Source organism: Staphylococcus sp. HMSC62A08, assembly GCF_001839105.1.
GTDB classification, from domain to species: Bacteria; Bacillota; Bacilli; order Staphylococcales; family Staphylococcaceae; genus Staphylococcus; species Staphylococcus caprae.
The window spans coordinates 10,472-53,865 of sequence record NZ_KV840033.1 but is presented as its reverse complement, the minus strand read 5'-3'; the positions used below and the strand labels follow the sequence as shown (position 1 = coordinate 53,865).

The 43,394-nt window shown below is 34.5% G+C and carries 39 protein-coding genes and 4 pseudogenes; 31 read left to right on the top strand and 12 right to left on the bottom strand.

The window, feature by feature from the left end:
- From HMPREF3264_RS05265 to HMPREF3264_RS05255, 3 genes are all read left to right on the top strand, one after another.
- On the top strand, positions 1-718 hold a 718-nt coding region (locus HMPREF3264_RS05265; protein ID WP_083327791.1), incomplete at its 5' end, for a tandem-type lipoprotein.
- Between the two features lie 59 nt (positions 719-777).
- Positions 778-1,542: a tandem-type lipoprotein gene (locus HMPREF3264_RS05260; protein ID WP_070872264.1), complete on the top strand. Its 765-nt coding sequence runs from the start codon at positions 778-780 to the stop codon at positions 1,540-1,542.
- 45 nt (positions 1,543-1,587) lie between these two features.
- The gene (locus HMPREF3264_RS05255) at positions 1,588-2,349 is read left to right on the top strand and encodes a tandem-type lipoprotein (protein WP_176746818.1); all 762 of its coding nucleotides are present in this window, start codon (positions 1,588-1,590) and stop codon (positions 2,347-2,349) included.
- Positions 2,350-2,450: 101 nt separating this feature from the next.
- Here the strand turns inward: HMPREF3264_RS05255 and HMPREF3264_RS05250 are convergent.
- Both HMPREF3264_RS05250 and HMPREF3264_RS05245 read right to left on the bottom strand, forming a co-directional pair.
- Positions 2,451-3,148 (bottom strand): annotated as a pseudogene (locus tag HMPREF3264_RS05250) (response regulator transcription factor).
- Between the two features lie 4 nt (positions 3,149-3,152).
- The gene (locus HMPREF3264_RS05245) at positions 3,153-5,798 is read right to left on the bottom strand and encodes a sensor histidine kinase (RefSeq protein WP_070872261.1); all 2,646 of its coding nucleotides are present in this window, start codon (positions 5,796-5,798) and stop codon (positions 3,153-3,155) included.
- A gap of 165 nt (positions 5,799-5,963) precedes the next feature.
- Between HMPREF3264_RS05245 and HMPREF3264_RS13120 the strand changes: the two genes are divergently transcribed.
- From HMPREF3264_RS13120 to HMPREF3264_RS05195, 10 genes are all read left to right on the top strand, one after another.
- Positions 5,964-6,044 (top strand): potassium-transporting ATPase subunit F, encoded by an 81-nt coding sequence (locus tag HMPREF3264_RS13120; RefSeq protein ID WP_037541769.1) that lies wholly within the window; start codon positions 5,964-5,966, stop codon positions 6,042-6,044.
- A gap of 20 nt (positions 6,045-6,064) precedes the next feature.
- Positions 6,065-7,741 carry a potassium-transporting ATPase subunit KdpA gene (gene kdpA, locus HMPREF3264_RS05235; RefSeq protein WP_070872259.1) on the top strand — a complete coding sequence of 559 codons (1,677 nt, stop codon included), beginning with the start codon at positions 6,065-6,067 and terminating at the stop codon, positions 7,739-7,741.
- 18 nt (positions 7,742-7,759) lie between these two features.
- Entirely contained in the window at positions 7,760-9,778 is a 2,019-nt protein-coding gene (locus HMPREF3264_RS05230) for a K(+)-transporting ATPase subunit B (RefSeq protein ID WP_070872257.1), read from the top strand.
- Between the two features lie 18 nt (positions 9,779-9,796).
- Complete coding sequence (gene kdpC / locus HMPREF3264_RS05225) at positions 9,797-10,357, top strand: potassium-transporting ATPase subunit KdpC (RefSeq protein WP_070872313.1); 561 nt, start codon at positions 9,797-9,799, stop codon at positions 10,355-10,357.
- A 160-nt stretch (positions 10,358-10,517) separates the two neighbouring features.
- The gene (locus HMPREF3264_RS05220; RefSeq protein ID WP_070872255.1) at positions 10,518-11,210 is read left to right on the top strand and encodes a class I SAM-dependent methyltransferase; all 693 of its coding nucleotides are present in this window, start codon (positions 10,518-10,520) and stop codon (positions 11,208-11,210) included.
- Positions 11,207-12,760: an ABC transporter substrate-binding protein gene (locus HMPREF3264_RS05215; RefSeq protein WP_070872253.1), complete on the top strand. Its 1,554-nt coding sequence runs from the start codon at positions 11,207-11,209 to the stop codon at positions 12,758-12,760. Before HMPREF3264_RS05220 ends, HMPREF3264_RS05215 begins: the two co-directional genes overlap by 4 nt.
- A 2-nt stretch (positions 12,761-12,762) precedes the next feature.
- Positions 12,763-13,713: an ABC transporter permease gene (locus HMPREF3264_RS05210; RefSeq protein ID WP_070872252.1), complete on the top strand. Its 951-nt coding sequence runs from the start codon at positions 12,763-12,765 to the stop codon at positions 13,711-13,713.
- A gap of 1 nt (position 13,714) precedes the next feature.
- Entirely contained in the window at positions 13,715-14,485 is a 771-nt protein-coding gene (locus HMPREF3264_RS05205; protein ID WP_070872251.1) for an ABC transporter permease, read from the top strand.
- Complete coding sequence (locus HMPREF3264_RS05200; protein WP_070872311.1) at positions 14,452-15,219, top strand: ATP-binding cassette domain-containing protein; 768 nt, start codon at positions 14,452-14,454, stop codon at positions 15,217-15,219. Before HMPREF3264_RS05205 ends, HMPREF3264_RS05200 begins: the two co-directional genes overlap by 34 nt.
- Positions 15,212-15,841, top strand: coding sequence for an ABC transporter ATP-binding protein (locus HMPREF3264_RS05195; RefSeq protein WP_070872250.1), 630 nt, complete (start codon positions 15,212-15,214; stop codon positions 15,839-15,841). The genes HMPREF3264_RS05200 and HMPREF3264_RS05195 overlap by 8 nt, the downstream gene beginning before the upstream one ends.
- A gap of 370 nt (positions 15,842-16,211) precedes the next feature.
- Here HMPREF3264_RS05195 and HMPREF3264_RS05190 read toward each other — a convergent pair whose 3' ends face one another.
- Entirely contained in the window at positions 16,212-17,636 is a 1,425-nt protein-coding gene (locus tag HMPREF3264_RS05190) for a PH domain-containing protein (protein ID WP_070872248.1), read from the bottom strand.
- Positions 17,617-18,126: a PH domain-containing protein gene (locus HMPREF3264_RS05185; RefSeq protein ID WP_070872246.1), complete on the bottom strand. Its 510-nt coding sequence runs from the start codon at positions 18,124-18,126 to the stop codon at positions 17,617-17,619. The genes HMPREF3264_RS05190 and HMPREF3264_RS05185 overlap by 20 nt, the downstream gene beginning before the upstream one ends.
- A 140-nt stretch (positions 18,127-18,266) precedes the next feature.
- Between HMPREF3264_RS05185 and HMPREF3264_RS12765 the strand changes: the two genes are divergently transcribed.
- Entirely contained in the window at positions 18,267-18,419 is a 153-nt protein-coding gene (locus tag HMPREF3264_RS12765; protein ID WP_176746817.1) for an aureocin A53 family class IId bacteriocin, read from the top strand.
- 38 nt (positions 18,420-18,457) lie between these two features.
- Here HMPREF3264_RS12765 and HMPREF3264_RS05180 read toward each other — a convergent pair whose 3' ends face one another.
- Positions 18,458-18,739, bottom strand: a complete 282-nt coding sequence (locus HMPREF3264_RS05180; RefSeq protein WP_070872244.1) for a hypothetical protein — start codon at positions 18,737-18,739, stop codon at positions 18,458-18,460.
- Positions 18,739-19,035 (bottom strand): DUF2089 family protein, encoded by a 297-nt coding sequence (locus tag HMPREF3264_RS05175; RefSeq protein WP_070872309.1) that lies wholly within the window; start codon positions 19,033-19,035, stop codon positions 18,739-18,741. Before HMPREF3264_RS05175 ends, HMPREF3264_RS05180 begins: the two co-directional genes overlap by 1 nt.
- Before the next feature lie 86 nt (positions 19,036-19,121).
- Here HMPREF3264_RS05175 and HMPREF3264_RS05170 point away from each other — a divergent pair, with 86 nt between their 5' ends.
- From HMPREF3264_RS05170 to HMPREF3264_RS05120, 11 genes are all read left to right on the top strand, one after another.
- Positions 19,122-19,814: an ABC transporter permease subunit gene (locus HMPREF3264_RS05170; RefSeq protein ID WP_070872242.1), complete on the top strand. Its 693-nt coding sequence runs from the start codon at positions 19,122-19,124 to the stop codon at positions 19,812-19,814.
- Positions 19,814-20,731 carry an ABC transporter ATP-binding protein gene (locus tag HMPREF3264_RS05165; RefSeq protein WP_070872240.1) on the top strand — a complete coding sequence of 306 codons (918 nt, stop codon included), beginning with the start codon at positions 19,814-19,816 and terminating at the stop codon, positions 20,729-20,731. Before HMPREF3264_RS05170 ends, HMPREF3264_RS05165 begins: the two co-directional genes overlap by 1 nt.
- 772 nt (positions 20,732-21,503) lie before the next feature.
- Positions 21,504-22,346 (top strand): histidine racemase CntK, encoded by an 843-nt coding sequence (gene cntK / locus HMPREF3264_RS05160; RefSeq protein ID WP_070872238.1) that lies wholly within the window; start codon positions 21,504-21,506, stop codon positions 22,344-22,346.
- Positions 22,343-23,158 (top strand): staphylopine biosynthesis enzyme CntL, encoded by an 816-nt coding sequence (gene cntL, locus HMPREF3264_RS05155; protein WP_070872236.1) that lies wholly within the window; start codon positions 22,343-22,345, stop codon positions 23,156-23,158. The genes cntK and cntL overlap by 4 nt, the downstream gene beginning before the upstream one ends.
- Entirely contained in the window at positions 23,151-24,446 is a 1,296-nt protein-coding gene (gene cntM, locus HMPREF3264_RS05150; protein WP_070872234.1) for a staphylopine biosynthesis dehydrogenase, read from the top strand. The genes cntL and cntM overlap by 8 nt, the downstream gene beginning before the upstream one ends.
- Positions 24,447-24,531: 85 nt before the next feature.
- Complete coding sequence (gene nikA, locus HMPREF3264_RS05145; protein WP_070872232.1) at positions 24,532-26,130, top strand: staphylopine-dependent metal ABC transporter substrate-binding lipoprotein; 1,599 nt, start codon at positions 24,532-24,534, stop codon at positions 26,128-26,130.
- Positions 26,131-26,142: 12 nt separating this feature from the next.
- Entirely contained in the window at positions 26,143-27,078 is a 936-nt protein-coding gene (opp1B, locus tag HMPREF3264_RS05140; RefSeq protein ID WP_070872230.1) for a nickel/cobalt ABC transporter permease, read from the top strand.
- The gene (gene opp1C / locus HMPREF3264_RS05135; RefSeq protein WP_070872228.1) at positions 27,075-27,944 is read left to right on the top strand and encodes a staphylopine uptake ABC transporter permease subunit CntC; all 870 of its coding nucleotides are present in this window, start codon (positions 27,075-27,077) and stop codon (positions 27,942-27,944) included. Before opp1B ends, opp1C begins: the two co-directional genes overlap by 4 nt.
- Positions 27,941-28,756: a staphylopine uptake ABC transporter ATP-binding protein CntD gene (locus HMPREF3264_RS05130; protein WP_070872226.1), complete on the top strand. Its 816-nt coding sequence runs from the start codon at positions 27,941-27,943 to the stop codon at positions 28,754-28,756. Before opp1C ends, HMPREF3264_RS05130 begins: the two co-directional genes overlap by 4 nt.
- Positions 28,749-29,498, top strand: coding sequence for an ABC transporter ATP-binding protein (locus HMPREF3264_RS05125; protein ID WP_070872224.1), 750 nt, complete (start codon positions 28,749-28,751; stop codon positions 29,496-29,498). Before HMPREF3264_RS05130 ends, HMPREF3264_RS05125 begins: the two co-directional genes overlap by 8 nt.
- Positions 29,499-29,509: 11 nt before the next feature.
- Positions 29,510-30,694, top strand: coding sequence for a staphylopine family metallophore export MFS transporter CntE (locus tag HMPREF3264_RS05120; protein ID WP_070872222.1), 1,185 nt, complete (start codon positions 29,510-29,512; stop codon positions 30,692-30,694).
- 185 nt (positions 30,695-30,879) lie between these two features.
- Here the strand turns inward: HMPREF3264_RS05120 and HMPREF3264_RS12615 are convergent.
- Positions 30,880-30,990, bottom strand: a pseudogene (locus HMPREF3264_RS12615) (IS110 family transposase); the annotation flags it as partial.
- Between the two features lie 140 nt (positions 30,991-31,130).
- Here HMPREF3264_RS12615 and HMPREF3264_RS05115 point away from each other — a divergent pair.
- The gene (locus HMPREF3264_RS05115) at positions 31,131-32,237 is read left to right on the top strand and encodes an NAD(P)-dependent alcohol dehydrogenase (protein WP_070872220.1); all 1,107 of its coding nucleotides are present in this window, start codon (positions 31,131-31,133) and stop codon (positions 32,235-32,237) included.
- A gap of 74 nt (positions 32,238-32,311) precedes the next feature.
- Here the strand turns inward: HMPREF3264_RS05115 and HMPREF3264_RS05110 are convergent, their stop codons facing one another.
- Together HMPREF3264_RS05110 and HMPREF3264_RS05105 are read right to left on the bottom strand one after the other, a co-directional pair.
- The gene (locus HMPREF3264_RS05110) at positions 32,312-32,866 is read right to left on the bottom strand and encodes a DUF4334 domain-containing protein (RefSeq protein ID WP_049401874.1); all 555 of its coding nucleotides are present in this window, start codon (positions 32,864-32,866) and stop codon (positions 32,312-32,314) included.
- A gap of 210 nt (positions 32,867-33,076) precedes the next feature.
- On the bottom strand, positions 33,077-34,114 hold the full coding sequence (locus HMPREF3264_RS05105; protein WP_070833042.1) for a PTS sugar transporter subunit IIC: 1,038 nt from the start codon (positions 34,112-34,114) through the stop codon (positions 33,077-33,079).
- Positions 34,115-34,372: 258 nt separating this feature from the next.
- Between HMPREF3264_RS05105 and brnQ the strand changes: the two genes are divergently transcribed.
- Positions 34,373-35,734, top strand: a complete 1,362-nt coding sequence (brnQ, locus tag HMPREF3264_RS05100; RefSeq protein WP_070872218.1) for a branched-chain amino acid transport system II carrier protein — start codon at positions 34,373-34,375, stop codon at positions 35,732-35,734.
- A 149-nt stretch (positions 35,735-35,883) separates the two neighbouring features.
- Complete coding sequence (locus HMPREF3264_RS05095; RefSeq protein WP_256323958.1) at positions 35,884-36,747, top strand: patatin-like phospholipase family protein; 864 nt, start codon at positions 35,884-35,886, stop codon at positions 36,745-36,747.
- 105 nt (positions 36,748-36,852) lie between these two features.
- Here the strand turns inward: HMPREF3264_RS05095 and HMPREF3264_RS05090 are convergent.
- From HMPREF3264_RS05090 to argF, 3 genes and pseudogenes are all read right to left on the bottom strand, one after another.
- Positions 36,853-38,417 (bottom strand): annotated as a pseudogene (locus HMPREF3264_RS05090) (YfcC family protein).
- 191 nt (positions 38,418-38,608) lie between these two features.
- Entirely contained in the window at positions 38,609-39,547 is a 939-nt protein-coding gene (gene arcC / locus HMPREF3264_RS05085) for a carbamate kinase (protein WP_002444864.1), read from the bottom strand.
- A gap of 21 nt (positions 39,548-39,568) precedes the next feature.
- Positions 39,569-40,570, bottom strand: coding sequence for an ornithine carbamoyltransferase (gene argF / locus HMPREF3264_RS05080; RefSeq protein WP_002444862.1), 1,002 nt, complete (start codon positions 40,568-40,570; stop codon positions 39,569-39,571).
- 501 nt (positions 40,571-41,071) lie between these two features.
- Between argF and HMPREF3264_RS05075 the strand changes: the two genes are divergently transcribed.
- The 3 genes and pseudogenes from HMPREF3264_RS05075 to HMPREF3264_RS05065 all read left to right on the top strand — a co-directional run bounded on the left by HMPREF3264_RS05075 (position 41,072) and on the right by HMPREF3264_RS05065 (position 43,312).
- Entirely contained in the window at positions 41,072-41,296 is a 225-nt protein-coding gene (locus HMPREF3264_RS05075; protein WP_002444860.1) for a 30S ribosomal protein S17e, read from the top strand.
- Between the two features lie 22 nt (positions 41,297-41,318).
- Positions 41,319-41,977 (top strand): annotated as a pseudogene (locus HMPREF3264_RS05070) (MBL fold metallo-hydrolase).
- 132 nt (positions 41,978-42,109) lie between these two features.
- Positions 42,110-43,312, top strand: a complete 1,203-nt coding sequence (locus HMPREF3264_RS05065; protein ID WP_070872214.1) for an MFS transporter — start codon at positions 42,110-42,112, stop codon at positions 43,310-43,312.
- Positions 43,313-43,394 lie beyond the last annotated feature (82 nt).

The following is a 43,394-nucleotide window of genomic DNA, read 5'->3' as shown; positions in this document are numbered from 1 at the left end:
AGTTTTGATAATTTTGGTCAGTGGTTGTGGCGATAGCAAGGAAACTGAAATCAAACAAGACTTTAATAAAATGTTAAGCGTATATCCGACTAAAAATCTAGAAGATTTTTACGATAAAGAAGGTTTTCGAGATGAAGAATTTGATAAAGACGATAAAGGAACTTGGATAGTTCATTCTGAAATGACTATTGAACCAAAAGGAAAGAATATGGAAACCAAAGGAATGGTTTTGTATATCAATCGTAATACTAGAACAACCAAAGGGTACTATTTTATAAGTGAAACAACAGATGACAATAAAGGTAGACCAAAAGATGATGAAAAGAAATATCCTGTAAAAATGAAACACAATAAAATTATTCCAACGAAGCCAATACCTAATGACAAACTAAAAAAAGAAATAGAAAACTTCAAATTTTTTGTACAATATGCCAACTTTAAAGATATTAATGATTATAAAAACGGAGATATTTCATACAATCCCAATGTACCTAGTTATTCCGCGAAGTATCAATTGAGTAATATTGACTATAACGTTAAACAATTAAGAAAGAGATATGACATCCCAACCAAACAAGCACCAAAACTATTATTGAAAGGTGATGGCGATTTAAAAGGATCATCCCTAGGTCATAGAGACCTAGAATTTACCTTTGTAGAAAATAAACAAGAGAATATCTTTTATACGGATAGCTTGAATTTCAAACCGAGTAAGTAGAATTAAAATTTAAATTTACTATTAATAAAGTAAATTTAAAAACAGAAAGATGTGAGCAAATGCAAAATATGAAGAAAACATATTTATACATAAGTCTAATAATTTTAATTTGTTTGGTCAGTGGATGTGGAGATAGTAAAGAAGCTGAAATTGAAAAAAGTTTTAATAAAACTTTAAGTATGTATCCTACTAAAAATCTAGAAGATTTTTACGATAAAGAGGGATACCGTGATGAAGAATTTGATAAAAATGATAAAGGGACTTGGATTATTAATTCTAAAATGATTGTTGAACCGAAAGGAAAAGATATGGAAGCAAGAGGGATGGTTTTACATATAAATAGAAATACTAGAACAACTAAAGGGGACTTTATTATAAAACGAATAACAGAAGATAATAAAGGAAGACCTGACGTTAAAGACAAAAAATATCCAGTAAAAATGGAAAACAACAAAATTACTCCAACAAAACAAATTAAAGATGAAAAATTAAAAAAGGAAATCGAAAACTTTAAATTTTTTGTACAATATGGCAACTTTAAAAACTTAAAGAATTTTAAAGATGAAAGTATATCATACAATCCTAACGTTCCAAGTTACTCAGCGCAATATCAATTAAACAATAATGATAATAATGTTAAACAACTAAGAAAAAGATATGATATACCCACGAACCAAGCGCCTAAATTATTATTGAAAGGTACAGGGGATTTAAAAGGCTCCTCTATAGGTTATAAACATATGGAATTTACTTTTGTTGAAAATAAAGAAGAAAATATTTATTTTACTGATAGCTTGAACTTCAATCCGAGTAAGGATAAGTAATGAAGAGTCTAACTATAAAATTCCAAAACTAAAGAAAGATGTGAGATGGTGCGAAATCTAAAGAAAGTAACTATATACATAAGTTTATTAGTTTTAATAATTTTGGTCAGTGGTTGTGAAGATAGTAAAGAAGCACAGATCGAAAAAAGTTTTAATAAAACGTTAAGTATGTATCCAATTAAAAACTTAGAAGATTTATATGATAAGCAAGGCTATCGAGATCAAGAATTTGATAAAAGTGATAAAGGTATGTGGATTATAAATTCTGAAATGACTATTGAGCCTAAAGGAAAGAATATGGAATCCAGAGGAATGGTTCTCTATATCAATCGGAATACTAGAACAACTAAAGGTAATTTTATTATTAGAGAAATTACAGAGGATAGGAAAGGATATTCACACAGTAAAGAGAAAAAATATCCAGTTAAAATGAAACACAATAAAATTATTCCAACGAAGCCAATACGTAATGACAAACTAAAAAAAGAAATAGAAAGCTTTAAATTTTTCTCACAATATGGAAATTTCAAAGATATTAAAGACTATAAAAATGGCGATATTTCATATAATCCCAATGTCCCCAGCTATTCAGCTAAATATCAACTCAGTAATAGTGACTATAACGTTAAACAATTAAGGAAGAGATATGACATTCCTACCAACCAAGCCCCTAAATTATTGTTAAAAGGGGATGGTGACTTAAAAGGATCATCCGTAGGTTCTAAAGATCTTGAATTCACCTTTGTAGAGAATAAAGAAGAGAATATCTTCTTTACTGACAGTGTTGAATATATGCCAAGCAAGTAAGAAAGGCTCAAAAATTATCATTCTTAATCATAAAAAATAGAACTGATGAGGTTTGTACGCTCATGAGTTCTATTTTTAGGTCAGCAACTTTATTTCCATCATCACCCTAAATGTTGCATTTGATATCCGATTCTCGGATGGGTGATGATCAGTTTCTTATCCATACCATCAATGTTTTCACTATAATTTAATTTCTTACGTAACGACGCCATGTGCACACGTAATGAAGCCATTTCGCACTTATTGACGTATCCGAACAATGATTTTAATAAAATCTGATATGTTAATACTTTCCCAACGTGACGACTTAAGATTTCCAACAATTGAAATTCATTAGGGGTCAAATGAATAGACTGTCCCATGATATAAACAGACTTGCCGTTGAAATCAATCGTCAACGGACCATTTCAAAGTTATTCTGCTCTGTATCAATCTTTCTCGAGACGCGTAGCGCAACTCTAATACGTGCTTGTAATTCATCAATATTAAAGGGCTTAGTCATATAATCATTTGCACCACAATCTAATGCTTTCACAATGGTTTCTTCTTCTGTGCGTGCACTAATGACAATAATAGGCGTATCAACGCATTCTCTAAGTTGCTGAATTAAGGATAATCCATCGATGTCAGGTAAGCCGAGATCAAGTAAAATAATATCTGGATGCTCTGTTCTGATGCGGAATTCCGCTTCTCTGCCATTTTTAGCTTTAATGACTTTATAATAATTCATTGTTAATGCAACATCGATTAAATGTAAAATCGCTTCATCATCTTCAACGACTAAAAGTGTAGATTTCATAACCTCACCCTTCCATTTCTATTTTCTCTATGTCTAAATAAAAATAAAATATACTACCCTGCGGATGATTAGGTCGGTATTCCAATTGACTGTGATGTTGTTTCAATATTAATTGTACTAAGTATAATCCTAACCCTAAACTGTCTTTTTTATTATCTTTAAAATAATCTCCTGAATAATAAGGATTAAAGATTAAACGTCGTTCTTCTTCGGGAACACCCTTGCCACAATCAACCATTTCAAATCGTACTTTCGAACGTTTTTCATGTACACGTAGCGAAATGTCTGAACGTGATTCAGCATGCTTTAAAGCATTATCGACCAAGTTAAATAATACTTGTAGAATCAATTTACTGTCGATATGGACCAACGCCAAAGTACCGTCATCTTCAATATTTACTTTTTGGTTTTGATGTCTACGCACAAGGCCTTCCTTAAATTCTTCTAATAATTCTTCTATCAAATAGGAAGTACGTTTGATTTGAATATCTGAACGCTCTAACTTAGTTAAAGATAGGATATTAGTGACGAGTGTATACAGATATTGGGCTTCCTCGTAAGAAGCGGTTAACAAATGTGCGTGTTCTTTTTTATCCAAGCCTTCGCCATGATATTTCAATACATCTAAATTTCCGATAATAGATGTTAAAGGTGTTCTAATATCATGCGAAATAGAATGTAAGAAGTTAGAACGTGTGGCCTCCCTTTCCGCTAATAGCATTGATTGTCTTGTTTGTTTCAGTAGGTCCACATTTTCCACAGCGAGCGTAATATCATTCAACATTGAATCTAAGATAGAACTGTCGTACGTATCGATGAAATCTTCATCCGTAAACTGAATTGAAATGATGCCCTTAACCGGCTTGGTACCAATTGGAATACATAGATATTTACTACCGGGGAAGGTATCGGTAAGTCTTCCCGCACGGCTTTCATTCTCAATGACCCAACTTAATGTCTCAGCATCATCAGTCCCATGGTTATTCGAGATGGTTCTATTGCCAAATGAAGAGGATTTAATCACCTTCTTAGACTCCACGAGGAAGACGGTAACATCTTGATTTAACAGTTGATGAATCTGTTCACCGGCAATTGTCAGTAACCTCATGATAGAATAAGATTCCTTAATCGACTGGTTGAATTGCAACATAATATCCGTACGATATAACTGCCGTTCCGTTAATGAATGTTGATATTTTAAATTTTTCAATATAGCACTCGTGAAAATGCTAGCAAAAATACTTGTCACAAACGTAATTGGATATTCGAAACGATACATTTCAAGCGTAAATCTTGGCACAGTAAAGAAATAGTTAAAGACAAAGACATTCAGAATCGACGCAAAGAATCCGATGAGATACGATTGCGTCCAAATAGATAGCACAATAATGCCGATAAAGAATATGAGTAAGATAATCGCACTTGATTCGTTCTTATCCATTTTATAAATCCAGATTCCAAGGAGTACACATAAAGATTGAATAATTAACATTTTGACAATATCTACAGATAACGTAAGTTGATAAGGTTGTTTATCCATCTTTTGCTTACGGTCTTGTTTGTCTGAATAGATTTTATGGATCGGAACAATCTCTAATTTGAAATGGTGCGGGGTATGATTGATTTGTTCGATAAGTGACTTTTTAAAATACTCTTTCCAACGTGGCCGTTCTGACTGCCCGAGTACTAACTTGGTAACAAAGGCTTTATCACACCAATGGATTAAGGTTTTCGCGATATCCTGTGCATACAGTACTTTGATTTCAGCACCTAGTGATTTGGCGAGCATGAGATTTTTATGGACATAGTGGTCTTGAAGTCTACTCTCAGAACGCGTTTCAAATGTGTCGATATACACCGCAGTAAATTTCGCATGTTCTTTATAAGCTGCACGTCTTGCTTCACGAATCACACGTTCGTTATAAATGCTACCACTCACTGCTACTGCAATATGAGGCGTGATATCCGTATGTTTCGTTTTATACTGTTGCTCTTTTTGACTCATGATATCCGCCACAGTTCTTAGCGTAAGTTCACGTAACTCAGTCAGATTCTCATATGTGAAAAAGTTAGAAAAAGCAGTATCTAAACGTTCCTTTTTATAAACCTTTCCAGCTTTCAACCGTTGAATCAACATATTCGGTGAAATATCCACGACTTCGTACGCATCTGCAGACATAATAAATTGATCTGGTACACGCTCTGTGACTTGGATACCTGTCATTAAAGCAATTTGGCCACTTAAACTTTCAATATGTTGAATATTAAGCGTTGTCCAAACATTAATGCCATGAGATAAAATTTCTTCAATATCCATATAACGCTTCAAATGACGTTTCTTAGAAATGTTGGTATGTGCCAATTCATCAATAAGGACGACATCAGGATGTACTTCTACAATCTGCTCAACATCTATATAGTGAAATTGATGACTGCCAAATCTTCGACTAGATGGCTCAATTTCTGGCAATTGTTTCGCAAGTGCATCTGTCTCGGGACGTTGATGGGGTTCAATATACCCAATCTTAATATCTGCCCCTTCTTTATAAAGATCAATGCCGTTCGACAACATTTCATATGTCTTACCGACCCCGGGGCTATAGCCTAAATAAATGGTGAGTTTGCCTCTTTTTTTATATGAACTTTCCATCTGCCAACACCTCTTAACTACATCTTAATTAAGATTATTATAATTATCCATTTTTATTTTAATTTTATACCTCATCTTTATATTTTCTTAATAACTTTGTTCAAATGTTAATACTTTGATTATATCGCTCTTGCTAAGATGACCATGAAAGTGAGGAGGAGCACAATGATTACATTATTAGCCTTCGTGGTCATCGGATTAATTCTATTCCTATTTTATGCATTACTTTGGAGTGAAAAATTCTAATAGCGAAAGAGGAAAGCATCATGAGTATTGTTCTATTCTTAATTACATTTATCGTTCTTGCATATTTTGTGAGTCGATATTTATATACAGTAGCGCTCACTGTTCCGACGAAGATAGATATCTTATTTCATCCTATTGAAAAGTTAATTTACAAATTGATCGGTACACAATTAGAGCATATGTCAGGTAAAACATATTTGAAACACTTTTTATGGTTTAACGGTTTAACGGGTGTATTTGCCTTCATCTTACTACTCACACAGCAATGGCTATGGTTGAACCCGAACCACAACTTAAATCAATCGGTGTCGCTAGCGTTTAATACGGTAGCGTCATTTCTAACGAATACCAATTTACAACATTATGCGGGAGAAACAGGCTTAACCTATTTCACACAAATGGGCGTGATTACATGTTTAATGTTCACCTCAGCTGCTTCAGGTTACGCAGTATGTATCGCAATGTTGAGAAGATTAACTGGCGTGACAGACGTCATTGGAAATTTCTATCAAGACATGACGCGCTTTATTGTGCGTGTCTTAATTCCATTTGCGTTTATCATTAGTTTATTTCTAATTAGCCAAGGCACACCACAAACATTGAAAGGTAACTTAGTTGTAGAAACGATGTCAGGCGTTAAACAAACTATTGCTTACGGACCGATTGCGTCACTTGAAGCAATTAAACATCTTGGAACTAATGGTGGAGGGTTCCTAGGTGCGAACTCATCTACACCTTTTGAGAATCCAACATACTGGACTAATTTCGCAGAGGCTTTAAGTATGATGCTTATTCCGGGTTCATTAGTATTCTTGTTCGGTAGAATGCTGAAAACGAAAAAACAAATTCATCCGCATGCACTGATGATATTTATTGCCATGTTCACATTATTTATTGCGTTTTTACTCGTTTGCCTACACTTTGAATTGGCAGGTAATCCCGTATTACATCATTTAGGTATCGACGGTGGCAATATGGAAGGTAAAGAAACACGCTTTGGCATTGGTCAGTCGGCACTATTTACAACAATTACGACAGCTTTCACAACAGGAACGGTCAATAATATGCACGATAGTCTAACGCCTTTAGGAGGCATGGTGCCGATGATATTAATGATGTTAAATGCAGTCTTCGGCGGTGAAGGTGTAGGCCTGATGAACATGTTGATTTATGTCATGTTAACCGTCTTTATATGCAGTTTAATGATTGGTAAGACACCAAGTTATTTAGGAATGAAGATTGAAGCTAAAGAGATGAAATGGATTGCTTTGACATTTTTAGTACATCCATTACTGATTTTAATATTTTCAGCATTGGCATTTATCATTCCGGGTGCTAAAGAGGCGATAACGAATCCACAGTTCCATGGTATATCGCAAGTGTTATATGAATTTACATCTTCATCTGCTAACAATGGTTCAGGCTTTGAAGGGTTAAAAGATAATACGATATTCTGGAATATTTCTACAGGTATCGTCATGATAATCGCACGGTATGTGCCAATCGTTTTACAATTATTGATCGTCTCAAGTCTGGTAAATAAGAAAACGTATCAACATCACACCCAAGATGTACCTATTAATAATGTATTCTTTAGCACTGTATTAATCATCTTCATCATTTTGCTCAGTGGTTTAACCTTCTTGCCAGATTTAATGCTTGGACCTATAGGAGAACAGCTATTGATGCATTCTTGATGAAAGGAGTATTTGAAAATGATGGAAACGACAAAAATATTTGAATCCAGCTTGGTTAAACAAGCATTAAAAGAAAGTATTCTAAAATTAAATCCTAAATATATGATTAAAAACCCGATTATGTTTGTTGTAGAAGTAGGTATGCTACTTTCATTGGTTTTAACATTCTTTCCCGATTTATTTATTCAAGAAAATGTATCACGCATGTATGTGTTAAGTATCTTTATCATATTATTAGCTTTAATCTTTGCAAATTTCTCAGAAGCGTTGGCAGAAGGTCGCGGGAAAGCTCAAGCCAATGCTTTACGTCAAACACAAACAGAAATGACAGCACGGCTGATTAAAGATGACGGTAGTTATGAAATCATCGATGCCAGTAAATTGAAAAAAGGCGACATCGTCCGTGTCGAAACAGGTGAACAAATTCCAAATGATGGTCAAGTCATTAAAGGATTAGCAACAGTAGATGAGTCCGCAATTACAGGTGAATCGGCACCTGTGATTAAAGAGAGTGGTGGAGATTTCAATAATGTCATTGGTGGTACATCTATCGCATCTGACTGGTTAGAAATAGAAATTACATCTGAACCCGGACAATCATTCCTTGATAAAATGATTCATCTCGTGGAAGGCGCGACAAGAAAGAAGACACCAAATGAAATTGCACTTTTCACACTTCTAATGACATTAACTATTATCTTTTTAGTCGTGATTTTAACCATGTATCCGTTAGCCAAGTTTCTACACTTTGATTTATCCATCGTGATGTTGATTGCTTTAACCGTGTGTTTGATACCTACAACCATTGGTGGTTTGCTTTCAGCTATTGGTATCGCTGGGATGGATCGTGTGACTCAGTTTAATATTTTAGCTAAAAGTGGTCGTTCAGTAGAAACATGTGGCGATGTGAATGTATTAATTTTAGATAAAACTGGAACAATTACGTATGGAAATCGTATGGCAAACGCATTTATACCTGTTGCATCATCAACATATGAAAGATTAGTCAAAGCTGCATATGAAAGTTCTGTAGAAGATGACACGCCTGAAGGTAGCAGTATTGTCGAACTCGCTAAAGGACAGAATATTGATTTACCGCATGAAACAGGTGAATATTATCCATTTACTGCTGAAACACGTATGAGTGGCGTGAAGTTTGCCAACCGTGAAGTCTATAAGGGGGCGCCTAACAGTATGGTTAAACGTGTGAAAGAAGCGGGCGGACACATACCTGAAGATTTAGACGTCCAGGTCACCGAGGTGTCTAAAAAAGGCGGCACACCGCTTGTCGTGATTGAAGATAATGAAATCTTAGGCGTGATTTATTTAAAAGATGTGATTAAAGACGGACTCGTTGAACGATTTCAAGAATTACGTGAGATGGGCATCGAAACCGTTATGTGCACAGGCGATAACGCACTTACCGCTGCAACAATAGCTAAAGAAGCGGGTGTAGATCGGTTTATAGCCGAATGTAAACCTGAAGATAAAATTAAGGTCATTAGAGAAGAACAAGCAAAAGGGCACATTGTTGCAATGACAGGTGATGGTACAAATGATGCTCCTGCTTTAGCTGAGGCCAATGTAGGGTTAGCTATGAACTCTGGTACTACGAGCGCCAAAGAGGCTGCCAATTTAATCGATTTAGATTCTAATCCTACGAAATTAATGGAGGTCGTCTTAATAGGGAAACAATTATTGATGACACGAGGATCTTTAACCACATTTAGTATTGCCAACGATATTGCGAAATACTTTGCGATATTACCAGCTATGTTCATGTCTGCTATGCCAGCAATGAATCATCTAAACATTATGCACCTTTATTCACCCGAATCTGCAGTGCTCTCAGCATTAATATTCAATGCCTTGATTATTGTGTTGTTGATTCCAATTGCGATGAAAGGTGTGCAATTTAAAGGCGCTTCAACACAAACGATATTAATGAAAAATATGCTCGTCTATGGTCTAGGTGGCATGATTGTCCCATTTATCGGTATCAAATTGATTGATTTAGTGATTCAATACGTCGTTTAAAGGAGGAGGAGAAAAATGATACAAACGATACGAAAAAGTGCTGGCCTTATGATAGTTATGTTTGTGTTATGTGGATTGTTATTTCCACTCACAGTGACAGCGATAGGCCAAATCACATTTCCCCATCAAGCGAATGGAAGTTTAATCAAACAAGACGGTAAAGTAATCGGTTCAGAATTGATTGGTCAACAATGGCATAGTTCTAAATACTTTCATGGTCGTATAAGTGCAGTGAATTATAATATGGATGCACAACAAGTTAAAGATAACGGAGGACCTGCATCAGGAGGCTCAAACCTTGCCAATTCTAATCCTCAACTTAAACAACGCGTTGAAGAGACGATTCACAAAGAGGGGGATCATCTTACTAACGATGCCGTTAGTGCTTCAGGTTCGGGATTAGATCCAGACATCACTGTGACTAACGCTAAAGCTCAAGTGAAAAGAATTGCTAAAGCACGAGGTATCGATCAAGTCACAATTGAGCGAATCATCCAACACAACAAACAAACCTCACCCATGACCGAAGACTACGTGAATGTGTTAAAAATGAATATCGAATTAGATAAAGTAAAATAGAAGTATTTTTAGGAATCCCCTTGTTCAATGAATAGCGAGGGGATTTTTGTTGTATCTCAATTTCTAGTTTAACGCTCAAATTCTTATTGTGTAATCTTAAATACTGTAGTATGATGTTAAAACGTAATAATTACGATTTATAAATATTAAGGAGAATGAAATGACTAAGAGTTATGAAGTTTGGTGGCAAAAAGAGCAAGAAACTGATGATGATATGGCTCGTGACCACCAAGAAGCATGGGAAAGAACGATACAAATGTTAGATATAACTGATATTAAGAATAAAACGATTTTAGATTTTGGGTGTAATCAAGGAGGATTTTTGCGGAAATTATACGATGCAACACCTTTTAAAGAGGGCGTTGGTATCGATTTAGCACGTCTTTCACTTGAAAAGGCTGAAGCGTATAAAGGGAATAGACCACTTACATATTTTTTAACTGATCGGCCACAAGAAACTGGTAAAACCTATGATACTGCCATCAGTACATCCGTACTTTATTTAATAGAGGATGTGCCTCAACATGCTAGAGATTTAAAAGCAGTACTGAAACCCAATGGGGTATATTATGCAACGTTTGCAGATTTAACGAACAATCCAAGTCGCCAATATATGGATGACACGATTAATCAATATGGTGCCACGCCTTCTCAAAATCATTCGCTCAAGTACATTGTTGATAGTTTTATTGAAGCGGGATTTGAAGTTGCTGTAATGAAAGAAGCTGTGCCTGATGTGATTGATTTAACGCATTACAGCGACTTTTTCTTAACACCTAATGATTATTTACGCACGCTTTATGAGGAATCATTTTTAATCAAAGCGACTTTGAAAGAAGGCATTAATGAATGAAAAAGAGACTATTAATGACATTAACTGCAAGTGCAACGTTGTTATTAGCAGGTTGTGGGCATTCATCAAAAGATGGGAAACAAGTGACGGTCTCATTACCGACAGAAGCAAAGGCAGACCAATTAGATGCACAAGGTTATGATGCTGCCATGCCAGTGTATAGTGCAGTCTACGAACCATTAGTCAAATATGATAAGCATAAAGGAGTTAAAGCGGGATTAGCCGAGAAGTGGTCTGTTGATCAATCCGGTAAAGTGTACGAATTTCATTTGAAGAAAAATATTAAATTCTCTGACGGGTCGCCACTCAATGCCAAAGCAGTGAAATTCTCAATTGATCGCGCAAAGGCGATGAACAAGAATACGACTGTTGAAACCTTACAAGAATTGGACAAAGTAGTAGTAAAAAATGACCACGTTGTTCAAATCAAATTAAAATCTCCATCTAATCAAGTTCTCAATGAATTAACGCAAGTGCGACCTTTACGTATTATGAGTCCACATTCTGTTGAAGGTAATAAAGTCACTGGCAAGTTTAAAAAAGCGATTGGCACAGGAGCGTTTGTCGTCGATCATAGTGGCAAGGAAAAAACGACATTAAAGCCTAATCAACATTTCGATCAAAATCATCCTGTCCATTATAAATTAGCATTTCAAACTATTGAAGACGGGGACTCAAGGAATTCAGCGATTCAAAGTGGCTCAGTAGACATATCCGGCGGTGCATTAGGTATGCTGTCAGAACAACAGATTCAACAAGATAAGAAGAATAAGAATTTAAAAGTGGAAGAGGCATCAAGTACTGTGAGTCATCTCATGGCTTTCAATCCTAATAACCCGGTATTAAAGAAGCGTGCGATTCGTGAAGCAATCAGTAAAAGCATTGACACTAAGCAGTTGTCTGATAAGCAAATGAAAGGCATTTTCCAGAATAGCGTGCAATACGTGAATAAAGATAATCAAGAAGACCACGTATACAATGTACAAGAAGCTAAGAAGTTACTTCAGAGTAAAGGTTATAAGAAGAATAAAGATGGTTATTTTGAGAAGGATGGAAAAACACTCAAGTTGAACTTAGCTATTCAAACAGCAGAATTTCCAAATTGGAAAGACCAAGCAGAGAAAGTACAGCGTCATTTGAAACAAGCTGGAATTCAATTGAATATTAAAACGTTAGATGCTCAAACCTATTACGATACATTATGGACTAAGCAAGATTATGACCTTATCTTTTATAGAACATACTCAGATGCTTTAATGCCATATAATTTCATGAATTCAGTCTTTAAGAATGCGGGCGGGAAACCAGGTGTTCTGGCTAATGACTCAACGTTAACGAAACAACTAGATAATTTTCCAACTCAAACATCTAAAGCTGCGCAACAACGTGCCTTTAATGATATATTCAAACACTTTAATCAACAATATTATGGTGTGCCCATTGCCTATCCAAACGAGACATTTGTGGTGAGTGATAAAGTGAAATCATTTAAATTTTCAGGTCTAACAGACGCACCTATAGACTATAAGACGTTGAAAGTTAGTGAATAATGATGCTTAAACGCACATTTAGATTACTACTTTATTTGGTAGTAAGTTCTTTCATTATTTTTGTCTTAGTTGAAAAGACCTCTGGCAATCCAGCAATTCTCTATTTACAACGACATGGTTACACATCTATTACTGAAGAAAATATTGAATTAGCTCAACATCATCTTGGACTCGGTCATCATATGTTGTTGAGATACCTCGATTGGCTGGGCCATGCACTTACCGGTAATTTAGGCTACAGTTTTAGTACACATGAACCAGTGACTTCTATGATATTGGAGTCTTTAGCACCAACGCTAACGTTAATTATGGTTTCTGCAAGTATTCTTCTGCCATTTGGATTTTTGATTGGATATTACATTGGTATACATCCACTTAGTCGGTTGTCACGTATAGTTCGAGGCATTGCTCAGGTGATGACATCCATGCCTGAATATTGGATTGCGATACTTTTAATTTATTATTTAGGTGTTCAATGGCACCTTGTACCTTTTGTAGGAAGTGATTCATGGCGACATTTTCTACTTCCAATTATTACGATTGTCATGATAGACGGGTGTCATATTCTTCTAATGACGTCACATCTTATCGAAGAAACGTTGGATAAAGATGCATACCAACTTGCTTTATTAAGACGATTTAAGTTAAAAGCACGTATGTTCATACAAATTAAAGACATATTTGCACCATTGATGACCATTTCAATTAATAGTGTTATACATTTATTTGGTAAAGCAGTGATTTTAGAAGTCATTTTCAGTATGTCTGGAATAGGTAAATTGTTAATAACTGCGATAAATCAGCGTGATTATCCAGTCATTCAAGGCATAGTTGTTATCGTCATCGTTACCATAATGATGACGAATTATATCGGGGACCTAATTATTTTGCACAATGAACCCAGACTTCAAAATCGACAAAATATCCATAGAAAGATAGGAAGAGGCGCGTAGTATGACACAGCACTTAAAACGATATTTAGCAATGACTTTAATAGGATGTGTCATGGTAAGTTTATGCATAATTGTGAATACAGCAGGGACAGATAGCACTCATGCATTACAAGCGCCTAATCTTAAACACGTATTAGGTACAGATCAACTTGGGAGAGACTTTTTTACAAGATTGCTTATTGGTAGCGGTGTGACGCTAGGTTTAACAGCTATCGTTATGGTACTAAGTATTTTAATTGGTTTAACATTAGGCCTTGTAGCTGGTATTGAAAGGAAATGGATAGATAAAGGATGTATGTTTATTGCTGATATGTTACTAGCCATTCCTTCTTTCATCATCACCTTAGTTATACTCAGTTTAATGAGTAATTCAATGATGGGCCTGATCTTTGCGCTGACCTTAGGCTGGGTTGGCCGATATTTACGTTATTTTAGAAATTTAACTCGTGATATTCAGAAAAGACCGTTTATTACTTATGCAGTATTAAGTGGAAATTCCATATTTAAAACAACGGTGACACATATAATTCCGCACTTAGTCAGTAACATATTGGCTTTAGTCACTGCCGATTTTGGGAAAATTATGTTAAGTATTTCAGGACTTGCCTTTTTAGGTCTCGGCATTCAACCACCTACACCTGAATTAGGTACAATTTTGTTTGATGGCAAAAGCTATTTCAATGGTGCCCCGTGGCTCTTTTTCTTTCCTGGCTTACTTTTAGGAGGTTATGCCTTATTATTCCAAATCATCAACAAAAAGATAATGAAATAAATCATATATTAAAAGTTGAAGAATTAAATATTTATCATATCGAACAACCTTTGATTAAATCAGTAGCTTTAGATGTAGGCCGTGGTAATTTTCACTGTATTATTGGAGAAAGTGGGAGCGGTAAATCTTTATTAACACGTACAATTCTTGGTATGGAAAAGGCGTCTTTAACATACGAAGGACATGTTGAAATTAATTTAGATAAAACAGATGCCATGTTTCAAGATGTACATAGTAATTTGTTTCAAAACATGACATTGGAGAAGCATTTTCAATATTTATATGAAGCAACACAATCCAATTTGTCACAACAACAACGCAACGCTGAAGTCGTACAGATGTTACAAATGCTTGGGTTCGACAATGGAGAGGAATTACTGAATTATTATCCGTTTGAATTAAGTGGGGGTATGGCGCAAAGAGTTGCCTTCATCATGTCATTAATAAGACAACCCGAGTGCTTAGTATTGGACGAGCCAACGAGTGTATTAGATAAGGAGAACAGCGATAAATTTATGCGTTATTTAATTGATGCTGTTAATCGCTACAATATGACCATCATTTTTGTGACACATGATTTAAACTTAGTTCGCACGTATGCCACGCATATCAGTATGATGCAACACGGTGAAATCATTGAATCTGGAAAAGCTACCACAATTTTAGAAAATCCGAAGCATGATTATACTAAAAAATTAATTTCTATTGCGCAACGGAGACGAAACGATGCTTAAAGTTAACCAATTATCTAAATATATTAATCATAAAGTAATTTTAGAAAGTATTTCTTTTAATATGACAGGGCAGTATTTATTAATTTTTGGAAAAAGCGGAAGCGGTAAATCTACATTGGCAAAAATAATTGCTGGGTTAGACTCAGATTATTCTGGATACATGTCTTTTAATGGAACAGCTAAAGAGGATTTTACAGATAAAGCATGGATGAAAGACATACAGTATGTCCCTCAATATCAACGTGATACGTTAAATGGGCGAAAGACTGTAGAATACACATTAAAAGAGCCATTAATCAATTACAAATTTGATAAAGCAAGTTATCAAGATCGAATTGCTACAGTGATTGAAAAGTGCATGTTACCTAAAGAGATTTTAAAGCAACGTATTGAAACATTAAGTGGGGGACAATTTCAAAGAGTTTGGATAGCTAAAGCACTTATCGTTGAACCTCAAGTATTGATTCTAGATGAAGCAACAACTAATTTAGATGTGATAAGTGAAGAGACGATATTAGACATGTTAAAGTCACTTAACAATACAAAGTTAATTATCATCTCACATGATTCCTATGTGTTAAATACCTTTAAAGGCGACATGTTAGAACTAGATAAAACATGATTCATGAGTATTCAAATAGGTTGGATGTAGATGAGTGTGCTGGCTTTGAAAGGTGCCCAATTATAATATCTCATTAATTTTTGAATTTGATTCCGCTTTTTACGTGTTTACTTTTTTAATTTAGTAAAATTTTCAGAGTCAATATAATGATTTAAATATTCGATTTCTTTATCTAAAGAGGTATCGATTTTATCAATTCTAATGTGTTATTTCATGATTAGAAATAATTACTGAAGTTTCCATTGGTAGTATAGGTTAAGTCATATTTTAATCAATCTATTATTGAGGAATATTTTTAAGTATGATTTTCAGTTAAACTTATGGTTATCTACAATCTTAAGTGATTAATTTTATAGCTTTTTTATAAATTTTATTTGAAAATTTTGAGCATCTTCTGAATATGTGAATGATTATTCTTGAGAGGTATATTTAAAATTTTCAGCCTTTTAAATGGCCCTTCTCTAATGATAAATTCGTAACTAAATAATCCTAATTGACGTTGTATATAGTTTTGATTTAATCGATACTCTTCAATCCTATAAGTTGGAATTATCGTGAGAGTAGTAATTAAATTAGATTTTTTATAATAAATACATCTACTATTAAAATAGTATTTACTAAAAAGACCTTCTAAAAATTTTCCTAAAATAACTAACAGTGCAAAAACTATATAAATTAATTCAAAACTTTTTAAAAATTTATCTATAACTAAATAAATTAAAGTTAAAAAAGCTGTAGGTACTAAAATTTTGTTAATTAATGTAATTTTATGTAATTTACATAATTTTATATTTATATCAAAATCAGGTAATAATTCTGAAAGTAAACTACTAATATGACGTTTGTGTATAAAGGGGACAAGTAAATTAGACTTTAAGTTATTTTCATCGTCATTTTCATCATTACTAGTGATTACTTCGATTTTCATAATACCAAAAATTTTTTGTATTAATGACCATTTTATAACTAGAGCTTGTATGCGATCTTTTGATAATATTAAATTGCTTTTGTTTACAAACCCTTTTTCAATAAATATTTCTTTCTGATTATGAGATAATTTATATTCTCCAAATCTCATATAAGTACGTATATATATGTATAAACAAGAGATTATAAAATATAGTAAGATAAATATTGAAATTAAAATTATATTGTTTTTTAATATTTCGTTATATGATTGCAAAGGCAATTTTAAATGTAAATATTTATCTAGATTTTCTAAAATAGATTGAAGAAAGAGAGTGAACATCAATATACTAATGGGTGAGATTGATGAAATCAACATGTCTTTTCTAGAGGATATATATGTGTATGATTTCTCATCTGACCATTCTAAATTTTCATCTTTATTTAATACTTTTTTAATTCTTTGAGCTTCCACCGAACTGACATAATCTAATTTTACTTTCCCATCTTTTCCTTGTTCATCTGTATAAATATAAATCATACTTCCGTTAATTAATCTATATAAGAGAGTTTTATGTTCATTAACTTCTTTAATTTTTTCAATAGATATGTAATTTGAAGAAGTATTAATAATGCCTTTTTTAATTTCAATACCTAAATGGCTAATCTTATATCTAAAACTTATCCAATAAAAAAAAGCGTTCAAAATTCGGAATACTAAAATAAAAAGAACTATTACATACGATTTTATATATGTAAAGTTTAATAAATTGAATATGGATAAAAAGAAAATATACACAAAAAAACTTTCTTTTAATATCTTATATAATTTTAGCAAAAGAAAAACTAGGGGAAGTCTATTAAAATTTTTATTGTTTAATAGTTTCATTACTATCCGAATCCTCTACTTTTGTATTATTTTGAAATTGCATAACCATTTCACATAGAATATTAGCTTTATCTTTAGATAATGCAGGGATTTTATGAACGTTTGCTAAAGTGCCAATATTCACTGTGTAAATATTTAATTTTTTAGAAATAATGTTTTGCGATTTTTTTATGTAATAAATTTTGTTTAAAGGGATTTGTTTATAGGTTTTCCTTATTGCACCGCCGTAGCTTATGTGAACACTTCTATCATCTATACCATATCTCCAACGTTTTAATTTATATTTAGGAATAATAAAAAATTCTATTAAAAACATGAACACTAAAAATAATATTAAAGAATCTGTTATCCAATTAATCCATTCAATTTTGAAAATAATATTCATACATATCCTTATAAAAATAATTATAATTAAGATTATTGAATAAGAAAAACTATCTTTTATTCTCCAATAAATCAATGCTTTTGGAGATAGTTTATTTAAAAACATTTTGATTATTAACACCACCAATATTTTTTATATTTTAAATTTTTGTAAATAACATTGTAAAACAATATATAAAATGATAGATTAATGATGGCGGTAATGAAACCGTCATCATTAATCTATTAATCAGGAGGTATTGTTTTATGAGTATTGTATGGAATATTATTAGAAGTTTTGCTGGAAAGGCTTACAGATGGGCAGCAAGCCATGTCAAAAAAATTGCGAAATGGGTTTCTCAAGGAGCGACTTATGAGCAAATTAAAGACTGGGTTTATCACGCAGTTGGTTGGAGATAAAATTCTTCAATAGGAGGGGAGGCCCCCCCTCCTATTTTTTATAAATCTTTTTTTCTCATTTTATCTAATTCGTCAGAGTGTTTTTTGGCTCTATCTTTACGAGCGTTTACCCATTCAATAATTAATATAATAACACCAGCTACAAGTAGTACTACAAATACTGTTGTGTTATTTATTTTCCCGATAGAATGAGCATAAAACATTGCTACTACATAAATAATTGGGATGATTATACCTAGGATACCCCATTTTAAACGTGAGATAAAATATTGTAATGCACAGAAAATGAATATAACAATGAATGATGTTATATCTGGCATTAGTTATCGCTCCTTTCTTGATTATACTTATTGATAATTAATTCTGCAGTTTCCAAGGAAAGACGATTATCAATTGCAAGTTTCTTTAAAAAACTAACCATTGGAACATCTTGTTTTTCAGAAACTTCGATTTTTTGAATCAAGTTATCCAATCTTATCCTAACTGTAGGATAAGATATATTATATTCTTTAGCTAACTTTTTCAAAGAGCCAGAACTAATGATAAATTTACGTATAAATTCCATATCACTATTATCAAGTTCCATTAACCAATGTGGTATATCTCTTTTCATGATTTCCCTCCCGCATTGAATAATGTTAAAGTAAAAATAAAATAAATGCAAACATTTTTTGATAATGTTTAATTTGGAGGAGGAATTTAATGTTTTCTATAGCTCGAAAAGAATTTCTTTCGTTATTTAAAAGTGTAAAATCGATTCTTATAATTTTAATAATGATATCTATATCACTAGGTATAGCAAAATTATTAAGTGTGTTTGGTGATCAGGTTAGTAGCGTTATAGGAATAAATAAAACACCATTTCAGATAGCTTTATTTTTCACTGTTATTTTAACCAGTCCCTTGTTTATTTTTACACTTTCACACAATATCATTAATGAGGAGATTAAAAATAGAACAATTCGATTCTTGGCAACAAAAACTAATAGAAATAATATTTTACTAGGTAAATTTCTAGGAGCATTACTTTTTTGGTTTGTTTGTTTGTTTATAACTACACTTTTATTAGTTTTTTATTCTCATCATTTTTACTTTTTAGAATTTATGCAATGTTTAGCTTTTGTTAGTTATTTTCTAGCTCTTGCAACATTATTATCAGTTGCTATCGATAATACAATTTTAACTAATTTTTTAGGAATAGCATTATCGTTGGTAATGACGGTATTAGGTTTTTGGTGTACAAATTCTAGTAATATATGGTTGAAACTTTATAGCTATATTACTCCTTACTTTTACTATTTTAAGGATGATAAGTTTATTCCTTTTGCAACAATTGTTTTTCCAATTGTCTTTATAATAATTAGTTTATATTTATTTAAAAAGAGGGATTTATAATGAACGCAATCGAAACTAAAAATTTAACTAAAAAATATCAAAATAAGAAAGTAGTAAATAATGTGAATTTAGCCGTAAAGGAAGGGACTATATTTGGATTTTTAGGTCATAATGGAGCAGGAAAATCCACTTTTATAAATATGGTAACTGGGTTATGTAAACCTTCAAATGGTACTTACACATTAAATGTCAAAAATAAGAATGAAATTGGAGTTTTACCAGATTATTCTGCTTTTTATAATGATATGACTGGAAAGGCTCACGTAAAGTACTTTTGCAGAATTTTAAATCTTAATATTTCTGAAAGGGAAATTGAAAATCTTTTTAAATCAATTGGATTAGAAAAAGGATTAAATTTAAAGGTCAAAAAATATTCTTTTGGCATGAAAAAGAAATTAGGAATAATTCAAGCAATAGTAAACAAACCAAAAATTCTATTTTTGGATGAACCTACATCAGGAGTCGATGCTAACTCAATTCTATCTATACATAAATTAATAAATAAAATAGCAAAAGAAGGAACTACAGTATTTATAACATCCCATAATTTGGATGAAATCCAAAAATTGTGTGATGAAATGGCTATTATGAAAGAGGGCAACATTGAAATACAAGGAGACCTAGAAAAATTAAGAGAAACTTACGAGGATAACTTATCTTTAGAAATACATCACAATGATTTAAATGATAATAAAAAAGATGTATTAGAAGAAGGATTGAGAAATTTAAATATTAATATGAAAGATATAAAAATTGATCGTAGTTGGACGAAATTAAAATTTAAGGATAAAAACATTATCCCAGATATCGTAAGATTATATGTTTCGTTAGATATTGATGTTTTCAAAGTAGATTTAGAAGAATTATCCTTGGAAGACATATTCTTAAGAAGCAGTGAAAACCACTCGAAAATATAGATATTATATTTAAGAAGGTGAAATTATCAATGTTAAAACTAATGTTTAGGCCTGATTTAGCAATAGGACCTTTTCTTTGGCTAAAAAAACATTTAAAAAAATAATTAAAGTAATCTGCTCCCCTCTTGATAAACATATTAAAATGTAATATTGAGGGGAGTTTTTGCAATTTTTAACTTTTAATGATGAAAGTTCTTAGCTATTACTATTTATTAGAAGAGTAAATATTAAAATCACTAAAAGTATAGTAAAAAATAATATCAAAAAGGAGAAGATAATTATTGATAATCTATTAATTTGTCAACCAATCGAATATGAATTTTGAAGTATAAATAAAACCCTTAAATTATATAAAATAGTGTATTTCTTAAATCTTACTAAATCAATAAATTCTTTAGGAATTAATGATAATAAGAAAAAATAATTTTGTGGTTTATATACTTGCTTTCCTCTCTTTAAAATATTTCTCCAGTTTACAAAAACTCAGAAATTTAATAATTTTATTTATACTTGGATATAAATTCAATATTTTCTTCTAGTATAAATCTTCTCATAACTTCTCAAGTCTCATTCGATCCGCATTCCTCCCTTCACTAATTGAAATTTATTATCAATTATATTGACAATATGGTCCTACTCGTATACTATAATCTTCAAATCGTAATAGTTACGATTTATTTTGTACAACTATTTTAAAGTTACTGATAGTTATAGGTGCAACTATTTGTGACAGTAGCTTTAAAAGAGAATCCACAACACAAAGGAGTGTCATATGCATTGTCAGGTGATTGAATTTTCAAAGTATAATCCGTCGGGGAATATGACTATTCTTGTTCACTCTAAACATCATCCAAATGAATACGCAACAATTGCTAATCAATTAATGGCAACGACACATGTTTGCTGTGAACAAGTTGGTTTTATAGAATCTACGAATCACAATAATTGGGAAACATATCATTTAGTGATGAGTGGGAATGAATTTTGCGGGAATGCTACGATGTCATACATTCATTATTTGCAAGAGCATCAACTGTTACAACATTCGCAATGTCAGTTGAAAGTATCAGGATATTCTCAGCTCGTACCTTGTAAGGTTCATAACCATCGATGTTACGAAGTGGGAATGCCTCAAGTACAACAAATCACACCAAGACAATTAGTCATTGCAGGACAACTATATCACGTACTTGAACTAACTTATGAATCTTACATACATTTTGTCGTTCCAACGCGAGATATTTCGGTGTCTTTTAAACAACAAGTAGAACAATTTGTGAGGACACAACGATGGAACGTTAATTATAAAACCATTGGTGTCATGTTATTTGACATGGAACAGCAGTTTTTACAACCACTCATTTATATACCTGAGGTGCAAAGTTTAATTTGGGAAAATAGCTGTGGCTCAGGGGCGGCTTCGATTGGTGTGTTTCAACAGTATCGGACAAATCAAGCGAGCAATGATTTCAAGGTGAATCAACCGGGTGGAAGCATTCTAGTTTCATCAACATTTAATGAACAAATGGGTTATTTAACATCTATTAAAGGTCAAGTTTCAACTGTCGCAACAGGACAAGCATATATAGAACAGGAGACGAAGCCATACTTATGAACTTAAAGCATGATATACAGCATCGATTACAAATATACTTAAGCCAATTTGAAACATTATATAAACAAGTGCGAAAAGATGAGCAATACATTGATGAGCTAGAAACATTGGTTGATCGATATAGTCAATTGATATTAAGCCCGATTGCGCAACATCAATTCGATTCATGGAACGATAAGAAAGCGAAAGAAAGATTAACGCAACAACTTCAAGATATTACTGCACAGTGCGTCAAACAAGTAGAAGTGATACGTGCTAAGCGATTGTTAGACGGAAGGGCGTCTACCTCTGGTTATTTCGATAATATTGAGCATTGTATTAACGAGGAATTTGGGCAATGTCGTATTAAGAAAGAAGATAAATTATTGCTTATAGGTTCAGGCGCTTATCCAATGACGCTCATCCAAGTAGCTAAAGAAACAGGAGCGTCAGTGATTGGAATCGATATCGATCCTCAAGCTTTAGATTTAGGACAACGTATCGTGAAGGTGCTTGCGCCAAATGAAGATATTGAAATCACGCATCAAACGGTCGATCAATTGGAAGATACACATGATATTACGCACATTATTTTCAGCTCAACCATTCCGATTAAATATGACATCTTAGACCAATTATATGAATTGACGAATGACAATGTTGTAGTCGCCATGCGTTATGGAAATGGAATCAAATCATTATTTAATTATCCATCTCAGAAAACGGATGACAAACATTGGTATTGTGTCTCTCAACAAACAAGACCTGATCAAATATTTGATATTGCCCTCTATCGCAAAGCTTCTGTTAAAGAGGGGGCTGCAAATGTCTAATACATTAATTGTAGGGAGTGGCCCTGTAGCCATTCAACTTGCACAAATATGCCATAAAGTGACGGATGGCAACATTGATATTGTGAGTCGCGCAAAGACGTCTATTAAGTCGCAACGCGTGTATGATGCGTATCAAAGCGATGGATATTTCCAAGTTTCCACTCAAAATGACGTGCATCATCAACTTTCAGGGCAATTTAAAGTTCATCAATTTTTTAAAGATATTAAAGATGTGGATCAAGAATACAATACGTTAATCATGGCGTGTACCGCAGATGCGTATCGTCCAATACTTGAACAACTCGCAACGTCTACATTACAAAGGGTGAAACACATCATCTTGGTCTCTCCAACTTTGGGATCGCACATGTTGATTGAACAAATCATATTAGAAGTGAACCCAGACGTAGAGGTGATTTCATTTTCAACATATTTAGGAGATACACGAATAATAGATGCGGAACAACCGCATAAGGTGCTTACGACAGGAGTCAAATCCAAATTGTATGTAGGTTCTAACCACGCACACTCTAATTTGATTGAGCGCATTAAAACGTGCTTTGAACAATTAAAAATTCAACTCACAGTAATGGACACACCATTACAAGCTGAGATACATAATAGCTCACTCTATGTGCACCCCGCACTGTTTATGAATGACTTTTCATTACATGCAATATTTGAAGGCGCCTCAGTACCTGTATATGTTTATAAACTATTTCCTGAAGGACCAATTACGATGACATTAATCCGTGAAATGCGTCAAATGTGGCAGGAAATGATGATCATTTTAGACAAATTAAGTGTGCCGTCAGTCAATCTTTTGAAATTTATGGTGAAGGAAAATTATCCAGTGCGAGCGGAAACAATGAGTGAATGGGAGATTGACCATTTTGAACAGTTACCCTCTATACATCAAGAATATCTATTATACGTTCGCTATACCGCCATTTTAATTGATCCATTTTCGCAACCTGATGAAAAGGGGAACTATTTTGATTTTTCAGCGGTTCCATATAAACAAATTGAGGTTGATGAACGAGATACGATGCATATTCCAAGAATGCCAAGTGAAGACAGCTACCGAACATCAATCATTCAGGCAATCGGAAGGTCGCTTGGTGTTCAAACACCAATGATTGATCAATTCTTAGCTCGATATCGTGCATATTGCGAAAGTTATCAAACACAACATCCACATCAACGTGTATCGACACAATTTGATCCACATGCGTATGACAAAGATATTGCCTTAGTGAATCAATTTTTAAAGGAAAAGCATTCTTAAATATAAAGTCATACGCCTTATTGATACTACAAAGACACACGATACGTCATACGTAAACATCTTCAACATAGAAAGAGGAAATGATATGAACAAAATAACAAGAATGAGTACAGTTTTACTGATATCAGGGTTGATATTAACAGGTTGTGGTGGCAATAAAGAACTAGAAGAAAAGAAAGAACATAAGACGTTGTCATATACCACAGTGAAAGATATTGGCGATATGAATCCACATGTCTATGGTGGTTCAATGTCAGCAGAGAGTATGATTTATGAACCACTCGTAAGAAATACAAAGGAAGGTATCAAACCACTACTAGCTAAGAAATGGGATATTTCGGATGATGGACAAACGTATACATTCCATTTAAGAAATGATGTGACGTTTCATGATGGTACAAAATTTGATGCCGAAGCAGTAAAGAAAAATATAGATGCTGTTCAACAAAATAAGAAGTTACATTCATGGCTGAAGATATCAACGCTCATCGACAACGTTAAAGTGAAAGACAAATATACGGTGCAACTTCATTTGAAGGAAGCGTATCAACCAGCATTAGCAGAACTTGCGATGCCTCGTCCATATGTCTTTGTATCTCCTAAAGATTTTAAACATGGAACCACGAAAGACGGTGTGAAATCATTCGATGGTACAGGACCATTTAAAATGGGACAGCACAAAAAGGATGAGTACGCAGAATTTAATAAAAACAAAGAATATTGGGGCGAAAAATCTAAATTAAATAAAGTCGAAGCAAAAGTTAAGCCTGCCGGGGAGACTGCCTTCTTATCAATGAAGAAAGGTGAAACGAACTTTACGTTCACTGATGATAGAGGAACAGACAGTTTAGACAAAGACGGCTTAAATCAATTGAAAGAAACAGGACAATACCAAGTTAAACGAAGTCAGCCGATGAACACGAAAATGATTGTGGCCAATTCAGGTAAAAAGGACAGTGCTGTAAGTGATAAAACAGTACGTCAAGCATTAGGCCATATGGTAAATCGAAATAAAATTTCTAAAGACATCTTGGACGGTCAGGAAAAGCCAGCAACGCAATTATTCGCGAAAAATGTGACAGACATTAACTTCAATATGCCAACACGCGAATATGATACGAAAAAAGCTGAGAAGCTACTGGAACAAGCGGATTGGAAATTGTCTAAAGATAACAATATACGACAAAAGGATGGAAAAGCACTCACGCTCTCAATGTATTACGATAAAGGTTCTTCTGAACAAAAAGAGCAGGCAGAATTTTTACAAGCTGAATTTAAAAAGTTAGGCATCAAGTTAAACATTAATGGAGAAACATCTGATAAAGTCGCAGAAAGACGAACATCAGGAGATTACGATTTAATGTTTAATCAAACGTGGGGATTACTCTATGATCCGCAAAGTACACTTGCAGCATTTAAAACTAAAACAGGTTATGAAAGTGCGACATCAGGCATTAAGAATAAAGCAGATTTATATAAAGATATCGATGAAGCTTTCAAAATACAAAATGCTAAAGAACGTTCTAAAGCGTACCAAAAAATCTTAAAACGTATCGATGATGAGGGCGTCTTTATTCCTGTTTCTTATGGCAGAATGACGGTGGTTGCGCCAAAAGATTTAGATCATGTGTCATTTACTCAGTCGCAATACGAACTCCCATTTAATGAGATGCAGTATAAATAAGGGAGCATCTAGATGGCCAAGTTAATAATCAAACGTCTTGTTCTCATGTTCCCGTTATTGATTGTAGTGAGTTTTATGACATTTATGATGACGTATCTAACTAAAGGAGATCCAGCTGTCACGATTTTACATGCACAAGGAACGCCTAACATTACGCCACAGTTAATTGCTGAAACTAATGAAAAGTATGGCTTAAACGCACCGATATTCATTCAATATAAAAATTGGCTTATTCAAGCGATACAATTTAAATTTGGTACGAGCTATATTACAGGAGATCCAGTATCAGAACGTATAGGGCCTGCCTTTTTCAATACTTTAAAACTCACACTGATTTCAAGTATTTCAGTTATTATTACATCTATTGTATTAGGAGTTATCAGTGCTTTAACAAGAGGAAAGTTGACTGATCGTGTGATACGTTCAGTCGCGTTCTTCTTAACTGCACTACCTTCTTATTGGATAGCATCGATGCTCATTATCTATATATCAGTAAAGCTAAATCTCTTACCCACGTCTGGTTTAACAGGCCCTGAAAGCTATATCTTACCTGTCTTTGTAGTTACGATGACGTATGCAGGCATTTATTTCAGAAATGTGAGACGCTCGATGATTGAACAACTGAATGAGGATTATGTATTGTATTTAAACGCCAGTGGTGTACATACAGTAACATTGCTCTTACACGTTTTACGTAATGCACTACAAGTTGCCGTCTCGCTCTTCTGTATGTCAGTACCTATGATTATGGGCGGGCTTGTCGTTATTGAAAATGTCTTCGCATGGCCTGGGTTAGGACAATTAAGTCTCAAAGCCATTGTCGAACATGATTTACCAGTTATTCAGGCCTATGTACTGATTGTCGCTGTATTATTCATTGTGTTTAACACGATAGCAGATGTGATTAACGCAATGTTAAATCCTAAATTAAGGGAGGCGACAAGATGATCATTTTAAAGCGTTTAATGCAAGATAGGGGTGCAGTGATTGCAATAAGCATCATTTTACTGTATGTCGTGCTCGGTTTATGTGCGCCTATCGTTACATTTTATGAACCTAATCAAATTAATACCTCAGATAAATTTGCTGGTATCAGTTGGTCGCATTGGTTAGGTACTGATCATTTAGGACGTGATGTGTTAACGCGAATGATTTACGGCATCAGACCGAGTTTGTTATATGTGTTTATCGCGTTATTTGTGTCGGTAGTGATTGGTGCAATTCTTGGATTGATAGCTGGATATTTCCGGGGTTATATTGATGCTTTAATGATGCGTTGTTGTGATGTCATGTTGGCATTTCCAAGTTATGTTGTAACATTAGCATTAATTACAGTATTTGGTATGGGTGTAGAGAATATTATTTTGGCATTTATACTCACACGTTGGGCATGGTTTTGTCGTATTATTCGTACGAGCGTGATGCAATATACTGAAGCGGATCATGTGAAATTTGCTAAAACGATTGGTATGAGCCATTCATCTATTATTCTAAAGCATATCTTGCCTTTAACACTCGCTGATATCGCTATTATTGCGAGTAGTTCAATGTGTTCAATGATATTGCAAATGTCTGGGTTTTCATTTTTAGGGTTAGGCGTAAAAGCCCCGACAGCTGAATGGGGAATGATGTTGAATGAAGCACGCAAAGTGATGTTCACTCATCCTGAAATGATGTTAACTACAGGAATAGCCATCGTCATTATTGTTATGGCCTTTAACTTCCTATCGGATGCCTTACAAATTGCGATTGATCCACGAATTACATCTAAGGAAAGGAGACGTGCCATGAAGAAAGGTGTGATGTCTATATGACGTTATTATCTGTCGAGAACTTGCAAATTACGGATGGCTGGACTCATACCACACTTGTAGAAGAAGTGAACTTTAAAGTAGCACGAGGCGAGACGCTCGGGATGATTGGAGAAAGCGGTAGCGGTAAATCTATTACGTGTAAAGCTTTACTAGGTTTAAATCCTGAACGACTTCGTGTGTCCGGGGATATTTATTTTGAAAATGAAAATTTAATGCATTTATCTCAAAAGGACTTACGTAGTCAACGAGGTAAGCATATTGCAATGGTGATGCAACACGGGGCACGCGCATTCGACCCATCGGCAAAAGTAGGTAAGCAAATGATGGAAACAATGCGAGCGCATACGACATTAACGAAGACGGAAGTGAAACAAACGCTTATGGAATATATGACGTATATCAATTTAAAACAACCTGAAATCATCTTGGATGCATATCCTCATATGTTGTCAGGTGGTATGTTGCAACGACTGATGATTGCGTTGGCTTTAGCATTGAAACCGAAACTTATTATCGCGGATGAACCCACGACAGCATTAGATACGATTACGCAGTACGATGTGCTTGAAGCATTTCAAGATATTAAACGTCACTTTGATTGTGCCATGATTTTTATATCACATGATTTGACTGTAATTAATCAACTTGCAGATCGTGTCATTGTAATGAAAGAAGGTCACCTCGTTGAGAGCGGTTCTACAGAAGACGTCTTGCATCATCCACGCCATGCTTATACGAAATATTTATTATCCACTAAAAAGAAAGTGAGCGATCATTTTCAAAGGGTGATGAGAGGTGAAGTCAATGCTTAAAATCACACATGTTGAGAAGTCATACGGTAAAAAATCATGGTTTCATCCTGCGCCTCACTGCATCGTCAAAGATGTAACATTTGAATGTCCAGTCGGGGAAAGTATCGCTATTATAGGAAAAAGTGGAAGCGGGAAGTCTACCCTCAGTCGAATTATTCTTGGTATTGAAAGGCCTGATAAAGGAAGCGTTACGCTTAATGATCAACCGATGTATCGCGCGAAAGTAAGGCGTCATCAAATCAGTGCAGTCTTTCAAGATTACACGTCATCGCTACATCCATTTCAAACGGTTAGAAATATCATGTTCGAAGTGATGTGTCGATGTGACAAGAAACATAAAGAAGATATGGAAATCGATGCGATTAAATTATTGGAAGAAGTAGGACTAACGAAAGTGTATTTAGATAAATATCCCAACATGTTATCCGGTGGTGAAGCGCAACGTGTGGCCATCGCTCGTGCTATATGTATGAATCCTCAATATATTTTATTTGATGAGGCGATTAGTTCATTAGATATGTCTATTCAGACGCAAATATTAGACTTGTTAAAGAAATTAAGACAAACGCGACAACTGAGCTATATTTTTATTACTCATGACATTCAGGCGGCTACCTATTTGTGTGATCAGTTAATCATTTTTAAAAATGGTCAAATTGAGGAGCACATAGAAACATGCGATTTACATTCAAGTCGTAATCCTTATACAACAGCATTGATTAATAAACAACTAACATTTTAAGGAGTGAGGCAATGAAAGGAGCCATGGCTTGGCCATTTCTAAGATTATACATATTAACCTTAATGTTTTTTAGCGCAAACGCAATTTTAAATGTATTTATTCCTTTAAGAGGGCATAGTTTAGGTGCAACAAACTCTGTTATCGGTATTGTCATGGGTGCCTATATGCTCACAGCGATGGTATTTCGCCCATGGGCAGGTCAAATTATTGCACGTGTGGGCCCAATTAAAGTATTACGTATCATTCTTTTTATCAATGCTTGTGCGTTGATATTGTACGGATTTACAGGATTAGAAGGGTATTTCGTGGCACGGGTTATGCAAGGTGTGTGTACGGCTTTCTTCTCCATGTCACTTCAACTTGGCATCATTGATGCGTTGCCAGAAGAACATCGTTCAGAAGGGGTATCTTTGTATTCGTTATTTTCTACTATACCTAATTTAATTGGACCACTTGTAGCAGTTGGAATATGGAATTACGGACACATCTTTGTGTTCGCCATGGTCATGATTGGTATTGCTACGATAACGACGTTTTTTGGATATCGTGTGACATTTGCTGAACAAGAACCCGACACCCGTGATAAGATTGAGCCATTACAATTTAACGCCATCACAGTGTTTGCACAATTTTTTAAAAATAAGGAACTCTTCAATAGCGGATGTATTATGATTATTGTATCTATCGTCTTCGGTGCAGTGAGTACGTTTGTTCCATTATATACAGTGAAGTATGAATTCGCGAATGCAGGTATTTTCTTAACTATTCAAGCGATAGCAGTCGTATTGGCACGTATATATTTACGTAAACATATCCCATCAGACGGATTATGGCATCCATTATATATGGTCAATGTGCTGATGCTACTTACTATAGCTTCGATGCTAGTGGCTATAGGCCCACATCTTCATGTCGTCATCTTTTACGTGAGTGCGATGATGATCGGTATCACGCAAGCATTAGTCTATCCAACATTAACGTCATATTTAAGCTTCGCATTGCCTAAATCGGGTCGGAACATGCTACTAGGATTATTTATCGCTTGTGCAGATTTAGGTGTTTCATTAGGCGGCAGTTTGATGGGACCGATTTCGGATTTAATCGGCTATAGCTGGATGTATTTAGTATGTGGTTTACTCGTAATATGCGCGATAATGATGAGCTTGATAAAAAAACAAAATGTCAGCCGAGGATGAGAGAATAAAATATTTTGAGTTAGTTTGGAGGGAGTGGGACATCATTAATTGTCTCAGCCTTCTTTCCTACGATTAGTCAAGTACCTATCTTATTTAAAAAGTCATAATGAAATAGACCGTTCAATTTCAAATTTTTGAATAAGGTGTAATAAACTTGATTATATGATTGGCTAATGTGGGGACATTTAATAATCATATAATCGATGATTCATTATTAAATAGTGAATCGTTTTTAATAGTCGATTGATACAAGCGACTACAGCGGTCTTATGAGCTTTCTCATGAGGCTGCTCTTTTTTTATGACAATCATTATTTATAATTAGGGATTGATCCTACTAAAAATGTTTAGAAAATTTCGAAGATATTGGTGAAAGTTTAATAAAAAAGGGTAAATTTACAGTAAGGCGTTAAATATATATTTAGGAGGTTTTGCAAATGAAAACAAATGCTTTTGTCACTACTGAAGAGAACCCTTTTAGTTACCAAACGATTGTATTAGACGAACCAAATGCGGATGAAGTGTTAGTCAAAGTTATAGCAACAGGTGTTTGTCATACAGATTCTGCAGTCATCGGAAATGTTATGCCGACGCCTAAACCCGCTGTATTAGGGCATGAAGGTGCAGGTATTGTTGAAAAAGTGGGCGAACATGTGACACATGTTAAAGAAGGAGATCACGTTGTTTTAGGATTTACTTATTGTGGTGAATGCAAAAATTGTTTAGATGGCAATGCTGGAGCTTGTGAAAATTTTGTAGCATTAAACTTACTTGGTAGAAATCAAAAGAACGAAACACCATTGCATACTGAAGATGGCGAAGATATTTCTCAATTCTTTGGACAATCTTCATTCAGTAATTATGTTACTGCAAATGAAAAGAATATTGTCAAAGTAGATGACGAGGTAGATTTAAGATATCTAGGCCCTCTAGGTTGTGGATTTATGACAGGGAGTGGCGCAGTTTTCAACTCACTTCAACCTAAGCCAGGATCAAGCTTTATTGTATTTGGTGTAGGGACAGTTGGATTGAGTGCGATTATGGCGGCGAAACTTTCTAATTGTTATCCTATCATCGCCGTAGATATCTTTGATAGTCGTTTAGATTTAGCAATGGAGTTAGGTGCTACGCATACCATTAATAGTAAGGAACAAGATGTAGTAGAGGAAGTACATGAAATAAACGGTGCCGGTGTTAACTATGCATTTGAAACAACTGGAGTTCCAGATGTAATCTTATCAGCTTTAAGAAGCTTAGCTGTTAAAGGAGAATGTGCCACAGTAGCCGTCAATGATAAAGAAGTATCATTAAATGTTACAAATGATATTATGAGAAATGCGTTAACACTCAAGGGTGTGCTTGAAGGCGATGCAATGCCACAGTTATTAATTCCAGAATTAGTTCAATTCTTTAAACGTGGACAATATCCAATGGATAAAATGGTTAAATTCTATCAACCTGATGAAATCGGACAAGCTTTTGAAGATTCTAGAAACGGAAATACTATTAAGCCAATTGTTGTTTTTGATGCGTCATTTCAATAAGTAAATATAAAATAGATCATCCAAGCTTATATTTAATATGCATTAAGCTTGGATGATATTTTAATACAAATCATTTATTGAATTTCTTGTTTTTGAACTCTTTTAAGATAGAAGAAATAAGATTTTTCAGATGGGAAATTTTTAATATCCATTACGCCTAACATAGTATCTTCATCTACTTTACGAAAGATATCTATAATAGGTTTTTGGTCATATATCATAGAGGCACTTGCTTTACCTCTATAATCCACAAGACGTAATCGTGCTCTACTTTTTTTAGTAATAATGAATGGGCGTGCCAGTTTCATAAATAAAGATACATACGTTTTTGGTAATTTAGAAAGTATTGGGTCAAGTGATACACGACCAGGATTGCCTGCGAATAAAAAGCCATCTTCTTTCTGGAATACTAATGGATGCACATGTTCATTATCGATAAATTTTTTACCATACCATGAAGAAGCAGTGAGTAAACCTTCCATAGGATGACCTGTTTTGAGCTCTTCACCCTTCCATAACCCATAAGTGTCTTCTAAATTTACAGTGTCTAGTGAATCAAAGAATTCGAACGCTTCCTCTTGAGAAATGCGTTTTTTAGCCAATTCTTTTAATTTATCTAATTGAGCCATTGATTTCATCTCCATCATTTTTATTATTTAATTTATATTGATGATGATAGGTCACATATTTACATTTACCCGGTAAAGTTAAATACGACACTTTAAAGTAGATATTCTACTCAAACCATTGGAAAATTTATGATTACTTCTAAATTTGTAATAAAAAACATCTACCCTGGTTGCGTTATCATCTGGCAACGGGTAGATGTTTCTTCTATATTATGAATGACTTTTACCTTTATTCCATGGCATTGGAATATGCAAGTGTAATAAGTCGAATTTTTTAATTAATGAGCCAATAATAAATGCTAAGATAGTTCCTGTCACTGCAACAGCTGCAATCGTAATAATTGATTTAATAGGACTATTGAAACCGAATAATACAATCGCGCCTGCCATTGGTGTGGCCATGCCAGTAACACCAATTTTTAGACCGCTGAACGCGATAATACATGCGTTGACCATACCTATAATCGCATTTGTACCATATAAGACGGGTGCGTATTTCACGATTAAATCGATTTGTGTGAGTGGTTCGATAAATACGGCAAATCGATTTGGTTTTTGACCAATTTTTAAAAGGTTAAATAATGTAAAGTTAACAAATGATGCACCTGTACATACGATTGCACCGATTGCCATAGGTAAGCCAGTAAGTCCTAAGATACTTGCAAGGACCATTGAACTTAATGGTGTCATACTTGTCACTGGAATGATAAGTCCTAGAATAATCGCGAGTGCGTATGGACTGCTATCTCCAACTGAATTAACGGCATTCGCAATTTGATTTAATACTGCTGTGACGCCTGGGTTAATCAATGTTGCTAATCCATAGACAAGCGCTGGTGCGATAAGGATAACGACGATTAAGTCTAAGCCTTCTGGAACTTTCTTTTCAATAAATTTAATCACAAATGCAGTTAGATACGCTGCTATAAATGCAGGTAATAAACTAAAGTCTTTTAATACTAATCCTACAATCACTGCAAAGACTGGTGAAACACCTAAGTTGATGCATGCGAGAATTCCGACCGCAATGCCACCAAGACTCCCTGCAAGGTCACCAATCTCTTGTAGGAATTTAATATGGAAAATGCCACCAATAGCATAACTTAAGAAGGCCTGTGGTAGAAATGTTGCACAAGCTGCCCCTGATAGCGCTTGTAGACCTTCTTTACCATATGGCGCAAATTTTAAGAACAATGTCATAATAACTAATACTATGACTAATGTCCCAACTCCTAATATGATATTCATCTCTTATAACCCCTTTAGTGTAAATCTATATGTTTCCCAAAACATTTCTCAATTGTAACACAATTAATTGAAGGAAATTTAATTGTATTTTGAGTGTTAATGCGAATTTAATATTTTTGAAAATTCAAAAGTGCAACAATTCTATAAAAATTAACGATATTAAAGAAAAAAATGACACACTTTTTTCTGAAAATTTGAATTAATTTGTAGCGAATTTAATGTATAATAGCTAATAACATAGACATAGGAGATACATTAATGATAAAAAACAAACTTACAATTAAAGAAAATATTTTTATTGGATCGATGTTGTTTGGTCTCTTCTTTGGCGCAGGAAACTTAATTTTCCCAATACATCTAGGTCAAACAGCTGGTTCTAACGTATTTACAGCTAATTTAGGTTTCTTAATCACAGCTATTGGTTTACCATTTTTAGGAATTATTGCCATTGGTGTGTCGAAGACAAATGGTATTTTTGAAATTTCTTCAAGAGTGAGTAAAATCTATGCGTATTTATTTACTATTGGATTATATCTTGTGATTGGGCCATTTTTCGCATTACCGAGATTGGCAACGACGTCATATGAAATTGCGTTTTCGCCATTTATTTCACCGGGCCAAGGAAAAATTGTGTTACCGATATTTAGTATTTTATTTTTCCTAGCAGCTTGGTTTTTTGCCAGAAAGCCATCAAAAATCTTAGATTATATAGGTAAATTTTTAAATCCTGTATTTTTAATTTTACTTGGTATCGTAGTTTTACTTGCATTTATTCATCCAATGGGTGGCGTGAGCCATGCGCCGGTGACTCCACAATACAAAGATGGTGCGTTGCTCAAAGGATTTATCGATGGTTATAACACTTTAGATGCACTGGCATCTTTAGCATTCGGTATCATTATCGTGACGACGATTAAGAAATTGGGTGTGACGAACCCGAATACGATTGCTAAAGAAACATTCAAATCAGGAACAATTAGTATCGTCGGTATGGGGCTCATTTATAGCTTACTTGCAATCATGGGTACGATGAGTTTAGGTAATTTTAAAGTCAGTGAAAATGGGGGCATCGCACTCGCACAAATAGCTCAACATTATCTTGGAGATTACGGCATCATCGTGCTGTCACTCATTATCATTGTGGCATGTTTGAAAACAGCAATTGGATTAATTACAGCATTTTCAGAGACATTTACAGAGCTCTTTCCTAAACAAAAATATCTTATGTTTGCGACAGTGGTAAGTGTGTTGGCATGTATCTTCGCCAATGTGGGTTTAACAAAAATTATTATGTACTCAACGCCAGTATTAATGTTTATCTATCCACTCGCAATTACGTTAATTCTCTTAACTTTATCAAGTCCATTATTCAATCATTCTAAAGTAGTGTATCGATTTACAACATTCTTTACTATGATTGCTGCATTTATCGATGGTGTGAAAGCAAGTCCTGAATTCTTCGCCAAAACGAGTTTCGCCCGTTTCATTATTTCTTTAGGTGAAAAGTATTTACCATTCTTTACTATAGGAATGGGTTGGATAATACCAGCGTTAGTTGGATTCATTATCGGATTCGTTGTATATAAAATACGAGGAAACAAACAACCTCAAACATATTAATGTAATTAAAAAATTTTAAAAAGCTATGTATACCGTGAATTGATAAGGTATGCATAGCTTATTTTTTGGATTAAAGTTTTAAAATTTGATTCTATGAAAAAGGGTAATTATGATAATGAAGAGTCATCACTCATAAAGGTGGAATGAAAATGGTAAATCATAAAGAGAGTTTAAACCATGCTTTAGTATTAGGCGGGGGCGGTTCACTCGCCATTGGTTGGCAATTAGGATATATTTCAGCTCTTGATCAAGCTGGAATAGACGTTAGACATTCAGATTTAGTCATCGGGACGTCTGGCGGGGCGCAAGCGGCAACGGGTATTACCTCAAATAAAAGTTGGGAAGATATTTTCGAAGAACAAATTGCCCTTAAATCCAACGAAGAACCGCCAAGTCAGGACATGTCTGGGGTGTTCGCTCGTTATAATGAAATAGAGAAAAGCGCTAACACGCCAAAAGAATGGATTGAAAATTATAGTGAATATTCGCTAGAGGATAACAAATTTGATGAAAATGAACACATCAATAGATTAAAACACAGAATTAAAATGGATGAATGGCCTCAAAATTTAATGATTACAGCGGTCAACGCGCAAAAAGCAGAGCGAGTCGCGTTTACATCAGAATCTGAAGTGGATTTATATCGCGCGATGGCTTCAAGTGGCTCACTACCCGGTGTATGGCCTGCTACAACAGTTAATGGTCAGAAACATTTTGATGGAGGTTGCCATTCGATGGAGAATGCAGATTTAGCAAAAGGTGCTAAAAAAGTATTGATTCTATCAACAAACCTTCCTATTTCTACACCTTATCGATTAGACGACGCTATTAAAGAACTAGAAGATAATGGTGCAGATGTTAAATTGATTACGCCAAGTCAAGATGTATTCAATAAGTTAAATGAATTGGGTGGTAACACAGTGGATCCATCCATTCGACCAGAGATCGCAAAACTAGGCGAAGCACAAGGTCGTAAAGATGCAGAAATGATTAAGCGATTTTGGAATGAATAAAGATAAAATTTAGCGAGGTTAGGTCGAAATCCTAACCTCGCTTTTATATGGCATCTTATAAAATCTGTGCTATCTCGGAACTTCATTTTCCGAAATTAAATACATCTAAGAATAAATCAATACTTGAGCGATGAGTAAACCGCCACCGAAGACGAGTACAAAGGCAACGACCGGCCAGACGAATCTCAACCAGTGGGAGTAGCGCATGTTGAGCATCTGTAAGGTTGCCATGACGAGTCCTGTTGGTGCAAGGAATAACATCGCATATTGACCGAATTGATAAGTTGTAACGATGACGAATCGAGGTATTCCAACCGTATCGGCTAATGGCGCAAAGATAGGCATAGATAATACTGCCAATCCAGATGATGATGGTACGATAAAACCTAAGAAGAAGAAAATCACTAATAAGACTATGATAAATAAAGGACCACTCATATGTTGCACGATGGAAGATGAGAAGTGCAAGATTGTGTCTGAAATTAATCCTTTATTTAATACTAAGTTGATACCACGGGCCAAGCCAATAATTAATGATACGCCGACAAGGCTTGATGCACCATTGACAAATGCATCGACTGTGCCTTTTCGCCAAGACCATATTTACCCATTCCTGCTATAAACATAATGATAATCGTAAATATAAGGAATGCTGATGCCATAATTGGGAACCACCAGCCTTGTGTCATTACGCCCCAAACCATGATAGGGAATGGCAATACGAATAAGGTAAGTATGATTTTTTTACGTAAAGTGAATGTTGAAGAGCTATTCTGATCCATTACTGACCATTGCTTTTCAAATTCTGTTTTATCTTCGTAAGCATAAGAAGCTTTTGGTTCTTTTTTAATTTTTTTGCAGTACCAATATAGGTAACTTACTACAAATATAGCTCCGACGATACATGCACCAATTCTCCAGTACAATCCATCTGTAAAGGTTGTTCCTGCAGCGTTAGAAGCGATGACCACTGAGAACGGATTAATCGTTGAAAATGTACTACCGATGGAACTCGCTAAAAAGATGGCGCCGACAGAAACGATGGAATCATATCCCAATGCGATGAATATTGGAACGAGTACTGGATAAAAGGCGACGGCCTCTTCTTCAATACCGCATAATGTTCCGCCAAGTACCATTAAAATTGCTACAAAAGCGATGAGCATAAACTCGTGGCCTTTCGTCTTCTGAGTTAAGGCCAGTAGACCTGACTCGAACGAACCACTCGCCTGAACGACACCTATGAGTCCACCTAGAACGAGGATGAAGACCATGATATCGACGGCTTCAATGGTACCCTTTACCATGCTACTTGTAATTTGATCTAGACCAGCAGGATGTTGTTTAAGTCGTTCATAAGTATTTGGTATCGATACGGGTTTATTAATAGCTCCCGATTTGAATTGTTCAATTTTAATTTTAACACCCATTTTATCAAGCTCTTTTTGTGTTCCTGGAACTTTTTTAACTTGATTATGAGGGTTTACGATTTTTAATTCTTGTGAAGCGGGTTCATATGATAATTTAGAATAAGCACCAGCGGGTATGAGCCATGTAGCTATTACGGCAACCACTGTGAGTAAGAATAAAATCATGAATGCACCGGGCATCCGTAATTTAAATCGCTTCTTCTTTTTATTTGAATCGATAGCATGTTCCAATATTTTCATCTCCTTTTTATCTATATCATTCGAGAATCATGAAATTCATGCATATCTATAAATATTTTCGTATTTTTTCAATATAGAAGTGCACCCTGTATAGTTTGGGAGTAGATGGAAGAACAGGGTGCACAACTATGTCAGTATGAATAAAATGACTTGCAATTGATAGCACTCAATGTTCATTCAATTAAAAGTCATTAAAATGATTTTTTAATTAATGTACCAACTTTACCTTCGAGTGCGTTATCTAATTGATCTAAGGAAGTGATTAATACACTACCTTCAGGATTGTTCTCAATAAATGAAATTGCTGATTCTATTTTTGGAAGCATACTACCTTTAGCAAATTGATCTTCTTTAACGTATGCATCTAATTCTTCAGGTGTGACAGTTTTAAGTGCTTTTTGATTTTCAGTGTTGTAATTAACATACACATAATCAATGGCTGTTAAGATAATTAGTTGATCACATTGAATATCTGCACCTAGTAATGCACTTGTTTTATCTTTATCGATAACTGCATCAACACCTTTAAAGCTATCGTGTTGTTCGCGGATAACTGGGACGCCACCGCCACCAGCTGCAATCACAAGCACATCATTTTCAATTAAAGTTTTGATACTTGCAAGTTCGACAATTGATTTCGGCTGAGGTGAAGGAACAACACGACGATAGCCACGTCCTGCATCTTCAACAAAGCTATAGTTTTTCTCTTTTTCAATGCTTTCAGCTGTTTCTTTATCATAGAAGAGACCAATAGGTTTAGAAGGATGACTAAACGCTGTATCATCGGGATCTACTTCAACTTGAGTTACTAATGTGACAACTTGTTTGTCTATACCAAGTGCGTGTAATTCATTTTGTAAGCTTTCTTGTAGTTGATAACCAATATACGCTTGGCTCATTGCACCACATTCAGCGAATGGAAAGGCAGGGCCTTGACCGTGTTCTGCAGCATAATTCAAACCTAAATTAATGCTACCTACTTGAGGGCCGTTACCGTGACTAATCACAATTTCGTGCCCTTTTGTAATTAGCCCCACAAGTGATTTAGCTGTATTCTTAACAAGTTCTAGTTGTTCTTGAGGTGATTTACCTAATGCGTTACCACCTAATGCCACTACGATTTTTGCCACTTGAATTACCTCCTGTCTGTACTAGAATTCACCTAAAGTAGCCACCATGACTGCTTTAATAGTATGCATTCTGTTTTCTGCTTCTTGGAATACTACTGAAGCGTCACTTTCGAATACTTCATCAGTGACTTCCATTTCAGTTACGCCATATTTTTCATAAATTTCTTTACCGATTTTAGTGTCAGTGTTATGGAATGATGGTAAGCAATGTTCAAATATTACATTTGGATTGCCTGTTTTTTCCATTAATTCTTTATTAACACGGTAAGGTTCTAATAATTTAAGACGTTCTTGCCATACTTCGTCAGGTTCACCCATTGATACCCATACATCTGTATAGATCACGTCAGAGTCTTTAACACCTTTATCGATATCGTCTGTGATAAGGATGTTGCCTCCATTTTCAGAAGCAATGCGTTCACAGCGGCTTAGCAATTCGTCAGTAGGATTTAATTCTTTAGGACAAACGAGGTGGAAATTCATGCCCATGATAGCGGCACCTTGCATTAATGCGTTAGCAACATTATTACGGCCATCACCAACATATGTGAAGTTAATTTCGGAGTAATCTTTCTTCAATACTTCTTTAGCAGTTAAGAAATCTGCGAGTACTTGTGTAGGGTGATCTTCATCAGTTAAGCCATTCCATACTGGCACCCCTGAAAATTCAGCCAACGTTTCAACTGTACGTTGAGAGAAACCACGATATTCAATGCCGTCATACATACCACCTAAAACTCTTGCAGTATCTTTAGCAGTTTCTTTTTTACCCATTTGTGAGCCTGTAGGACCTAAGTACGTTACATTTGCACCTTGGTCATGTGCAGCGACTTCAAATGAACAACGAGTTCTTGTAGAGTCTTTTTCAAAAAGAAGAGCAATATTTTTATTTTTAAGCATAGGCTTTTCAGTGCCTATGTATTTAGCACGTTTTAAATCTTCAGAGAGATTTAATAAAAATTCTACCTCTTTCTGTGAAAAATCTAATAAAGTTAGAAAACTTCTATTGCGTAAATTCTTCATTCTTTACAACTCCTTAAATTTGATTTCAAGGTCATTGTAAGCGTTAACTTATAATAATCAATAAAATTAAAAAGTTGTCATTTTTTATTAATAAATAATTGAAAACTTTTTTAAGATTTTAAGGAATTTGTGAAAAATTCACAAAAAAGGAGTATGGTGAAATTATATGTAATTTTAAAGTTGTGTATAATTGTATGAAATATTGTGTTAATTTAAGCGTTTAGAAGGTTTTAAATCGCTGAAAAGTTTTAACGGTGAAATGATTAAAATCTAAGTAATAAAATAGGAAAATTAAATATGATATTTATGAGACAAGCATAGAACATGTCATTATAACGATACGTTCAAGCTTGTCTCTTTTCTTCTATTAGAAATAACGTATGACGTATTTATGTGGGAATGGGACGTTTGATTTTTCGAAAAGAAGGGGATAATAAAATATTGACAGGACTATATTTAACACGAAAATGGGCATTTAAAATATAAAAGGCGGGGGTTCATATGAAGATTTTCAGATTAGACTATCAACACAATAAAGACATTGTTGACGAAAATATTTTAACTGTTTTTGTAGTGGCAAAAAACAAGGGGGAAGTTGACGCTTTCGCAAAAAAGTTAGGATATTCAATTGAAAAGATCACAAAATTAACGCATAAAGAATTTGATGAAGAAAAATCTAAAATCGAACACTATAGACTAGAACATGCTGATCAATATTTAGACTAATGTCTTAAAGGTGGGGTGTTGTATGGCTGAAAATGAAAACAATTTCGAAACATTAGATAAAGTAGCAAATGGTCTGTATGCGACGCCAACAACAGAACTACCATTTGATAAACGTTTTCGTTTCAAATCTTTCGTTCTTGAACGTTCAGAAGGGAATATTGTGATTTTCCATTCTGGTAGAATTGACGAAGCAGCAGATGATATTCAGGCACTAGGTGGTGCAGAGCGCGTACTTATGAATCATTAGGTGGTCAAACGCATTTCGATGCACCTTACTATATTCACCAAGATGATAAAGAAGCTGTGACTGATACGCTTCAAGTTGCTGGAACGTTTAAAGACCGTGAACAATTATATGACGATTTAGAGGTGATTCCTGCGCCGGGGCATACGCCTGGGACAACATTATATTTATGGGATAACGGCGAACATCGTTATTTATTTACAGGTGATTTCCTCTGTTATGAAGGAGATGAGTGGCGCACAGTCGTCCTACCTTCAAGTGATAGAGAACAATCTATAAAGAGTCTTGAAATGATTCGAGATCTTGATTTTGATGCACTCGTACCGTGGGTTTCAATTGAAGGCGAATCACCGGTCTTCTTTATTAATGATGAGGATGATAAACAACAACGTGTACAGAAAATCATAGATCGTGTTCGAAATGGAGAAAATACTTAAACCATAATATCAATCGTTAAGGTATATCCGGCTTAATGTGGGGTATACCTTTTTTAAATGAATCTCTAAAGATAAAATAACAATGTTTCATGCCCTTTCTATAGAGATATACATATGTTGAGGTGAAGCATCTTGCAAAATTCTAACCATCAAAATCGTAAAGTAAACTGGGGAATGATAAGTGCAGCGTATGCATTTCTCATCGTGATGATGGGGACGACATTACCCACACCACTTTATCCTATTTATAGTAAAGTGTACGATTTATCTCCATTAATGATTACAATTATTTATGCTGTATATGCAGCTGGCGTAATAGGAGGTCTACTGGTTTTTGGGCAATTGTCAGATCGTATAGGACGACGTTATGTACTCATTCCAGGTGTGATTTTATCTGCAATCAGTGCACTGATATTTTTATTTGCCACGAATGTTGGTTTCTTACTTACTGGTCGCGTGATTTCCGGTCTTTCTGCAGGTCTTTTTACAAGTACAGCGACAACTACAATTGTTAATTTAGCTGCAGAGGATAAAAAGGGGAGAGCCTCTACCATTGCTAGTAGTGTCAATATGCTAGGATTAGGGTTTGGACCATTGTTATGTGGTATCTTAGCACAATATCTACCTTATGCGATGCGGTTAATCTTTATCGTAGATTTTATCCTTGTCATCCTGGCGTTTATAGGGGTTTGGTTTATGCCAGAGCCAGTTAAGAATAAACAAAGTTTCAAGATTGAAGTCCAAAAGTTGAGTGTGCCGGCAGACATTCGTTCTACATTTATATATGCCGTGATTCCTGTCTTTGTAGGGTTCTCAATGCTCGGTTTATTTACTGCTGTTTCGCCAAACTTTTTAGGAGAAATCTTAAATATTACGAATAAAGCTGTGATAGGAGTCATGGTATTCTTGGTATTCTGTGCGTCAACGTTAGGTCAATTATTATTTAAAAGTAAATCCGACTATCATATTCTAATGCTAGGCAGTGGTACATTAATCATAGGCGTTATCTTAGTAGGGCTATCTATTCAATTGGAATCATTTGTCATCTTATTTATCGGTGCGATGATTTCAGGATTTGGACAAGCATTTAGCTTTCGTGCGGGATTATCAACAGTCAATGCAGTAGCACCTAAAGACAAACAAGCCGAAATTACATCTGCTTTCTTCACCATTGCTTATATCGCAATTTCAATTCCAGTCGTTGGTGTGGGTCTGCTTGAATTAGCATTAGGTATCCAACTCGCAGGTATCGTGTTTAGTATCATCATTGTGATACTCGCGATTTTAGCATTTATATTATTAATGATTAATTATAAAAAGTCGAACACGCAATAAAGCATTACGAGTTAAAACTGGATATTAATCATAGTGAAGTGGAAAAGGGAGCTGGACAACGAAAATAATTTTGCTAAATTAT

What these genes read in the sequence shown, in the direction of transcription:
- HMPREF3264_RS05205 (WP_070872251.1), top strand. Translation starts at nt 13,715, where the DNA reads ATGACACAGCACTTAAAACGATATTTAGCAATGACTTTAATAGGATGT.
- brnQ (WP_070872218.1), top strand. Translation starts at nt 34,373, where the DNA reads ATGATAAAAAACAAACTTACAATTAAAGAAAATATTTTTATTGGATCG.
- cntM (WP_070872234.1), top strand. Translation starts at nt 23,151, where the DNA reads ATGTCTAATACATTAATTGTAGGGAGTGGCCCTGTAGCCATTCAACTT.
- HMPREF3264_RS05245 (WP_070872261.1), bottom strand. Translation starts at nt 5,798, where the DNA reads ATGGAAAGTTCATATAAAAAAAGAGGCAAACTCACCATTTATTTAGGC.
- HMPREF3264_RS05110 (WP_049401874.1), bottom strand. Translation starts at nt 32,866, where the DNA reads ATGGCTCAATTAGATAAATTAAAAGAATTGGCTAAAAAACGCATTTCT.
- HMPREF3264_RS05125 (WP_070872224.1), top strand. Translation starts at nt 28,749, where the DNA reads ATGCTTAAAATCACACATGTTGAGAAGTCATACGGTAAAAAATCATGG.
- opp1B (WP_070872230.1), top strand. Translation starts at nt 26,143, where the DNA reads ATGGCCAAGTTAATAATCAAACGTCTTGTTCTCATGTTCCCGTTATTG.
- HMPREF3264_RS05185 (WP_070872246.1), bottom strand. Translation starts at nt 18,126, where the DNA reads ATGTTTTTAAATAAACTATCTCCAAAAGCATTGATTTATTGGAGAATA.
- HMPREF3264_RS05165 (WP_070872240.1), top strand. Translation starts at nt 19,814, where the DNA reads ATGAACGCAATCGAAACTAAAAATTTAACTAAAAAATATCAAAATAAG.
- HMPREF3264_RS05120 (WP_070872222.1), top strand. Translation starts at nt 29,510, where the DNA reads ATGAAAGGAGCCATGGCTTGGCCATTTCTAAGATTATACATATTAACC.
- HMPREF3264_RS05255 (WP_176746818.1), top strand. Translation starts at nt 1,588, where the DNA reads ATGGTGCGAAATCTAAAGAAAGTAACTATATACATAAGTTTATTAGTT.
- HMPREF3264_RS05195 (WP_070872250.1), top strand. Translation starts at nt 15,212, where the DNA reads ATGCTTAAAGTTAACCAATTATCTAAATATATTAATCATAAAGTAATT.
- kdpA (WP_070872259.1), top strand. Translation starts at nt 6,065, where the DNA reads ATGAGTATTGTTCTATTCTTAATTACATTTATCGTTCTTGCATATTTT.
- argF (WP_002444862.1), bottom strand. Translation starts at nt 40,570, where the DNA reads ATGAAGAATTTACGCAATAGAAGTTTTCTAACTTTATTAGATTTTTCA.
- HMPREF3264_RS05115 (WP_070872220.1), top strand. Translation starts at nt 31,131, where the DNA reads ATGAAAACAAATGCTTTTGTCACTACTGAAGAGAACCCTTTTAGTTAC.
- HMPREF3264_RS12765 (WP_176746817.1), top strand. Translation starts at nt 18,267, where the DNA reads ATGAGTATTGTATGGAATATTATTAGAAGTTTTGCTGGAAAGGCTTAC.
- HMPREF3264_RS05260 (WP_070872264.1), top strand. Translation starts at nt 778, where the DNA reads ATGCAAAATATGAAGAAAACATATTTATACATAAGTCTAATAATTTTA.
- opp1C (WP_070872228.1), top strand. Translation starts at nt 27,075, where the DNA reads ATGATCATTTTAAAGCGTTTAATGCAAGATAGGGGTGCAGTGATTGCA.
- HMPREF3264_RS05190 (WP_070872248.1), bottom strand. Translation starts at nt 17,636, where the DNA reads ATGAAACTATTAAACAATAAAAATTTTAATAGACTTCCCCTAGTTTTT.
- HMPREF3264_RS13120 (WP_037541769.1), top strand. Translation starts at nt 5,964, where the DNA reads ATGATTACATTATTAGCCTTCGTGGTCATCGGATTAATTCTATTCCTA.
- HMPREF3264_RS05075 (WP_002444860.1), top strand. Translation starts at nt 41,072, where the DNA reads ATGAAGATTTTCAGATTAGACTATCAACACAATAAAGACATTGTTGAC.
- nikA (WP_070872232.1), top strand. Translation starts at nt 24,532, where the DNA reads ATGAACAAAATAACAAGAATGAGTACAGTTTTACTGATATCAGGGTTG.
- HMPREF3264_RS05230 (WP_070872257.1), top strand. Translation starts at nt 7,760, where the DNA reads ATGATGGAAACGACAAAAATATTTGAATCCAGCTTGGTTAAACAAGCA.
- HMPREF3264_RS05180 (WP_070872244.1), bottom strand. Translation starts at nt 18,739, where the DNA reads ATGCCAGATATAACATCATTCATTGTTATATTCATTTTCTGTGCATTA.
- HMPREF3264_RS05215 (WP_070872253.1), top strand. Translation starts at nt 11,207, where the DNA reads ATGAAAAAGAGACTATTAATGACATTAACTGCAAGTGCAACGTTGTTA.
- HMPREF3264_RS05210 (WP_070872252.1), top strand. Translation starts at nt 12,763, where the DNA reads ATGCTTAAACGCACATTTAGATTACTACTTTATTTGGTAGTAAGTTCT.
- HMPREF3264_RS05170 (WP_070872242.1), top strand. Translation starts at nt 19,122, where the DNA reads ATGTTTTCTATAGCTCGAAAAGAATTTCTTTCGTTATTTAAAAGTGTA.
- HMPREF3264_RS05095 (WP_256323958.1), top strand. Translation starts at nt 35,884, where the DNA reads ATGGTAAATCATAAAGAGAGTTTAAACCATGCTTTAGTATTAGGCGGG.
- cntL (WP_070872236.1), top strand. Translation starts at nt 22,343, where the DNA reads ATGAACTTAAAGCATGATATACAGCATCGATTACAAATATACTTAAGC.
- cntK (WP_070872238.1), top strand. Translation starts at nt 21,504, where the DNA reads ATGCATTGTCAGGTGATTGAATTTTCAAAGTATAATCCGTCGGGGAAT.
- HMPREF3264_RS05220 (WP_070872255.1), top strand. Translation starts at nt 10,518, where the DNA reads ATGACTAAGAGTTATGAAGTTTGGTGGCAAAAAGAGCAAGAAACTGAT.
- HMPREF3264_RS05105 (WP_070833042.1), bottom strand. Translation starts at nt 34,114, where the DNA reads ATGAATATCATATTAGGAGTTGGGACATTAGTCATAGTATTAGTTATT.
- HMPREF3264_RS05130 (WP_070872226.1), top strand. Translation starts at nt 27,941, where the DNA reads ATGACGTTATTATCTGTCGAGAACTTGCAAATTACGGATGGCTGGACT.